Annotated in this window: 52 protein-coding genes, 2 tRNA genes and 1 other RNA gene (1 of these 55 running past the window's edge); 29 read left to right on the top strand and 26 right to left on the bottom strand. The window is 64.1% G+C overall.

The features are described from left to right. The 10 genes from nusA to rlmE all read right to left on the bottom strand — a co-directional run. On the bottom strand, nt 1-61 hold the start of the coding sequence (nusA, locus tag CGS25_RS11185) for a transcription termination factor NusA (protein ID WP_101675504.1). It extends 1,445 nt beyond the left edge of the window; only the first 61 of its 1,506 coding nucleotides appear in the window; it begins with the start codon at nt 59-61; its stop codon lies beyond the left edge, outside the window. 35 nt (nt 62-96) lie between these two features. Beyond that, nucleotides 97-552 (bottom strand): ribosome maturation factor RimP, encoded by a 456-nt coding sequence (gene rimP, locus CGS25_RS11180; protein WP_089033275.1) that lies wholly within the window; start codon nt 550-552, stop codon nt 97-99. 224 nt (nt 553-776) lie between these two features. Then, a tRNA-Met gene (locus tag CGS25_RS11175) sits at nt 777-853 on the bottom strand. Between the two features lie 167 nt (nt 854-1,020). Continuing rightward, nucleotides 1,021-1,107 (bottom strand) — tRNA-Leu (locus tag CGS25_RS11170). A 9-nt stretch (nt 1,108-1,116) separates the two neighbouring features. Continuing rightward, entirely contained in the window at nt 1,117-1,581 is a 465-nt protein-coding gene (secG, locus tag CGS25_RS11165; RefSeq protein WP_089033276.1) for a preprotein translocase subunit SecG, read from the bottom strand. A gap of 8 nt (nt 1,582-1,589) precedes the next feature. Then, nucleotides 1,590-2,336 (bottom strand): triose-phosphate isomerase, encoded by a 747-nt coding sequence (gene tpiA, locus CGS25_RS11160; RefSeq protein WP_101675503.1) that lies wholly within the window; start codon nt 2,334-2,336, stop codon nt 1,590-1,592. Nucleotides 2,337-2,386: 50 nt separating this feature from the next. After that, the gene (gene glmM, locus CGS25_RS11155; RefSeq protein WP_089033278.1) at nt 2,387-3,721 is read right to left on the bottom strand and encodes a phosphoglucosamine mutase; all 1,335 of its coding nucleotides are present in this window, start codon (nt 3,719-3,721) and stop codon (nt 2,387-2,389) included. Next, a complete protein-coding gene (gene folP / locus CGS25_RS11150; protein ID WP_101675502.1) occupies nt 3,711-4,517 on the bottom strand; it encodes a dihydropteroate synthase in 807 nt (268 codons plus the stop codon). Before folP ends, glmM begins: the two co-directional genes overlap by 11 nt. 56 nt (nt 4,518-4,573) lie before the next feature. Then, complete coding sequence (gene ftsH, locus CGS25_RS11145) at nt 4,574-6,505, bottom strand: ATP-dependent zinc metalloprotease FtsH (protein WP_101675501.1); 1,932 nt, start codon at nt 6,503-6,505, stop codon at nt 4,574-4,576. 121 nt (nt 6,506-6,626) lie between these two features. Further along, nucleotides 6,627-7,244 carry a 23S rRNA (uridine(2552)-2'-O)-methyltransferase RlmE gene (gene rlmE / locus CGS25_RS11140; RefSeq protein WP_101675500.1) on the bottom strand — a complete coding sequence of 206 codons (618 nt, stop codon included), beginning with the start codon at nt 7,242-7,244 and terminating at the stop codon, nt 6,627-6,629. Nucleotides 7,245-7,334: 90 nt separating this feature from the next. Between rlmE and CGS25_RS11135 the strand changes: the two genes are divergently transcribed. Beyond that, complete coding sequence (locus CGS25_RS11135; RefSeq protein WP_089033282.1) at nt 7,335-7,646, top strand: YhbY family RNA-binding protein; 312 nt, start codon at nt 7,335-7,337, stop codon at nt 7,644-7,646. A gap of 144 nt (nt 7,647-7,790) precedes the next feature. Here the strand turns inward: CGS25_RS11135 and greA are convergent, their stop codons facing one another. The 8 genes from greA to hrcA form a co-directional block, all read right to left on the bottom strand. Continuing rightward, the gene (greA, locus tag CGS25_RS11130; RefSeq protein ID WP_101675499.1) at nt 7,791-8,267 is read right to left on the bottom strand and encodes a transcription elongation factor GreA; all 477 of its coding nucleotides are present in this window, start codon (nt 8,265-8,267) and stop codon (nt 7,791-7,793) included. 66 nt (nt 8,268-8,333) lie between these two features. Next, entirely contained in the window at nt 8,334-11,552 is a 3,219-nt protein-coding gene (gene carB, locus CGS25_RS11125) for a carbamoyl-phosphate synthase large subunit (RefSeq protein ID WP_101675498.1), read from the bottom strand. A gap of 164 nt (nt 11,553-11,716) precedes the next feature. Next, on the bottom strand, nt 11,717-12,853 hold the full coding sequence (carA, locus tag CGS25_RS11120) for a glutamine-hydrolyzing carbamoyl-phosphate synthase small subunit (RefSeq protein ID WP_089033285.1): 1,137 nt from the start codon (nt 12,851-12,853) through the stop codon (nt 11,717-11,719). A 310-nt stretch (nt 12,854-13,163) separates the two neighbouring features. After that, nucleotides 13,164-13,991 carry a 4-hydroxy-tetrahydrodipicolinate reductase gene (dapB, locus tag CGS25_RS11115; RefSeq protein ID WP_101675497.1) on the bottom strand — a complete coding sequence of 276 codons (828 nt, stop codon included), beginning with the start codon at nt 13,989-13,991 and terminating at the stop codon, nt 13,164-13,166. A 61-nt stretch (nt 13,992-14,052) separates the two neighbouring features. Further along, entirely contained in the window at nt 14,053-15,186 is a 1,134-nt protein-coding gene (dnaJ, locus tag CGS25_RS11110) for a molecular chaperone DnaJ (RefSeq protein ID WP_101675496.1), read from the bottom strand. 169 nt (nt 15,187-15,355) lie between these two features. Then, nucleotides 15,356-17,284, bottom strand: coding sequence for a molecular chaperone DnaK (dnaK, locus tag CGS25_RS11105; RefSeq protein ID WP_101675495.1), 1,929 nt, complete (start codon nt 17,282-17,284; stop codon nt 15,356-15,358). 129 nt (nt 17,285-17,413) lie between these two features. Beyond that, nucleotides 17,414-18,025: a nucleotide exchange factor GrpE gene (gene grpE, locus CGS25_RS11100; RefSeq protein WP_101675494.1), complete on the bottom strand. Its 612-nt coding sequence runs from the start codon at nt 18,023-18,025 to the stop codon at nt 17,414-17,416. Between the two features lie 223 nt (nt 18,026-18,248). Continuing rightward, nucleotides 18,249-19,298, bottom strand: coding sequence for a heat-inducible transcriptional repressor HrcA (gene hrcA, locus CGS25_RS11095; RefSeq protein ID WP_089033290.1), 1,050 nt, complete (start codon nt 19,296-19,298; stop codon nt 18,249-18,251). Nucleotides 19,299-19,506: 208 nt separating this feature from the next. Between hrcA and recN the strand changes: the two genes are divergently transcribed. Further along, the gene (gene recN / locus CGS25_RS11090) at nt 19,507-21,186 is read left to right on the top strand and encodes a DNA repair protein RecN (protein WP_089033291.1); all 1,680 of its coding nucleotides are present in this window, start codon (nt 19,507-19,509) and stop codon (nt 21,184-21,186) included. A gap of 74 nt (nt 21,187-21,260) precedes the next feature. Here recN and fur read toward each other — a convergent pair whose 3' ends face one another. Further along, nucleotides 21,261-21,668, bottom strand: a complete 408-nt coding sequence (gene fur / locus CGS25_RS11085) for a ferric iron uptake transcriptional regulator (protein ID WP_089033292.1) — start codon at nt 21,666-21,668, stop codon at nt 21,261-21,263. Nucleotides 21,669-21,775: 107 nt separating this feature from the next. Between fur and CGS25_RS11080 the strand changes: the two genes are divergently transcribed. Beyond that, a complete protein-coding gene (locus CGS25_RS11080) occupies nt 21,776-22,183 on the top strand; it encodes an outer membrane protein assembly factor BamE (protein WP_089033293.1) in 408 nt (135 codons plus the stop codon). A gap of 18 nt (nt 22,184-22,201) precedes the next feature. Here the strand turns inward: CGS25_RS11080 and CGS25_RS11075 are convergent, their stop codons facing one another. After that, complete coding sequence (locus CGS25_RS11075; RefSeq protein ID WP_101675493.1) at nt 22,202-22,510, bottom strand: RnfH family protein; 309 nt, start codon at nt 22,508-22,510, stop codon at nt 22,202-22,204. A 7-nt stretch (nt 22,511-22,517) separates the two neighbouring features. Further along, nucleotides 22,518-23,915: a sodium-dependent transporter gene (locus CGS25_RS11070; RefSeq protein ID WP_101675492.1), complete on the bottom strand. Its 1,398-nt coding sequence runs from the start codon at nt 23,913-23,915 to the stop codon at nt 22,518-22,520. Nucleotides 23,916-24,055: 140 nt separating this feature from the next. On the opposite strand from CGS25_RS11070, the gene smpB reads away from it, so the two are divergent. Next, nucleotides 24,056-24,532: an SsrA-binding protein SmpB gene (gene smpB, locus CGS25_RS11065; protein ID WP_089033296.1), complete on the top strand. Its 477-nt coding sequence runs from the start codon at nt 24,056-24,058 to the stop codon at nt 24,530-24,532. 24 nt (nt 24,533-24,556) lie between these two features. Here smpB and CGS25_RS11060 read toward each other — a convergent pair whose 3' ends face one another. Beyond that, the gene (locus tag CGS25_RS11060; RefSeq protein ID WP_089033297.1) at nt 24,557-24,847 is read right to left on the bottom strand and encodes a hypothetical protein; all 291 of its coding nucleotides are present in this window, start codon (nt 24,845-24,847) and stop codon (nt 24,557-24,559) included. Nucleotides 24,848-25,160: 313 nt separating this feature from the next. Here CGS25_RS11060 and ssrA point away from each other — a divergent pair. The 21 genes from ssrA (at nt 25,161) to CGS25_RS10950 (ending at nt 49,285) form a co-directional block, all read left to right on the top strand. Continuing rightward, nucleotides 25,161-25,516, top strand: a transfer-messenger RNA (tmRNA) gene (ssrA, locus tag CGS25_RS11055). Between the two features lie 660 nt (nt 25,517-26,176). Then, nucleotides 26,177-27,199 carry an ABC transporter substrate-binding protein gene (locus tag CGS25_RS11050; RefSeq protein WP_101675491.1) on the top strand — a complete coding sequence of 341 codons (1,023 nt, stop codon included), beginning with the start codon at nt 26,177-26,179 and terminating at the stop codon, nt 27,197-27,199. Continuing rightward, nucleotides 27,196-28,011 (top strand): ABC transporter permease, encoded by an 816-nt coding sequence (locus CGS25_RS11045; RefSeq protein ID WP_101675490.1) that lies wholly within the window; start codon nt 27,196-27,198, stop codon nt 28,009-28,011. Before CGS25_RS11050 ends, CGS25_RS11045 begins: the two co-directional genes overlap by 4 nt. 191 nt (nt 28,012-28,202) lie before the next feature. Continuing rightward, nucleotides 28,203-28,958: an ABC transporter ATP-binding protein gene (locus tag CGS25_RS11040; RefSeq protein WP_089033300.1), complete on the top strand. Its 756-nt coding sequence runs from the start codon at nt 28,203-28,205 to the stop codon at nt 28,956-28,958. Nucleotides 28,959-29,310: 352 nt separating this feature from the next. After that, nucleotides 29,311-29,739 (top strand): NADH-quinone oxidoreductase subunit A, encoded by a 429-nt coding sequence (locus CGS25_RS11035; RefSeq protein WP_089033301.1) that lies wholly within the window; start codon nt 29,311-29,313, stop codon nt 29,737-29,739. 9 nt (nt 29,740-29,748) lie between these two features. Further along, nucleotides 29,749-30,438, top strand: a complete 690-nt coding sequence (locus CGS25_RS11030; RefSeq protein ID WP_089033302.1) for a NuoB/complex I 20 kDa subunit family protein — start codon at nt 29,749-29,751, stop codon at nt 30,436-30,438. Between the two features lie 120 nt (nt 30,439-30,558). Then, nucleotides 30,559-32,340 (top strand): NADH-quinone oxidoreductase subunit C/D, encoded by a 1,782-nt coding sequence (gene nuoC / locus CGS25_RS11025; protein ID WP_089033303.1) that lies wholly within the window; start codon nt 30,559-30,561, stop codon nt 32,338-32,340. A 14-nt stretch (nt 32,341-32,354) separates the two neighbouring features. Further along, the gene (gene nuoE, locus CGS25_RS11020) at nt 32,355-32,855 is read left to right on the top strand and encodes an NADH-quinone oxidoreductase subunit NuoE (RefSeq protein WP_101675489.1); all 501 of its coding nucleotides are present in this window, start codon (nt 32,355-32,357) and stop codon (nt 32,853-32,855) included. Next, nucleotides 32,852-34,204 (top strand): NADH-quinone oxidoreductase subunit NuoF, encoded by a 1,353-nt coding sequence (gene nuoF, locus CGS25_RS11015; protein WP_101675488.1) that lies wholly within the window; start codon nt 32,852-32,854, stop codon nt 34,202-34,204. The genes nuoE and nuoF overlap by 4 nt, the downstream gene beginning before the upstream one ends. 70 nt (nt 34,205-34,274) lie before the next feature. Further along, on the top strand, nt 34,275-36,995 hold the full coding sequence (gene nuoG / locus CGS25_RS11010) for an NADH-quinone oxidoreductase subunit NuoG (RefSeq protein WP_089033306.1): 2,721 nt from the start codon (nt 34,275-34,277) through the stop codon (nt 36,993-36,995). After that, entirely contained in the window at nt 36,992-37,996 is a 1,005-nt protein-coding gene (nuoH, locus tag CGS25_RS11005) for an NADH-quinone oxidoreductase subunit NuoH (RefSeq protein ID WP_089033307.1), read from the top strand. The genes nuoG and nuoH overlap by 4 nt, the downstream gene beginning before the upstream one ends. 10 nt (nt 37,997-38,006) lie before the next feature. Continuing rightward, complete coding sequence (nuoI, locus tag CGS25_RS11000) at nt 38,007-38,555, top strand: NADH-quinone oxidoreductase subunit NuoI (protein ID WP_089033308.1); 549 nt, start codon at nt 38,007-38,009, stop codon at nt 38,553-38,555. A gap of 34 nt (nt 38,556-38,589) precedes the next feature. Continuing rightward, complete coding sequence (nuoJ, locus tag CGS25_RS10995) at nt 38,590-39,087, top strand: NADH-quinone oxidoreductase subunit J (protein ID WP_089033309.1); 498 nt, start codon at nt 38,590-38,592, stop codon at nt 39,085-39,087. A gap of 4 nt (nt 39,088-39,091) precedes the next feature. Beyond that, nucleotides 39,092-39,394 carry an NADH-quinone oxidoreductase subunit NuoK gene (gene nuoK / locus CGS25_RS10990; protein WP_089033310.1) on the top strand — a complete coding sequence of 101 codons (303 nt, stop codon included), beginning with the start codon at nt 39,092-39,094 and terminating at the stop codon, nt 39,392-39,394. After that, the gene (gene nuoL / locus CGS25_RS10985; RefSeq protein WP_101675487.1) at nt 39,391-41,241 is read left to right on the top strand and encodes an NADH-quinone oxidoreductase subunit L; all 1,851 of its coding nucleotides are present in this window, start codon (nt 39,391-39,393) and stop codon (nt 41,239-41,241) included. Before nuoK ends, nuoL begins: the two co-directional genes overlap by 4 nt. 31 nt (nt 41,242-41,272) lie before the next feature. Then, nucleotides 41,273-42,808, top strand: a complete 1,536-nt coding sequence (nuoM, locus tag CGS25_RS10980; RefSeq protein WP_101675486.1) for an NADH-quinone oxidoreductase subunit M — start codon at nt 41,273-41,275, stop codon at nt 42,806-42,808. Nucleotides 42,809-42,814: 6 nt separating this feature from the next. Continuing rightward, the gene (gene nuoN, locus CGS25_RS10975; protein WP_101675485.1) at nt 42,815-44,269 is read left to right on the top strand and encodes an NADH-quinone oxidoreductase subunit NuoN; all 1,455 of its coding nucleotides are present in this window, start codon (nt 42,815-42,817) and stop codon (nt 44,267-44,269) included. Nucleotides 44,270-44,616: 347 nt separating this feature from the next. Beyond that, nucleotides 44,617-46,317 carry a SulP family inorganic anion transporter gene (locus CGS25_RS10965; protein WP_089033314.1) on the top strand — a complete coding sequence of 567 codons (1,701 nt, stop codon included), beginning with the start codon at nt 44,617-44,619 and terminating at the stop codon, nt 46,315-46,317. Between the two features lie 79 nt (nt 46,318-46,396). Then, nucleotides 46,397-47,077 carry a monofunctional biosynthetic peptidoglycan transglycosylase gene (gene mtgA / locus CGS25_RS10960; protein WP_089033315.1) on the top strand — a complete coding sequence of 227 codons (681 nt, stop codon included), beginning with the start codon at nt 46,397-46,399 and terminating at the stop codon, nt 47,075-47,077. A 45-nt stretch (nt 47,078-47,122) separates the two neighbouring features. After that, complete coding sequence (locus tag CGS25_RS10955) at nt 47,123-48,490, top strand: META domain-containing protein (protein ID WP_101675484.1); 1,368 nt, start codon at nt 47,123-47,125, stop codon at nt 48,488-48,490. A gap of 84 nt (nt 48,491-48,574) precedes the next feature. After that, nucleotides 48,575-49,285 (top strand): type 1 glutamine amidotransferase, encoded by a 711-nt coding sequence (locus tag CGS25_RS10950; RefSeq protein ID WP_089033317.1) that lies wholly within the window; start codon nt 48,575-48,577, stop codon nt 49,283-49,285. 349 nt (nt 49,286-49,634) lie between these two features. On the opposite strand, the gene CGS25_RS10945 is transcribed toward CGS25_RS10950, so the two are convergent. Beyond that, nucleotides 49,635-51,311, bottom strand: a complete 1,677-nt coding sequence (locus tag CGS25_RS10945; RefSeq protein ID WP_101675483.1) for a 2-isopropylmalate synthase — start codon at nt 51,309-51,311, stop codon at nt 49,635-49,637. A gap of 278 nt (nt 51,312-51,589) precedes the next feature. Between CGS25_RS10945 and CGS25_RS10940 the strand changes: the two genes are divergently transcribed. Beyond that, the gene (locus CGS25_RS10940) at nt 51,590-52,081 is read left to right on the top strand and encodes an Lrp/AsnC family transcriptional regulator (protein ID WP_101675482.1); all 492 of its coding nucleotides are present in this window, start codon (nt 51,590-51,592) and stop codon (nt 52,079-52,081) included. Nucleotides 52,082-52,362: 281 nt separating this feature from the next. On the opposite strand, the gene CGS25_RS10935 is transcribed toward CGS25_RS10940, so the two are convergent. Next, complete coding sequence (locus tag CGS25_RS10935) at nt 52,363-53,007, bottom strand: porin family protein (RefSeq protein ID WP_101675481.1); 645 nt, start codon at nt 53,005-53,007, stop codon at nt 52,363-52,365. 120 nt (nt 53,008-53,127) lie between these two features. Here CGS25_RS10935 and CGS25_RS10930 point away from each other — a divergent pair, with 120 nt between their 5' ends. The 3 genes from CGS25_RS10930 (at nt 53,128) to CGS25_RS10920 (ending at nt 55,509) form a co-directional block, all read left to right on the top strand. After that, a complete protein-coding gene (locus CGS25_RS10930) occupies nt 53,128-53,598 on the top strand; it encodes a flavodoxin family protein (protein WP_101675480.1) in 471 nt (156 codons plus the stop codon). Between the two features lie 120 nt (nt 53,599-53,718). Then, nucleotides 53,719-54,810: an AI-2E family transporter gene (locus CGS25_RS10925; protein ID WP_089033322.1), complete on the top strand. Its 1,092-nt coding sequence runs from the start codon at nt 53,719-53,721 to the stop codon at nt 54,808-54,810. Nucleotides 54,811-54,888: 78 nt separating this feature from the next. Beyond that, nucleotides 54,889-55,509, top strand: coding sequence for a YbhB/YbcL family Raf kinase inhibitor-like protein (locus CGS25_RS10920; RefSeq protein WP_101675479.1), 621 nt, complete (start codon nt 54,889-54,891; stop codon nt 55,507-55,509). Nucleotides 55,510-55,654: 145 nt separating this feature from the next. Here CGS25_RS10920 and bioD read toward each other — a convergent pair whose 3' ends face one another. Both bioD and CGS25_RS10910 read right to left on the bottom strand, forming a co-directional pair. Next, the gene (gene bioD, locus CGS25_RS10915; protein ID WP_101675478.1) at nt 55,655-56,302 is read right to left on the bottom strand and encodes a dethiobiotin synthase; all 648 of its coding nucleotides are present in this window, start codon (nt 56,300-56,302) and stop codon (nt 55,655-55,657) included. Between the two features lie 145 nt (nt 56,303-56,447). Next, nucleotides 56,448-57,041, bottom strand: a 594-nt coding sequence (locus CGS25_RS10910; protein WP_101675477.1) for a methyltransferase domain-containing protein, incomplete at its 5' end; no start/stop codon positions are given.

Raw genomic sequence — 57,041 nt, 5'->3', positions numbered from 1 at the left:
CGCGGCTGACGCCTTTTTCGTTGGAAACAGTTTCCGCTACCAGCAGGATCTCTTTGTTCATGGCCAGGCCTTTACAAAGGTATGTTCAGGTCACGCTCAATCGAAGCGCGGCTCCAGACGAGCACGGTCCACCTGACTGTAAGGAACACGCAGGGTGTCACCATTGAGCATCAACACCAGCGTATCGCCGTCGACGCCCACCAGGGTGGCCGTCAGTTTACGCTTGCCCGCCACCGGGGCCAGCAGCTTTAGGTGCACATCATCGCCCAGATAGAGCTGAAACTGGGCTAATTCAAACAGCGGACGATCCATGCCGGGGGAAGACACTTCCAGGTTGTACTCGCCTGGGATCGGATCTTCCACGTCCAGCACACCGCTGACTTCGTGACTGACGCGGATGCAATCATCCACGTTGATGCCGTCTTCATGGTCGATAAACAGACGCAATACCGCACCGCGCCCCTGGAGGTACTGTACGCCCCAAAGGGTAAAACCCAGGTCTTCGACCACTGGAGCCAGCAGCTCCTTGAGTTGATCCGTGCGTTTCGACATTGAGTCCCTTTTCGAGCCTTTGCTTCGGGGCCGCTGCTTCAAAAGCCGTTGCCCCGGGAGCCACCGCTCCGGCATCACAAACAAAAAATGGGCTTAGGACCTATTGTCAATCATCCGACAACAGACCCGATGCCCATTCCCACTTCCAACCCCGGTTGTGAATAGCAAAAAGCCCCTGCTAGAGGGGCTTTTCACGGCACAGAACCGGGACCGGTTCTGACAAGTGGTAGCGGGGGCAGGATTTGAACCTACGACCTTCGGGTTATGAGCCCGACGAGCTACCAGACTGCTCCACCCCGCACTTGAAATCGAGCGCAAATACTAGTTATTTGCGCGGGCCCTGTCAATCGAATCTGCGAAAAAGTCTCTATTTTTCGCGATCTTAACGGCCGTCGTAAAACCCGTTACATCTCGCTTGATATTAGGGCGAAAACCTGAGTCTTCAACCCCGCCATCAACGTCAAAAATTGGTGCCGAAGGCCGGACTTGAACCGGCACGACCGTAAGGTCACTACCCCCTCAAGATAGCGTGTCTACCAATTTCACCACTTCGGCAAAAACACCTTAATTCTGAGCCGGTTGAGACGGTGCCTCATCCGGGGCCGGGGATTCTAACCCAGCCGACGGCACATCGGAAGTGCCGTTTTCGGAAGATTGCACCGACGGCACATCACCGCCGCCACTCGCGGCCGGTACGTCGCTCTGAACACCTTCGGACGCGTCGTTCTGATCCAGAGACGGCACATCCTGATCGTCGATGCTTTCTTCGAACGCCGGCAAAATACCGCCACCGCCAGCCTCGTTGCGGGCCATCCAGGCCAGCCCCAGACTGGTCACAAAAAAGACCGCCGCCAGCACCGCCGTGGAGCGGGTCAGGAAGTTGGCGTTACCGGCACTGCCAAACACCGTCTGCGAACCGCCACTGCCAAAGGAGGCACCGGCGTCGGCGCCTTTACCGTGCTGAACCAGAACCAGACCAATCAGGCCCAGCGCCGCGAGCACGTGCACCACATGAAGCACAATATCCATAAGCTAATTCAACCTGCCGCCCGACAAATGGCGATAAATTCGTCCGCCTTCAGTGACGCCCCGCCGATCAACCCTCCGTCGATATCCGGCTGGGCAAACAGAGGGGCGGCATTATCCGCCTTTACGCTGCCGCCGTAAAGAAGGCGCATTTTCGCCGCCACTTCCGGGGCACTTTTCGCCAGGGTTCCGCGCAGCAGGGCATGCACCGCCTGAGCCTCTTCGGGGCTGGCGGTCAAGCCGGTGCCAATCGCCCAGACCGGCTCGTAGGCCAGCACCGCGTTCTCGAACGCGCCGGCACCCGCCGCCTCGACCACGGTCATCATCTGTTGCACCACCACCTGCTCGGTGTCTCCCGCTTCGCGCTGACGCAGGGTTTCACCCACGCACAGAATCGGCACCAGCCCCGCCTCGCGGGCGCGCAGAAACTTGCTCGCCACCAGATCATCGCTTTCGCCGTAGTACTCGCGGCGCTCGGAATGCCCGACGATGACGTAACGGCAGCCCAGATCAGCCAGCATTTCAGCGGAGACCTCACCGGTGAAAGCGCCATCCTGGTGGTCGCACACATCCTGCGCACCCAGCCCCACGCCGGCGGGCAGGGCATCGCCCAGCGCCACCAGATACGGATACGGCGGGCATAACGCCACTTCCACGTTTTCCGACAGGGAGCCGGTCAGCGCGGCGGCGATCTCGCCGGCCAGGCCGCGCCGACCATTCATCTTCCAGTTGCCCGCCACCAGCGGTGTTCTTGTCATTGCATCCCCCTCCAGGGCGTCACGGGATCTTCGCGGCCCGGCGCCGGCACTCAGGCAATCGCCGTCTGCACGGCGTCGGCGAGACGCTGGCATAACCGCTCAACCTGATCGGCATCGCGCCCTTCCACCATGACCCGCACCAGCGGCTCAGTGCCGGACGGCCGCAACAGCACGCGCCCATTACTGCCCAGTTCCTGTTCCACTTCGTGCAACACCGCCGTCATCGCGGTGTCGTCCATGAACCCGTCGCGGTTCGCGCCGCGCACGTTAATCAGACTTTGAGGCATCAATGGCGCCGCGGCGGCCGCCTCACGCAAAGTGACGCCCTGCTCGCACAGCGCCGCCAGCACCTGCAGAGCGGCCACCGTGCCGTCACCGGTGGAGGTGCGATCCAGACACACCAGATGGCCGGAGGATTCGCCGCCCAGCAGCCAGTTGTGCTCTTCAAGCTGCTCCATCACGTAGCGATCGCCGACCTTGGCGCGCACGAACGAAATACCCAGGTCGTGCAGCGCCAGCTCCAGGCCCAGATTGGACATCAGCGTTCCCACCACGCCGCCCTTGAGCGCGCCGCGACCGTGACGCTGCCGGGCAATGATGTACAGCAACTGGTCGCCATCCACGACCCGCCCCTGGTCATCCACCATGATCAACCGGTCGGCGTCGCCGTCCAGGGCCACGCCCAGGTCCGCGCCTTCGTCCACCACGCGCTGGCACAGGGCGTCGGGGTGGGTGGAGCCGCATTCACGGTTGATATTGAACCCGTCGGGCCGATTGCCGATGGCCACCACCGTGGCACCGAGCTCTTCGAACACATCAGGGGTGATGTGGTAAGCCGCGCCATTGGCGGTGTCGACGACGATTTTCAGACCCTTCAGGCTCAGGCCCGGCGCCGTGCTTTTGCAGAACTCAATATAGCGGCCGCGGGCGTCGTCGATGCGGCGCACCTTGCCCAGCTTGTCGGTGGCGACCACGGCGATCGGCTCGTCCAGCATGCGCTCGATCTCTTCCTCGATCTGCTCGTTGAGCTTACGGCCGTCGCCGCCGAAAAACTTGATGCCGTTGTCGGTGTAGGGATTGTGCGACGCGGAGATCACGATGCCGGCCTGGGCGTGCAGCGTGCGCGTCAAATAAGCGATCGCCGGGGTGGGCATCGGCCCGAGCAGGCGCACGTCCACGCCGGCGGAGGAGATGCCCGCTTCCAGGGCCGATTCGAACATATAGCCGGAGATGCGGGTGTCCTTGCCGATCAGGATTTTGCTGCCGCCACGAGCGGCGAGCACGCGCCCGGCGGCCCAGCCCAGTTTGAGCACGAAATCCGGCGTGATCGGGGGTTCCCCCACGGTGCCACGGATACCATCCGTTCCAAAATATTTACGACTCATCCATTGTCTCCCGAGGACCGCTTTCACTCAGAACAGCCCGCGCGAAGCGCACGCTGTCCACGGTTTCTTTCACATCATGGGCCCGCACAATCAACGCGCCCCGCTCCACGCACATCACCGCCGCCGCCAGCGAAGCGGGCAGGCGCTCCCGCACCGGTCGGTTCAGCACCTTACCGAACAGAGACTTCCGCGACAGGCCCACCAACACCGGCAATTCGAGCGCGCTGAGCCGTTCAAGTTCAGCCAGCAAACGCAAATTATGCGTGACCGTCTTTGCAAAACCAAAGCCCGGATCCAGCAACAGGCGCTCGCGGCCAATGCCGGCGGCACGGCAGGCCTGGATACGCGCCTCAAGGAAGGTGATCACCTCACCGGTGACATCGTCATAATGGGGGTTGTTCTGCATGTCGCCCGGCTCACCGAGCATGTGCATCAAACAGACCGGCAGGCCGCTGTCAGCGGCCGCCCGCAGAGCACCGGGGCGGCGCAGGGAGCGCACATCATTGATCAGGCCGGCGCCGGCGCCGGCCACTTCGCGGATGACCTCGGGGGTGCTGGTGTCCACCGAAACCACGGCGCCCAGATCCCGGGCCAGGGCCTCGACCACCGGCACCACCCGGTCCAGTTCCTGTTGCACGGACACTGGTGCCGCGCCCGGCCGGGTGGACTCACCGCCCACATCAATGATCGCCGCGCCCTCTTCGAGCATGCGTTCGCCGTGGCGCAAAGCATCGCTCAGGGAGGCATGGCGACCGCCGTCGGAAAAGGAATCCGGGGTGACATTCAGGATGCCCATAACAAGGGGCGCGGACAAATCCAATGTCCGCGCCCCACAGGTAAGCCGTGTGATCATCAGTGCGTGTTCGCGGGCCCACCGATGGCGTCGTCGCCGGGCTTGGCGTCGCCGGAAGCACCGGCGTCATCGCCGGCTTTCACGCCACTGCTGCTGCCCGGGCCCTGGTCGCGCCAGTCTTTCGGCGGACGCGGCTTCTGGCCGGACATAATGTCGTTGATCTGCTCGGCGTCGATGGTTTCATACTGCATCAGCGCCTCGGCCATCATGTCCAGCTTGTCGCGGTTCTCTTCCAGGAGCTCCTTGGCGCGGCCGTAGCAGCTGTCGATGATGGCGCGCACTTCCCGGTCGATCTCCTCGGAGGTCTGCTCGGAAACATGCTTACGCTGTGACATCTGCTTGCCCAGGAACACCTCGCCCTCGTCTTCCTCGTAAGCCAGCGGCCCCATCTTCTCGCTCAGGCCCCACTTGGTGACCATGGCGCGGGCCATCTTGGTGGCGCGCTCGATGTCGTTGGAGGCACCGGTGGTGACGCCATCAAAGCCCAACGTCATTTCCTCGGCGATGCGGCCACCGAACAGGGAACAGATCGAGGATTCCAAAGCCCGCTTGGACACCGAGTACTTGTCTTCCTCGGGCAGATACATGGTCACGCCGAGGGCGCGCCCACGGGGAATAATGCTGACCTTGTAGACCGGGTCGTGGTCGGGCACCAGGCGGCCGACAATGGCATGGCCGGATTCGTGGTAGGCGGTGTTGAGCTTCTCTTTCTCGCTCATCACCATGGAACGCCGCTCGGCGCCCATCATGATCTTGTCCTTGGCTTTCTCGAAGTCTTCCATGGACACCACGCGCTTATTGGCGCGGGCCGCGAACAACGCCGCCTCGTTCACCAGATTGGCGAGATCGGCACCGGAAAAACCAGGGGTACCACGGGCGATCACCGCCGGCTCCACGTCTTCGGACACCGGCACGGCGCGCATGTGCACTTTGAGCACCTGCTCACGGCCACGGATATCGGGCAGCGGCACCGTCACCTGACGGTCGAAACGGCCCGGCCGCAACAGCGCCGGATCGAGCACGTCCGGGCGGTTGGTGGCGGCGATCACGATGATCCCTTCATTGCCGTCAAAGCCGTCCATTTCCACCAGCAACTGGTTAAGGGTCTGTTCACGCTCGTCATGCCCGCCCCCCAGACCAGCGCCACGGCTGCGGCCAACGGCGTCGATTTCGTCGATAAAGATAATGCACGGCGCGTGCTTCTTGGCCTGATCAAACATGTCACGGACCCGCGACGCGCCCACGCCCACGAACATCTCGACGAAATCCGAACCGGAAATGCTGAAGAACGGCACCTTGGCCTCGCCGGCGATCGCCTTGGCGAGCAGGGTTTTACCAGTACCCGGCGAACCCACCATCAGCACGCCGCGGGGAATGCGGCCACCCAGGCGCTGGAATTTCGCCGGGTCGCGCAGAAACTCGACCAGTTCCTGAACCTCTTCCTTGGCCTCTTCCACCCCGGCCACATCGGCGAAGGTGGTCTTGATCTGATCCTCACCCATCAGGCGGGCCTTGGACTTGCCGAACGTCATCGGCCCGCCGCCGCCCTTACCGCCACCCTGCATCTGGCGCATGAAGAAGATAAAGATCGCCAGGATCAGCAGAATCGGCAACACCGAGAGGAACAGCTGCGTCAGGAACCCCTGCCGCTCCGGCTCCTTGCCGGTGACCTGCACCTTATTCTGGATCAGCGTGGGAATCAGGTTGGTGTCCAGCGCCGGCGGCTTGACCGTTTCAAAACGGGTGCCGTCCTTCATCTCGCCGGCAATGCGTGAATCGCCGATGGTCACCTGATCCACCTTGCCCGATTCCACGCTGCTGATGAACGAGGAGTAATTCAGCATTTGCTGAGTGGGCTGCGGGTTAATGCTGGAGGCAACTACATAAAGTACCCCGGCAATCACCAGCCACAGCACGATATTCTTGGTCATGTCGTTCAAGGGAGACCTCGACTTCTTGGGCTTTAGGGCCTGTTAACAATCCTTTGGCAGGCACCGGCCTGGCAAAGGATTGTCAGCGGGCTGACACGCATCGTATGGAACAAACTTTACACTACTTCAGGCCCACCCCCAATTGATACACCTCGGAGGAGCGCGGCCGACTGGCCGCTGGCTTGCGGCTGACCACTCGCACAAACCGGCTCTGCAGCTCACGCCGGTACTGATCGAACCCTTCGCCTTGGAACACTTTCACCAGAAAGCGTCCGTCAGGGCTGAGAACCTTGACCGCCATATCCAGCGCCAGTTCAGCCAGATACATGGCGCGGGGCAGATCAACGGCCCGGTTCCCACTCATATTGGGGGCCATGTCGGACATTACAAGGTCCACCGGACGCCCGCCCAGCGATGCGATGATCCGCTCATAGACCGCCTCCTCGCGAAAGTCGCCTTCGATAAAGGTGACATCCGGCAGGGCATCCATGGCGAGAATATCACTGGCCACCACCGTGCCCCGTGAACCGACCAGCTTTGCCGCCACCTGGGTCCAGCCGCCCGGCGCGGCGCCCAGATCCAGCACCGTCATGCCCGGGCGGAACAGCTTGTCCTTGTCGTTGATCTCGATCAGTTTGAAGCTGGCCCGCGAGCGATAGCCCTCGGCCTGGGCGCGGGTCACCCATTGGTCGTCGAAGTGCTCGCGCAGCCAGCGCTGGCTGCTCTTGGATCGGGCCATAATGAATCCGCCTGCGCTTGGTTGAAGCATCGGATGATTGCGGGAGGCACGCCAGGTTCCTAGAATGGCCTCCCTTTTACGGAGAACAGCATGTCACTGAGTCAACAGGACAAAAAACGCTTTCGCCAGATCGGCCACCACCTCAAAGCAGTGCTGATCTCCGGTGACAAAGGCCTCACCGAGAACTTTCTGGAAGAGCTGGACCGGCGCCTGGAAGACCATGAGCTGATCAAGGTGAAGGTCAACGCCCCCACCCGTGACCAGCGCGCCGAGTTCGTCGAGGCCCTGTGCCAGTCATCCGGCGCCGAGCTGGTGCAGCGCATCGGCAACATCGCCCTGCTCTACCGCGCCGCCGCCAAACCGGACCCGAAGCTGTCCAACGTGCTGCGCGCCAACGGGTAATGTCGGACGTCGGACGTCGGACGTCGGACGCTAAACCCGAAACCGGAAAGCTCCAAGTGTTTACTGCGACGGTCGGGAAATACTCACCGGTCGCAGAACCCGGGTTAAAGCGTCAGACGTCCGACATCAGACGTCCGACCCATCTCACAAATGCTCGACCTTATCGATCTCGTACTCTTTAGTGCCGCTGGGCGTATCGATTTGCACCGTATCGCCCTCTTCCCGGCCGATCAGGCCGCGGGCGATGGGTGAATTGACGCTGAGCTTACCCTTTTTGATGTCGGCTTCGTCGTCACCGACAATCTGGTAGACCCGCTCTTCGTCGGTGTCCACGTCGATAATGGTGACGGTGACACCGAAAATCACCTTGCCAGTGCGGGCAATCTGGGTGATATCGATAATCTGGGCGTTGGACAGCTTGCCCTCGATGTCGTTGATGCGCCCTTCACAGAAACCCTGCTGTTCGCGGGCGGCGTGGTATTCGGCGTTCTCTTTGAGATCGCCGTGCTCGCGGGCCTCGGCGATCGCCGCGGTGATGCGTGGGCGATCCACCTTTTTCAGCTGTTCCAGCTCCTGGCGCAAGGCTTCCGCCCCGGCGGACGTCATGGGAACACGTTGCATATCGCTAACCTCTTGAATCCTTCATGGGTCATTCCCGGGGCACCCCCCCGGGCGCCCCTGAAACGGTTAGTGCATTTCGGCGTGCAGATCCTGCACGCGGCGAACCTGCGGCTCACCCTTGATCGCCATCGCCTGGCATACCGCCTGCGCGGCCGTGATGGTGGTGGTGTAGAACACCTTGTGCTGCAACGCGGAGCGACGAATAGCAAAAGAGTCGCGGATCGCCTGCTTGCCCTCGGTGGTGTTGATGATCAGTTTGATGCCGTCGTTCTTGATCATATCCACGATGTGCGGCCGGCCTTCAAGCACCTTGTTCACCGGCTTCACCGCCAGCCCCGCCGTGGTCAGCACCTTGCTGGTGCCACGCGTGGCGATCAGGTCGAAGCCCAGCTCAATCAGGGAGCGGGCGACGTCCACGGCCGCGTCTTTGTCCGCGTCGCGTACCGAGATAAAGGCGGTGCCGCCCTGGGGCAGCCGCTCGCCGGCGCCCAGCGATGCCTTGCCGAACGCCTCCGCGAAGGTCTCGCCAATGCCCATCACCTCACCGGTGGATTTCATTTCCGGGCCGAGGATCGGGTCCACTTTCGGGAACTTGGCGAACGGGAACACCGCTTCCTTTACGAAGAAATGGCGCGGCGTGATCTCGGTGGTGAAATCCTGCGCCTTGAGCGAGGTGCCGGCCATGCAGCGCGCCGCCACCTTGGCCAGCGACACACCGATGCATTTGGACACATACGGCACGGTCCGGGAAGCGCGTGGGTTCACTTCCAGCACGTACACCTCATCCCCTTTGACGGCGAACTGCACGTTCATCAGACCGATCACGCCGAGTTCCAGTGCCATCGCCGCGGATTGCTCGCGCATCACATCCTGCACCGACGCCGCCAAAGAATAGGGCGGCAACGAGCAGGCGGAATCACCGGAGTGCACGCCGGCCTGTTCAATGTGCTGCATGATGCCGCCAATGACCACATCGGTGCCGTCGCAAATGGCGTCCACGTCCACTTCGATGGCGTCGTCCAGGAAGCGATCCAGCAGCACCGGCGAGTCATTGGACACGCTCACCGCGTTGTTCATGTAACTGCGCAGCTCCGCCTCGTTGTAGACGATCTCCATGGCCCGGCCACCGAGCACATAGGACGGCCGCACCACCAGCGGGTAACCGATTTCCTCGGCCAGACGGATGCCGTCTTCCATGGAGCGGGCGGTGCGGTTGGGCGGCTGCTTGAGGCCGAGCTTGTTGACCATGTGCTGGAAACGTTCGCGGTCTTCGGCTTCGTCGATGGCGTCCGGGCTGGTGCCGATGATCGGCACGCCGGCAGCTTGCAGATCGCGGGCCAGTTTCAGCGGGGTCTGCCCGCCGTACTGCACGATCACGCCTTTGGGCTTTTCCTTGTCGACGATGGCGAGCACGTCTTCCAGGGTAATCGGCTCGAAGTAGAGCCGGTCGGAGGTGTCGTAGTCGGTGGAGACCGTCTCCGGGTTGCAGTTGACCATGATGGTTTCATAGCCGTCGTCTTTCATGGCGAAGGCGGCATGCACACAGCAATAGTCGAACTCGATGCCCTGACCGATGCGGTTGGGGCCACCACCGATCACCATGATCTTGTCACGGTCCGAGGGCTGCGCTTCGCATTCCTCGTCGTAGGTGGAGTACATGTAGGCGGTGCTGGAGGCGAACTCGGCGGCGCAGGTATCGACCCGCTTGAACACCGGCTGCACACCCAGCTCATGGCGCTTGCCGCGCACATCGGCTTCCTGCACACCCAGTAATTGGGCCAGGCGCGCGTCCGAGAAGCCCTTGCGCTTGAGGCGATACAGGGGCTCGGCGTCCAGCGCCGAAAAGGTGCCAGCGGCCAGCCTTTGCTCATCGGCGATCAGATCAGCGATCTGCACCAAGAACCAGGGGTCGACGCGGGTCAGCTGGAACACCTCGTCCACACTCAGGCCGCTGCGGAACGCGTCGCCGATCACCCACACCCGCTCCGGGCCCGGCGTGGCAAGCTGCTGGGCGATCACTTCGGCGGCGTCCGGGGCATTCAAGTCCACCCTCGGATCGAACCCCACCGAATCCACCTCCAGGCCGCGCAGCGCTTTGTGCAGGGATTCCTGGAAGTTGCGGCCAATCGCCATGACCTCACCGACGGATTTCATCTGCGTGGTCAGCACCGGGTCAGCGGCGGCGAATTTTTCAAAGTTGAAGCGAGGGATCTTGGTCACGACATAGTCGATGGACGGCTCGAACGAAGCCGGCGTGGCGCCGCCGGTGATGTCGTTCTGCAGCTCGTCGAGGGTGTAGCCCACCGCCAGCTTGGCGGCCACCTTGGCGATCGGGAAGCCGGTGGCCTTGGAGGCCAGCGCCGAGGAGCGCGACACCCGCGGGTTCATCTCGATCACCACCATGCGGCCGGTGTCCGGGCACATGCCAAACTGCACGTTGGAGCCACCGGTTTCCACGCCGATCTCGCGCAGCACCGCCAACGAGGCGTCGCGCATGATCTGATATTCTTTGTCGGTGAGCGTCTGCGCCGGCGCCACGGTGATCGAATCACCCGTGTGCACGCCCATCGGGTCGAAGTTCTCGATGGTGCACACGATGATGCAGTTGTCGTTCCGGTCGCGGACCACTTCCATCTCGTATTCTTTCCAGCCCAGCAGCGACTCGTCGATCAGCAGCTCATGGGTGGGCGACAGCTCGAAACCGCGGGTACAGATTTCCTCGAACTCTTCCTTGTTGTAGGCCACGCCGCCGCCGGAGCCGCCCATCGTGAAAGACGGGCGGATAATCGTCGGGAAGCCCATCTCGGCCTGAATTTCCCAGGCTTCTTCCATGGTGCGCCCAACCCGCGCGCGCGGACATTGCAAGCCGATGGCCTTCATCGCCTTGTCGAAACGGTCGCGGTTCTCGGCTTTGTCGATGGTGTCGGCGTTGGCGCCGATCATCTCCACGCCGAACTTCTCCAGCACGCCATGGCGCTCCAGATCCAGCGCGCAGTTCAGCGCGGTCTGCCCGCCCATGGTCGGCAGCAGCGCATCCGGCTGCTCTTTCTCGATGATCTTCGCCACCGTTTCCCAGGTGATCGGCTCGATGTAGGTGGCATCGGCCATCGCCGGGTCGGTCATGATGGTGGCCGGATTGGAGTTGACCAGGATCACCCGGAAGCCTTCCTCGCGCAGCGCTTTGCACGCCTGAGCCCCGGAGTAATCGAACTCGCAGGCCTGCCCGATCACGATCGGACCGGCGCCGATGATGAGGATGCTTTTGATGTCCGTCCTTTTAGGCATGTCTTATTAACCGTCCAGATTCGAGCATTTTGCTTGGGGTCTGACGTCAGAAGTCGGACGTCGGACGCTTTTCGGCGGCGGAGCCGCCTCTGTGTTTCTGTGTCGACGTCCGACGTGCGACGTCCGACCCTCCGAAGCCGTCGCGGGCCACGGTCGTTCCGGAATCAACCGGCGCTCCCGTGCGCCTCCATCAGCTCAATAAAGTGATCGAACAGCGGCGCGCAGTCGTGCGGGCCGGGGCTCGCTTCCGGGTGCCCCTGGAAGCTGAATGCCGGCGTGTCGATACGGTGGATACCCTGCAAGGTGCCATCAAACAGCGACACATGGGTGGCTTTCAGATTGTCCGGCAGGCTGCTTTCATCCACCGCGAAACCATGGTTCTGGCTGGTGATCATCACCGTGCCATCTTGCAGGTTCTTGACCGGATGGTTGGCGCCGTGGTGGCCGAGATTCATCTTCAGGGTACGCGCGCCACTGGCCAGCGCCAGCAGCTGGTGCCCCAGGCAAATCCCGAACACCGGCAAGCCGGTGGCGACCACCTCGCGAATTGCCTCGATGGCGTAGTCGCAGGGCTCCGGATCACCGGGGCCGTTGGCCAGAAAGACGCCGTTCGGGTTCATCGCCAGCACCTCGGCGGCGGGCGTCTGCGCCGGCACCACCGTCAGCCGGCAACCGCGATCGGCGAGCATGCGCAGAATATTGCGTTTGCAGCCGTAGTCGTAGGCAACCACGTGGAAGCGGCCGTCATCGCGGCTGGCGTGACCTTCACCGTGCACCCAGGAGCCCTCGCCCCACTGATAGGGCTCGGTGACGCTGACCTCCTTGGCCAGGTCCATGCCCTTGAGGCCAGGGAAGGCGCGCGCCGCGTCCAGAGCACGCTGCTCATCGATGGCGTCGCCGGCCAGGATGCAGCCGTTCTGAGCACCTTTGTCGCGCAGAATCCGGGTCAGCCGGCGGGTATCGATGTCGGCGATGGCAACAATGCCACGGGCTTTCAGGTAATCCGGCAGCGACTCCTCGGAGCGCCAGTTGCTCACCGTCAGGGTGAGATCACGGATCACCAGGCCGGCGGCCCAGACCCGGTCGGACTCTTCGTCTTCCCGGTTGACCCCGGTATTGCCGATGTGCGGATAGGTCAGGGTCACGATCTGTTTGGCATAGGACGGATCGGTGAGGATTTCCTGATAACCGGTCATGGCGGTGTTGAACACCACTTCGCCCACGGTTTCACCCGTGGCGCCAATGGCGACACCCCGGAACAGACTGCCGTCTTCCAGAGCAAGAATGGCGGGTACCGTCAACGCAACCTCCTGGCGGATTGGGACTCTGGGCGCCCCCGTTCATTGCCCGCGCCCGCGCGCCGCGGCGCCCTGATGCGGGCCGGCCTGAGAAGCACGGGCCGCAAGCAATGAACAGTGATGCCCTTATGGGAGATCGGTGGCGGGGGGCGCTGCGTTCGCAAAAAAGCGAGATGGATTGCTCCACCTCGCTTTTTTAGAGAATTCTTCACTCGGCCACCCGCACGCCCATCTTGGGCTGCGCGCATTTTATGCCTTTCGCGCGGCGCTGTCACCCAAGGAGCGGCGGAAAGCGGCAATCCGTGCCCGCTTCCTAGCCGCGGCCCCAGCCGGCGCTGCCGCCGGCCAGGCCGAGCACATCCTGCATATCGAACAAGCCGCGCTCGTGACCGCCCAGCCACACCGCCGCGCGTACCGCGCCACGGGCGAAGGACATGCGGCTGGAGGCCTTGTGGGTAATCTCCACCCGCTCGCCTTCGGCGGCGAACAGCACGGTGTGTTCACCGACGATATCACCAGCGCGAATGGTCTCGAAGCCAATGGTGGCGCGCTCGCGCTCGCCGGTGCGGCCCTCGCGACCATACACCGCGCACTCTTTGAGATCACGCCCCAGGGTTTGAGCCACCACCTCGCCCATGCGCAGGGCGGTGCCGGAGGGCGCATCGATCTTGTGCCGGTGATGCGCTTCGATCACCTCAATGTCGACGTCGTCGCCGAGCACCGCGGCGGCGGTCTCCAGCAACTTGAAGCAAAGATTCACGCCAATCGAATAATTCGGCGCGAAACAGATCGCCACCTGCTCACTGGCCGCGCGCAACGTGGCCAGTTGCTGGTCGTTGAGCCCGGTGGTACCGATCACCAGACGGCTGCCGGCGGCCCGGCACACCTCGATATGGCGGGCGGTGGCCTCGGGCACGGTGAAGTCGATGAACACATCGGCGTCACCGGCCAGCGCGGCCAACTCATCGCCGATGGTCACGCCCAGCCGGCCCTGGCCCACCAGTTCACCGGCGTCGGCGCCGATCAGGCTGGAGCCGGGCACGTCCACGGCCACCGCCAATTCGGTGTCCGGATTGGCCAGCACCGCTTCGATCAGCGTCCGCCCCATGCGCCCGGCGGCGCCGATAATGCCTACTTTCATTCCATCCGCCCGTTCAGAACCTTGACCAAAGACAGCCGTGAAAATAACACAGCGGCGACGCTCAGCGCCCCTCGAAAAAGCGCTTCACACCCTCGAACCAATTGGTGCGGCGCGGGTTGTGGCGCTCGCCCCCCTTATCCAGCGAAGCCTGGAAGCCACGCAGCAGCTCCCGCTGCTCACTGGACAGATTGACCGGCGTTTCCAGCACCACCTTGCACAGCAAATCGCCCGGCGGGCCGCCACGCACCGGCACCACGCCCTTGCCGCGCAGCCGGAACAGCTTGCCGGTCTGGGTTTCCGGGGGCACTTTCAGCTTCACTTGCCCCTCAAGAGTGGGCACCTCCACCTCGCCACCCAGGGCCGCGTCGACAAAGCTCAACGGCACCTCGCAGTGCAGGTTCTCGCCGTCGCGCTGGAAGATGTCGTGCTCACGCACCGCCACCTGCACGTAGAGATCACCGGCCGGCGCACCGTGCACGCCGGCCTCGCCCTTGCCGGCCAGACGAATGCGATCACCGGTATCGACACCGGGCGGAATTTTCACCGACAACGTCTTGGTGCTCTGCACCCGGCCCTGGCCGGCGCAATGGCCGCAGGGGTTCTCGATGATCTTGCCCTCGCTGCGGCAGGTCGGGCAGGCCTGCTGCACGGTGAAGAAGCCCTGCTGCATACGCACCTGCCCCATGCCTTTACAGGTTGGGCAGGTCACCGGCCGCTCACCGGGCTGGGCGCCGGAGCCCTCGCACACGTCGCACGGGTCCCAGCTGGGCACGCGGATTTTTTCCTCGCAGCCGCGCACCGCCTGTTCCAGGGTCAGCTCAAGCGTGTAACGCAGGTCGGCACCGCGTGCCGGGCCACGACGGCCGCCGCCACCGCCGCCGAAGATGTCGCCAAAAATATCGCCGAAGATGTCGCCGAAGCCGCCGCCACCAAAGCCACCCGCACCGCCGCCACCGAAACCGCCCTGCCCGTTGACGCCGGCATGGCCGAACTGGTCGTAGGCGGCCCGCTTCTGCTCGTCGGCCAGCACTTCATAGGCCTCCTTGGCCTCCTTGAACTTGGCCACCGCCTCCTGGTCATCCGGATTGCGGTCCGGATGGTACTTCATCGCCAGGCGGCGATAGGCCTTTTTCAAGTCCTGCGGGCCGGCATCCTTAGCCACCCCCAGCACTTCGTAATAATCGCGTTTGGACATAGACATTCAACTTGCCGTGAAGCAGAAACGCCGGCGTTTTCCGCCGGCGATATAAATATGCTCTGACGCCTGACGCCTGACGCCTGACGCCTGACGCCTGACGCCTGACGCTCAGTATCGGGTCTCGTCTTTCGGCGTCCAGCGTCGAGCGTCCGGCGTCAGGCCTTTATCACTTCTTCTTATCGTCGTCGACTTCCTCGAACTCGGCGTCGACCACGTCGTCACCGGCGTTTTGTTGCTGGCCGGCATCGGTGGCGCTGTTGTCGCCCTGGGCCTGTTGCGCTTCGGCGTACATTTTCTGTGCCAGAGCGCCGGAGGCGTCGGTGAGCGCCTTGGTTTTCGCTTCGATCTCGTCTTTATCGTTGCTCTTGAGCACCGCTTCCAGATCGGTAATCGCCGTGTTGATCGTCTCGCGCTCCTCGTCGGTGGCCTTGTCGCCGGCCTCCTCCAGGGTCTTGCGGGTGGCGTGGATCAGGTGATCCGCCTGGTTGCGGGTCTGCACCAGCTCTTCGAACTTCTTGTCCTCGTCGGCGTGGGCCTCGGCATCCTTGACCATCTGATCCACTTCGTCGTCGGACAACCCGGAGGACGCCTTGATCTGGATGGTCTGTTCCTTGCCGGTGGCTTTGTCCTTGGCGCCCACGTGCAGAATGCCGTTGGCGTCGATGTCGAAGGTCACCTCGATCTGCGGCACGCCGCGCGGCGCCGGCGGAATGTCTTCCAGGTTGAACTGGCCCAGCGACTTGTTCTGCGCCGCTTGCTTGCGCTCACCCTGGAGCACGTGCACGGTCACCGCGGTCTGGTTGTCATCGGCGGTGGAGAACACCTGCGACGCGTTGGTCGGGATGGTGGTGTTCTTCTCGATCAGCGGCGTCATCACGCCACCCATGGTCTCAATGCCCAGGGTCAGCGGGGTCACGTCCAGCAGCAGCACGTCCTTGACGTCACCGCTGAGCACCGCGCCTTGAATCGCGGCACCGATGGCCACGGCTTCGTCCGGGTTGACGTCCTTGCGCGCTTCCTTGCCGAAGAATTCCGCGACCTTCTTCTGCACCATCGGCATGCGGGTCTGACCGCCCACCAGAATCACATCGGTGATGTCGGAGGTTTTCACGCCAGCATCGCTGATCGCGGTTTTGCACGGCTCCAGGGAGCGGCTCACCAGTTGCTCGACCAGCGATTCCAGCTTGGCCCGGGTGACTTTCACCACCAAGTGCTTCGGGCCGGTCTGATCGGCGGTGATGTACGGCAGATTCACCTCGGTGTGCTCGGCGGAGGACAGCTCGATCTTGGCCTTTTCGGCGGCTTCCTTGAGGCGCTGCATGGCCAGGGCGTCGCCACCCAGGTCGATGCCGGAGTCCTTTTTGAACTGGTCGGCCAGGAAATTGATGATCGCCAGGTCGAAGTCCTCACCACCCAGGAAGGTGTCGCCGTTGGTGGCCAGCACCTCGAACTGATGCTCGCCGTCCACTTCGGCGATTTCGATGATGGAGATATCGAAGGTACCACCACCCAGATCGTAGACCGCGATGGTGCGGTCGCCGCCCTTCTTGTCCAGACCATAGGCCAGGGCCGCGGCGGTGGGCTCATTGATAATGCGCTTGACCTCGAGGCCGGCGATGCGGCCGGCGTCCTTGGTGGCCTGGCGCTGGGAATCGTTGAAGTAGGCCGGCACGGTAATGACCGCCTCGGTGACCGTTTCACCCAGGTAGTCTTCCGCGGTCTTCTTCATTTTCTTGAGCACCTGCGCGGAAATCTGCGGCGGCGCTTGTTTCTCGCCCTTCACTTCCACCCAGGCGTCACCGTTGTCGGCCTTGGCGATCTTGTAGGGCACCATCTTGATGTCCTTCTGGACCACCTCGTCATCGAAACGACGACCGATCAGACGCTTCACCGCGTACAGGGTGTTGGTCGGGTTGGTCACCGCCTGACGCTTGGCCGCCTGACCGACCAGGATCTCGTTGTCCTCGGTATAGGCAATAATGGAGGGCGTGGTGCGAGCCCCTTCCGCGTTCTCGATGACCTTGGTTTTGTCCCCTTCCATCACAGCCACGCAGCTGTTGGTGGTACCCAGGTCGATGCCAATGATCTTACCCATAATGTCCTTTTCTCCTTCACACGATCCGGAACCCAAAGGCGATCCGGACAGCTGAACCTAATTGACTTGCAGGCTATATGGCGGCGCGGCGTTGCTTTTCAAGAGAATCCGGCAAGCCGCTGACGTCCATCAGCCCGGCGCTTTACTGACCACCACGCGCGCCGGACGAATCAACCGTCCGTTGAGCTGATAGCCCTTCTCGAGCACCTCGATCACCGTATTGGGCTCGGCGTCCGGCGCCGGCACCATGGTCATGGCCTCATGGTGCTCGGGGTTGAACGGCTGGCCCTGGGGATCGATCTGCTCAAGGTTGTACCGGTTGAACACATCCAGCAGGACCTTGAGAGTCAGTTCCAGACCCTCGCGGGCAGGCGCCAGCGCCTGGTTGTCCGGATCAAGGGTGGAAAGCCCACGCTCCAGGCTGTCCGCCACGGTGAGCAGGTCACCGGCGAACTTCTCGAGAGCGAACTTTCTGGCGCCGTCCACGTCGCGCTCGGCGCGGCGGCGCACGTTCTGGATCTCGGCCTGGGCACGGATGTCCGCTTCGGACAGTGCTTTTTCCAACGCCGCCAGGCGCTGGTGGGCGTCCACCAGTTGCGACTCCAGATCGACCGCGCCGGGCGACCCGCCCTCCGCGTTCCGAGCCTCGTCCTCACGGGCCGGTTCGTTGATGGGCGCGCCGTTCTCGGCCTGCCCGGCGGCCTCTTGTTGGGGCTGCTGCTGTTTTTCCTGTTCGCTCATATCCACTCCACGAATCCCGAATGTTGGGAAAGCGGGCAAAGATATGGGAACACCCGGGCGGGATTCAAGGGCAGGGACAGGTAGTTGACAGTGGATAGTGGACAGTTGACAGCGAAAACCATGCGTAACGGCAATGTCGTTGCAAAATAGCGAAGCATCCCATGCTCTCTGCAACGGTGTTTTGAACTTAGCTATCAACCGTCAACTATCAACTGTCAACTGCTTATAGTTGTGTCAGCGCCGCGGAGAGGATGCGGGCGGTGATGTCCACGGTGGGGATCACTTTCTCGTAATCCATGCGCGTGGGGCCGACCACCGCCAGCACCCCCACTGGCCCATTGCCCATCTTGTAAGGGGCGGACACCAGCGAATAATCCTCGAACGGCTGATAGCCGGACTCGCGGCCGATAAAGATCTGCACCCCTTCGGCTTTTATACTGCGCTCCAGCAGATGCAGGATGTCGCGCTTGCGATTGAAGGCCGCGAACAGATCTCGCAGCTGATCGATGTTGTCGGCCTGGGCGCCCTCCAACAGGTTGGACTCGCCGGACACCACGTAATCGGAGTCCTGGACCTCCTGACGCAACGCCTTGCCGGCGATGTCCAGGGTGGTCTGCATCAGCACGTCCATCTGCGCGCGATCCGCGTCCATGGTGCTCAGCAGCCCCTCGCAGATACGGTCCAGATCGCAGCCGGCGTAGGTATGGTTGATGTAATTGGCGGCCTGGCGCAGCTCGCTCTGGTCGTACTCGCGGCTGGTGTGGATGATCCGGTTTTGCACCTCGGAGCGGTTGACCACCAGCACCACCAGCACCCGCTGGCCGGACAACGGCAGAAACTCCACTTGCCTCAGGGTCGCCACTTCGCGGCGCGGCACCGCCACCAGGCCAGCCATGCGGGTCAGTTCGGCGAGGGTGCGCGAGGCCTGGGAAACCAGCTCCTGGGGCGATTGCTCCGGAGCCAGCAACAGGCGCAACTGGTCACGCAGGCGGGCGTTGTCGGGCCGCTCCATGGTGCTGGACGCAAGCAGGGTGTCCACATAGAGGCGATAGCCCAGTTCGGTGGGCACGCGTCCCGCCGAGGTGTGTGGGCTGGTCAGCAGCCCCATCTCCTCCAGCTCCGCCATGATATTGCGGATCGTCGCCGGGCTGACGCTCAGGCCGCTGCCTGTCGCCAGCGTCTTGGAGCCGACCGGCTGGCCAAAGCGGATATGCCGCTCCACCAGCGCCATCAGCAACCGTTGCTTTCGTTCGTTGATTTCCAGCTTCGCCATGCGCTCGCCACCTGTCAGACGTTCCGAGTATACAAGGGAAGCGGTCACTTTCCTCAACCCGCCCGCGCGCCAGCCCGGCGCGGGGGCTTACTTTGCTCCGCCGATTAGCCTAACATCGGCGAATACTGACCAAACGGACAGCTTTCCAGCCCAGGCCCGGCCGGGCCCGAACACCAACCGACCGCAGGCACGAACCGACGAGGTACCCATGCTGACCCATTTAAGCGTTCGCCACTTCGCCACCGTGGACCAGCTTGAACTGGAGCCGGAAAACGGCCTGACCGTGATCAGCGGCGAAACCGGGGCCGGCAAGTCGGTGCTGATCGACGCCCTCTCGCTGACCCTGGGCGAGCGCGCCGACAGTGCAGTGGTGCGCCCTGGCTGCGAGCGCGCCGAGGTGCTCGCCACCTTTCACCTGCAGGACAATCCGGCCGCCCGCGCCTGGCTCACCGAGCGCGAATTGGACAACGGCGATGAATGCCTGCTGCGCCGCACCGTGCGCGCCGATGGCCGCTCCCGCGCCTACGTCAACGGTACGCCCACCCCGCTGACCGATGTGCGCGCGCTGGGCGAGCAGCTGATCAGTGTCCACAGCCAGCACGAACATCAGGCCCTGCTGCGCAAGGAAACCCACCGCGCCCTGCTCGACAACGTCGCCGAAGCGGGCCCTCTGAGCCTCGCCGTGGCCACGCTCTGGCGCGACTGGCAGGCCGCCCGCCGCGCCCATGACCAGGCCCTGGCCGACGCCCGCGAGCAAAATGAGCGTCAGGAATTGCTGCGCTTCCAACTGGAGGAACTCGACGCCCTGGCCCTGGCGGAGGGCGAGCTGGCGGAATTGGAGCAGGAGCAACAACGCCTGGGCAACGCCGAAGCCCTGATCCGCCTGTGTCAGCAGTCGGTGAGCGCGCTCTACGACGGCGAAGAAAACACCTGCAACGACCAGCTTGGCCAGGTCAGCCACTGGCTGGACGAAGCGCGCGCCAGTGACGAGGGCCTGGCGGAGGCGTTCGAAACCGTGGAATCCGCGCGCCTGCAGGTGGAAGCCGCCGCCGAAGCGCTGCGCCATTATCTGGAGCGGCTGGACCTGGACCCGGAGCGCCTCAATCAGGTCGAGGAACGCCTCAGCCAGGCCTACAGCCTGGCGCGCAAACACCGGCTGCGCCCGGAAGAGCTGGTCGAACACCACCGCAAGCTGGCCAGCGAAGCCGACACCCTGGAGCATTTTGACGAACATCTGGAGGCGCTGGCCAGCGCCGAGGCGCAGGCCAAAAACACCTACATGGAAAGCGCCCGCGAGCTCAGCCGCCAGCGCCGGGAAGCGGCCACCGGGCTCAACCAACAAGTGCAAAAGCAGCTCAAGGCACTGGGCATGAAGGCGGCCCGCCTGGAAACGGTGCTCAGTGAAACAAAACCCGGCGCCGACGGCCTGGAAGAGGTGGAATTTCAATTCACCGCCAACCCCGGGCAACCGCTGCGGCCGCTGGCCAAGGTCGCCTCCGGTGGCGAGCTGTCCCGGGTCAGCCTGGCGATTCAGGTGATCTGCGCCCGCAATCTGACGGTGCCCAGCCTGGTGTTCGACGAAGTGGATGTGGGGGTCGGCGGTGGCGTTGCCGAAATCGTCGGCCGGCTGCTGCGCGAATTGGGCGGCCATGCCCAGGTGCTGTGCATCACCCACCAGCCACAGGTGGCCGCCCAGGGGCATCAACACTGGCAGGTGCACAAAATTCAAGGCAAAAGCACCACCCACACGCGCATCCACACCCTGGAACCGGCCGCCCGGATCGAGGAAGTGGCGCGCATGTTGGGGGGCGTCGAGATCACCGAGTCCACCCGTGCCCATGCCAGCGAAATGCTCGACAAGGGGCAAAAGACGGCGCGCAGGGCCTGACGCAAGAACAACGGTGAACAGGGCGGGCTGAGGGCCGTCCGAGCAGGCGGACGGCGCCGGGCTGGCGGGGCGGTCTACTTTTTCTGTTTGGGCTTCACATAGAGCACCAGGGAATGATCGACGATGTCGAAACCGTGTTTCTCGGCGATCATCTGCTGGCGCTTCTCGATTTCCGCATCCATGAACTCCACCACTTCCCCGGTCTCCAGGCACACCATATGATCGTGGTGTTCCTCATCGGCCAGTTCGAACACCGCCGAACCGCCCTCGAAGTTGTGCCGCAGCACGATGCCGGCCTGCTCGAACTGGGTCAGAACCCGGTAAACGGTAGCCAGACCCACGTCTTCACCGGCGTCCATCAGCGCCTTATAAATGTCCTCGGCGCTCAGATGCCGGTCTTTGGACGACTCCAGCTGCTGCAGGATTTTCACCCGCGGCAGGGTCACTTTCAGCCCCGCCTTTCTCAAATCCTGATTATCCACTGTGTTCGCTCCGTATGCCGCCGAAAGGAAATGCCCGCCGCCGGGAACCTTGTTCCCGGTGGTCAAGTCTGTATTATCGCCCGGACATTATGCCAAGTCGAAAAACCATGCCAAGGATTCTAGTCTTCTTCGTACTTTCCACCGCCCTGCTGAGCGGCTGCAGCTCCCTGCGCTTCCCGGGGGTGTACCGTATCGACATCCCCCAGGGCAACATGGTAACCCAGGACATGCTGGCTGACCTCAAACCCGGCATGACCCCGGACCAGGTCCGCTACGTGCTCGGCCCGGCCACCCTGACCGACCCGTTCACGCCGAACACCTGGTATTACCTGCTGAACTATCAGCCCGGCAACGGCGACGTGGTGGAACAGCAGATCGTGGTCTATTTCGAGAACGGCCAGTTCACCCGCTACGAAGGCGAGGCCCTTAAGGATTTGCGCCAGCGTACCTCCGCCCGCCGCGACCGCGAGCTGGAGCGCAAGGCCGAAGACCGCAAGGAAAACCCGCTGCTGTAAGCCACGACGGCGGCGGTTTCAGGCGTCGCCGGTGGTCGGCGCTCGCCGGGCGCGGGCGCGGCGAGCGGCTTTCGGGTCCACCTCAAGGGGCCGATAAATTTCCACCCGCTCACCGTCGCGCAACACCCGCGTCGCCGGCTCGGGCTCCAGCTTGCCAAACACTCCCATCGGCGCCGACGCCAGGTCCAACCCCTCGAACACGGTATCCAGAGCGGACAACCGGGCCGCCTCCACCATCGTGGTGCCCGGCGGCACCCGCAAGGCGACCAGACGTTGCCGATCAGGCAGCGCGTACACCACTTCCACGCCGATCAACGCCTCATCCATGACCGCCTCAGTCCAGAGCGCCGGTCAAAAAGCCAATCAGGATCGCCAATACCCCGAGCGGCGCGACAATTCGCACCATCGCTCGCCACACCATGTAGAGCACGAAGCTCTTCATACCCAACTCTTTGCGCACCTGGGTTTCCTTCATGATCCAGCCCGCGAAGATGGCAATCAGCAACCCACCCAGTGGCAGCATGATGCTGGTGGAGAGAAGCTCGATGTTGTCGAAGAAGCTGCCACCCAGGAAGGTGTAGTCTTTCCACACATTGAACGACAGCACCGAGCCGACGCCGAGCAGCCAGGCGGCCAGCCCCACCAGCAGCGAGGCCAGCCAGCGCCGCATACCCCGCTCCACCAGCCAGGCCACCATCGGCTCACCCAGGGAAATCGATGAGGTCCAGGCGGCGCACACCACCAACACGAAAAACAGGGTGCCGAACAACAGACCACCGGGCATCTGACCGAACGCCAGCGGCAGGGTCACGAACATCATGCCCGGCCCCTGAGCCGGCTCCAGCCCGCCGGTGAACAACAGCGGGAAAATCGCCAGCCCCGCCCCCAATGCCACCAGCGTATCCAGCGCGGCAATGATCACCACCGAAGACACAATCGACACCGACCGGGTCTGCCCGCTCTTCTTATCGCGTAACTCCCGAGGCATGTAGGCGCCGTACGCCATGATCGCGCCCATGCCCAGGCTCAAGGTGAAAAAGGCCTGGCCCAGCGCATCCAGCACCGCCTGGCCGGACAATTTGGAGAAATCGAACGCGAACAGGAAATCGACACCCTGGGCAAACCCGGAGGTGGTGGCCGCGTAACCAATCAACACGATCAGCAGCACGAACAACAGGGGCATCAATATCTCGACGGCGCGCTCCAGGCCTTTTTTCACGCCCATCGCCACCACCCCCATGGTCAGCACCATGAACAGCGTGTGCATCCCCAGCATCAACCAGGGGTTGGCCTGCATGGCCTGGTAATGGGCCTGGGAATCCGCCGCGCTGATGCCCTGGAACACCCCTTGCAGCGCTTCCCAGGCGTAATACAGCGCCCAACTCGCCACCGTGGAGTAGAAAGAGAGAATCAGGAAACCGGACAACGCGCCAAGATAACCGATCACCGCCCAGCGGCGCGTCACCTTGTTGTCCGTGGCCAGCTTTTTCATCGAGTGAATCGGGCTCAGGCCACCACGCCGGCCGAGCATCACCTCCGCGATCATAATGGGCACGCCCATCACCGCGATGCACGCCAGGTACAGCAGCACGAACGCGCCGCCGCCGTACTCCCCGGTGATATAGGGAAACCGCCAGATATTGCCCAGCCCCACGGCGGAGCCGGTGGCGGCCAGAATAAACACCCAACGGCTGGCCCACATGCCGTGGGCCGGCTTGTCCTGTTTTTGCATCCGTCGCTTACCCCTCGATGAAGTGCGGCCATTGTCTTGGTTTTGCCCGGGTCGCTCAAGGGAGCCGGCAAAGCGCCGCCGTCATCGCTGCGCTCACGGCCCTCGCCAGAACCCCGGCCACTCTCTATAATCGCCGCCCCATGGGCAAATCAAAAAAGCACAAGTCGTCACCGAACGCCATCGCGCTCAACCGCAAGGCGAAGTTCGACTATCATCTGGAAGAGTTTTTCGAGGCCGGTCTGGCGCTGGAAGGCTGGGAAGTGAAATCCCTGCGCGCCGGCAAAGCCAACCTGTCCGAAGCCTACGTGCTGCTGCGCGATGGCGAGGCGTTTCTGTTTGGCGCCCGCTTCGAGCCTCTGCCCACCGCCAGCACCCACATCAACCCCGACCCGATACGCAGCCGCAAGCTGTTGCTGCACCGCAAGGAGCTGGGGAGAATTTTTGGCGGCGTTCAGAAAGAGGGCTTTACCTGCGTGCCAGTGAACCTGCACTGGCACCATGGGCGGGCCAAACTGGACATCGCCCTGGCCAAGGGCAAGCAGAAATTCGACAAACGCGCCACCGAACGGGAACGCGACTGGAGCCGCCAGAAGCAACGCATTCTGCGGCGGGGTTAACCCGCCGCTGCGCCGCCAGGGGCGCTACAGCGCCTTGCCGGTACGCCGGCGTGGCGCGGCAAGCCGCTTCACCCCATCGCGCAGGCGCCAATAGACCTGCAACCAGGCACGCAATACCGCCGGCAGGAAATACACCGCGAACAACACCACCGCGATCCGGCTCTCGCCACTGGCGGTGGCCACCACGGCGATGCCTGCCGCGTACAACGCCACCGCCAGCACCAACTGCAAGCTGTACGACAGTAGCGGACGCGCCGTGACCGGCGCCAGGGTCTTCTCGGTAACCGCTTTAGCTGACCGAAAGATCGTCTTCATTTCCTTGCTCCTCAATGAATGACAACGCTTTGATCAACGGCCTCTTTATCAGTCTCATTGGGGGGCTCGCTGTAAAGTCATCGTGTGATCCATGGGCCCGCCACCCACCCCCCGGCTTGTGGCCGCGGGAGGCCGCGCCACCCAGCCGCACCCCGTGCGACACACCGATGATGCGCCCCTGCGATGACAATCCCATGTCTTTGAGTCCGATTGTCGGACAATAACTGTAAAGCCCTGTAAACCCCCTTATTTTCAACACACTATTGTCTTCGACTTCCCCGTCCCCATCTTCTACAATGATCGATCACCAACAGGGGGCGACATGGATTCGACGCCGGTATTGAACTCTGTGGTGCATGCCGAGTAGGTCACAGTGCTCGTAACCACCTTGTGGCACACTAAAGTAATCGCAAACGACGATACTTACGCACTAGCAGCTTAAACCCTGCTTATCGCCAATCGACCCAGCCTGTGGGGAAGAGCGGCGAGCATCGCTACACAGGATCGCAGCAACGTCCGTCCCGGATCGCGCTGTTAAAACCTTAGGGACTCGGTGACTGCGCCCTGTCGGTCGGGCCGCAGCCACTTAAATCAATAGACATGACTAAGCATGTAGATCCATAGATGGATTGCTGGCGGACGCGGGTTCGATCCCCGCCGCCTCCACCAGACACAAAAAAAGGCTGGCCCCACGGGGCCGGCTTTTTTTGTGTCTGGTGGAGGCGGCGGGTTGAGGAGCCAAGTCCCGGGTTCGACCAGGAGCGGGCCGTACCGGCCAGCGACGCAGGACGTTATCGCAACGCGATGACGGTCCCGACCAAAGGGAGGGATGGGGAATCGTTAAAGCGATTCCCCACCTCCCCGCCGCCGCCCACAAAGAGCCCTGACCGAAGGTCAGGAGGCCCTATAAAAGTCAGCACAACGAATCGGCTTTTTGTGGTTCATCGCGGATTGACGAAAAAGTGTGCTGATTTATCAGGCTCCCTGGGCGGTGGCGGTGCTCTGAGGGTGAATCGAGGACAAAGCGGGCAATCGGGTCGGGCTCGACCAGAATTCGGCGGTACCGGCCAACCCCTGCGAACGGATTACCCGACCGACGGCTGCGCTGCTACAATCCTCCGCCGACCTCAAGACACAAACCGTTCAACGGCAGCCCTTGCATACCCAAAGAACCAATCCGTCTTTGTGCGCCGGCGCGACACCGCTATAGTCGACCACCGCCGCTCGAGGCGACACGCCCGGGTCGCCACCGAACCAACGGTGCGGCACCCGTCGGTGCGGCACCCGTCGGTGCGGCACCCGATAAAGCCGACAGAAGAGAGAGCGCCCATGTTCGCAGCGTCCCGCCGCCGGATTCGCCTGGTTCTGATTCTGATGCTCCTGCCGCTGACCTTCACGGCCCGCGCCGACGACATCACCCTGCGCGTCGGTTACATCCCAATCATGCCGATGGCGCAGTTGTTCGTGATGGACGGCGCCGGCTGGACCGACGATGCCGGCCTCAATCTCAAACTCACCCGGTTTTCTTCCGGCCCGGCCATGGTTCAGGCGCTGGCTTCCGGCACCCTGGACGTGGCCTACATCGGCATCGGCCCGGCCATGGTGTCCAAGGCCAAGGGCGTGCCGATCAAGGTCGTGGCCGCCAACGTCTACAACCAGATGGCGGTGATCGCCCGTGGCGACTTCGCCAAGGCCTGGCAAGCCGAGCCCGGCGCCAATGCAGTCAAGGCATTCGAGAAAGCACAGCAGCGCAAACTGAAGATCGCCACTCTGCCGAAGGGCTCGGTGCCGGACACCGTTTTGCATTACTGGGTTGAAAAACAGCTGGGCCTGAAACCGGATCAGGTGGAGATCATTGGCATGGGCGCCACGGCGGTCCAACAGGCGCTGCTGGCCGGCTCCGTGGACGCCGCCTCGATCATGGAACCGGTCCTCACCGTGGCCGGCGAGCGCCTGCCCGACGCCAAGGTCATCGCCCGTGGCGATGACATGATGCCCCAGCATCCCGGCGCCGTGGTCGCGGTAACCGAACAGGCCCTCGACGCGCACCCGCAAGAAATCCGCAAGCTGGTGGCGCTGCACGCCAGGGCCACCGACCTGCTCAACAACCACCCCGAGCAGGCAGCGCCTTATCTGGCCGACTTCATCGGCAAGGGCCTGCTGCCCGAGGCTCTGCTGCAACGCGCCTTACAGGCCGAACAAGGCCACTTCGTCGCCGCTCCCCGACAGCTGCTCGAGGGCACCAAACGCCTTAACGAGTACCAGCAAGCGATTGGCGTTGGCCGCGGTGAGCTGGACGTGGACGCCCTGTTCGATGACGACTTTTACAATAAGGCCACCGCCAAACAATGAAATCGCCGGTTCGCCTGCTCAGCGCCTTGCTGGGCCTTGTCGCCCTGGGCGTGATCTGGGAAGGCTTGTCGCGCAGCGGGGTGATGTCGCCGATGGTGATCCCGCCCCTGAGCGCGGTGCCCGAGGCGTTTTTGCGTGAGTGGCAGTCCGGTATCTGGCTGGACAAGGTGCTTGCCAGCCTTCGCCATTACCTGATCGGCCTGCTGATCGGCTCGGTGCTGGGCGTGCTGGCCGGCATCGTGGTGGCCAGCATGCCGCGCGTGGAAGCGGCGCAGGCCGGTCTGGTGCGCGTGCTGCGACCGATTCCGCCACTGGCCTGGATTCCGTTCGCGATCATCTGGTTTGGCGTCACCGAAACCGCCGCCACCTTCATCATCGCCATTGGCATCTTCTGGATTAATTACTACACCTCCCTGGGCGCGGTGCAGTCCGTCGACAAGGGCCTGCTGGAACTGGCCGACGCCTTTGGCCACACCGGCACCACCCGGCAGATGTTCAAGGTGTCGCTGCCAGCCGCCTCGCCGGGCATTCTCGGCGGCCTGCGCGCCGGCATCGGCCAGGGCTGGATGACCGTGGTGGCCGCCGAACTGTTCGGCATTCCCGGCATCGGCCAGCGCATGATGGACGCCTCCGGCCTGCTCGCCACCGATGTGGTGGTGGTCTACATGCTGACCATCTCCGCGCTTTACGCCCTGACCGACACCCTGTTCGTGCTGGTCCGCAACCGGATATTAGGGCCTGTTCACACTAATTTTGATGGCCGCGTTGCTGCCCCAAAGCGGGCCAGGCAAGGCGCGAGGAGAGAGGTTTAGTATGCTAAATGACCGACGAGCAACACCGCCTGGCCCGCTTTGGGGCGCAACCCGAAGGGCCGGGGCCGTTTGCGCGCAATCCCGCGTTGCAGTTCGCTTGTGTGGCGGCCCACACCGCGCTCACCGCGCCTTGGTTTGCGCGAAACCGGCCTCCGGCGCGACCATCAAAATGAGTGTGAACAGGCCCTAGTATGGCAAACATCGTAGAGGCCCGTGATCTGGCGCTGGGCTACTGGCGCGACAAGGAACCGGTGGCGGTGCTCTCGGGCCTGGATCTGTACATCAAGCGTGGCGAATTCCTGACCCTGGTGGGCCCTTCCGGCGTCGGCAAGTCCACCCTGCTGCGCGCCATCATCGGCCTGAGCCGGCCGCTCTCCGGCACGCTGGACGTCAACGCTCACCCAAACCCCGGCGGCCGCCCCAGCGCCCTGGTGTTTCAGGACCCGCGCCTGATGCCCTGGCGGCGGGTGCTCGGCAATGTGCTGTTCGGCCTGGAAGCGTTGGACCTCAGCCGCACGGAACGTGTGCGGCGCGCCCGCGAGGCGCTGGCGAAAGTGGGGCTCGCGGACTATGAAAAACGCTTCCCCATGCAGCTCTCCGGCGGCCAGCGCCAACGTGTTGGCCTGGCCCGGGCGCTGGCGGTGCAACCGGATCTGCTGCTGATGGACGAACCGTTCGGCGCGCTCGACGCCATCACCCGGGAAAATCTGCAAGACCAACTGCTGGATCTGTGGCGCAACAGCGGCATCACGGTGATCTTCGTTACCCATGACATCGAGGAAGCGGTGTACCTTTCCGACCGCGTCATGCTGCTCTCCGGCACGCCGGCGGCGGCCACCTCCGAGCACCGCATTGATCTGCCACGCCCACGCCGGCGGGACGAAGACACCATGACCTACATCGGCGAGATCAAACAAAGCCTGGCCGACGCCTTCCAAGGAGCCTGACGGGCCTGCCGGCCCCCTGGCGGCGGCCACGGTGGCGAGCAATGTCCGCTGCGCCGCCGGGCAACACGCACCGCCCGCCAACGCAGCGCTCAGCCGGTGTTTACCCGCGCCGCCGTCGCTTCCGGCCAGCGCGTGGCGAAAAACACCCGGTATACGCGCTGAACCGCACCAATGAGTCGCGAACGCCCTTCTTCAGAGCAACTGAATACGGCATTCGTGTTTACCTTACTAATAGTAAGGGTGTAGACTTTGCGCCGTTCTTTCCCCGGCTTTATCGCCGTTTCGGGAAGCGCCCTGTAGCTCACCGCGCGTCATTCCAGATGGCGCCCGCCAATCAGGGGATGCCTGCTATATGTCTGACGTTACCGCTGCACTTACGCACCAATTGGCGCATCACTGGGCCGTGGCCGTTTTCATGTTCGGCGTGGTCGCCATGTGCGCCTTTATGCTGGGCGTGGCCAGCCTGCTTGGCGGCCGGGCGTCCGGTCGCAGCAAAAACGCCCCGTTCGAATCCGGCGTGGTGCCCACCGGCGATGCCCATCTGCGTTTTTCCGCGAAATTCTATCTGGTCGCCATGTTGTTCGTGATCTTCGACGTGGAGGCGCTGTACCTGTTTGCCTGGGCCGTCTCGGTTCGCGAAAGCGGCTGGGCGGGCTTTATCGAAGCAACCATCTTTATCTCGATTCTGCTGGCGGGTCTGTTCTACCTGTGGCGCGTGGGAGCCCTGGAATGGGCCCCCAAGGCGCGCCAGAGCCGGCAGCGGGCAACGCCCAAACAGTGAGGTCTGGTGATGCAATATAAACTCACCCGGGTCAATCCTGACCGGGCCAATCCAGATGCGGACAACGAGCGGTATCCCATCGGCGAACGGCAGACCGTGCCCGACCCCATGGAAGAGCAGGTTCACCGCAGCATTTATATGGGCAAGCTGGAAGAGGTGCTGCACTCGGCGGTGAACTGGGGCCGCAAGAACTCCCTGTGGCCTTACAACTTCGGCCTTTCCTGTTGCTACGTGGAAATGACCACCGCCTTCACCGCCCCCCACGACATCGCCCGCTTCGGCGCTGAAGTGATCCGCGCCTCCCCCCGCCAGGCGGATTTCATGGTCATCGCCGGCACCTGCTTTATCAAAATGGCGCCGGTGATCCAGCGCCTCTATGAACAGATGCTGGAGCCCAAGTGGGTGATCTCGATGGGCTCGTGCGCCAACTCCGGCGGCATGTACGACATCTACTCCGTGGTGCAGGGCGTCGACAAATTCCTGCCGGTGGACGTCTATGTGCCGGGCTGCCCGCCGCGCCCGGAAGCCTTTTTGCAAGGGCTGCAGTTGCTGCAGGACTCGATCGGCAAAGAGCGCCGCCCGCTCTCCTGGGTGGTCGGCGACCAGGGCGTATACCGCCCCGAGATGCCTTCGCAAAAGGAGCTGCGTCGCGAGGAGCGCATTCAGGTCACCAACCTGCGCAGCCCCGACGAACTCTGAACACGGGCCGCGAGGCGGCCGGAAGACACGTCATCACGACGGGCCTTCACTACCCTGCCAAGGGACCGGGCGAGTGCCGTGCACGCACCACCGGTAACCGTTTTTGGGACATGATCTGACATGAGCGCAAACAGTGCGACCGCGGTGCCACCCTACACAGAGAACGACCCTCAGGTGGTTCAGGAGCTGACCGAACGCTTCGGCGAACACGCCTTCACCCGGCAAGCCACGCGCACCGGCATGCCGGTATTGTGGGTGGGGCGTGACCGGTTGATCGAGGTGCTGCGCGCGCTGCGCGATCTGCCCCGTCCTTACGTGATGCTGTATGACCTGCACGCCATGGACGAACGCCTGCGCACCCACCGCGACGGCCTGCCAGCGGCGGACTACACCGTGTTCTACCACCTGCTGTCGATCGAGCGGAACAGCGACGTGATGATCAAGGTGGCGCTCAACGAAGCGGATCTCAACCTGCCCACCGCCACCGGCATCTGGCCCAACGCCAATTGGTACGAGCGCGAAGTGTGGGACCTGTACGGGATTACCTTCACCGGCCACCCGCACCTGACCCGCATGCTGATGCCGTCCACCTGGGAAGGCCACCCGCTGCGCAAGGACTACCACGCTCGCGCCACCGAGTTCGACCCGTTCAGCCTGACCGCCGCCAAACAGGACCTGGAGCAGGAGGCGCTGCGTTTCAAACCCGAAGACTGGGGCATGAAGCGCCAGGGCAAGAACGAGGACTACATGTTCCTCAACCTGGGCCCCAACCACCCCTCCGCCCACGGTGCGTTCCGGATCATCCTGCAGCTTGACGGCGAAGAGATCGTCGATTGCGTGCCGGAGATCGGCTATCACCACCGTGGCGCGGAAAAAATGGCCGAGCGCCAGTCCTGGCACAGCTACATTCCCTATACCGACCGCATTGATTACCTGGGCGGGGTGATGAACAACCTGCCCTATGTGCTCTCGGTGGAAAAACTGGCCGGCATCACGGTGCCCGAGCGCGTCGAAGTGATCCGCGTGATGCTGGCGGAATTCTTCCGCATCACCAGCCATTTGTTGTTCCTGGGCACCTACATCCAGGACGTCGGCGCGATGACCCCGGTGTTCTTCACCTTCACCGACCGCCAGCGCGCCTACGACGTGATCGAAGGCATCACCGGTTTTCGCCTTCACCCGGCCTGGTTCCGCATCGGCGGCGTCGCCCACGATCTGCCGCGCGGCTGGGAGAAGCCGGTGCGCGACTTCATCAAGTGGCTGCCCAAGCGCCTCAACGAGTACCAGAAGGCGGCCATGGACAACAGCATTCTGCGCGGCCGCACCGTCGGGGTGTCCAAGTACACCACCGCCGAGGCACTGGAATGGGGAGTGACCGGCGCCGGCCTGCGCGCCACCGGACTCGACTTCGACCTGCGCAAGACGCGGCCCTACTCCGGCTACCAGAATTTCGATTTCGAGATTCCGTTGGCCGCCAACGGCGACGCCTATGACCGCTGCATCGTGCGCATCGAAGAGATGCGCCAGAGCCTGCGCATCATCGAACAATGCCTGAACAACATGCCCGAAGGCGCCTATAAGGCCGATCACCCGCTCACCACGCCGCCGCCCAAGGACCGCACCCTGCAGCACATCGAGACGTTGATTACCCACTTTTTGCAGGTCTCCTGGGGCCCGGTGATGCCGGCCAACGAGTCGTTTCAGATGATCGAAGCCACCAAGGGCATCAACAGTTATTACCTGACCAGCGACGGCAGCACGATGAGTTACCGCACCCGGATTCGCACCCCGAGCTTCGCGCATCTGCAGCAGATTCCAGCGGTGATTCGCGGCTCCATGGTGCCGGATCTGATCGCCTATCTGGGCAGTATCGATTTCGTGATGGCCGATGTGGATCGGTGAGGGAGACTGTCGAAATGAGCAATAACGCCCTGATCATGACGGACCGCTTCGAGCTGAGCGGCGCCCTGCGCGCGGCCATTGAAGAAGAGATGCACCACTACGAAGATCCACGCTCGGCGTCCATCGAAGCGCTCAAGATGGTGCAGAAGGAACACGGCTGGGTGCCCGACGGCGCCATCTACGCGGTGGCCGGGGTGCTCGGCATTCCCGCCAGCGACGTGGAAGGCGTGGCCACCTTCTACAGCCAGATTTTCCGCCAGCCGGTGGGCCGCCACATTATCCTGGTGTGCGATTCGATGACCTGCTTTATCGGCGGCCATGAATCGCTGATCGACCGCCTCGGCGAGCACCTGGGCATCGGCATCGGCCAGACCACCAGCGACGACCGCTTCACGCTGCTGCCGGTGTGCTGCCTGGGCAACTGCGACAAGGCCCCGGCGGTGATGATCGATGACGACACTTTCAGCAGCGTGACGCCGGATTCGCTGCTGCAACTGCTGGAGCAATACCCATGAGCCTGACCTCTCTCGGCCCGATCAACAGCAGCGCTCGCAGCGAGGAACAGCACCCCCTGACCTGGCGTTTGCGTGAAGATGGCGCGCCGGTGTGGCTGGATGAGTACCGCGCCAAAAACGGCTACCAGGCCGCCGAAACCGCGCTCAAACAGGCCCCCGACGATCTCGTCAACCAGGTCAAGGAAGCCGGCCTCAAGGGCCGTGGCGGCGCCGGTTTCCCCACCGGCGTGAAATGGAGCCTGATGCCCAAGGACGAATCCTTGGACATCCGCTACCTGCTCTGCAACGCCGATGAAATGGAACCCAACACCTGGAAGGACCGCCTGCTGATGGAGCAGCTCCCCCATCTTCTGGTGGAAGGCATGCTGATCAGCGCCCGCGCCCTGAAAGCCTACCGCGGTTACATCTTCCTGCGCGGCGAATACGTGGACGCGGCCCGCCATCTCAACCGCGCCATCGTGGAAGCCCGGGAAGCCGGCCTGCTGGGCAAGAACATTCTCGGCAGCGGCTTTGATTTCGAGCTGATCGTGCACACCGGCGCCGGCCGCTACATCTGCGGCGAGGAAACCGCGCTGATCAGCTCACTGGAAGGCCGCCGCGCCAACCCGCGCTCCAAGCCGCCGTTCCCCGCCGCCGTGGGCGTGTGGGGCAAGCCGACCTGCGTCAACAACGTGGAAACCCTGTGCAACGTGCCGTCGATCATTGGCAACGGCATTCCCTGGTACCAGGGGCTGGCCCGCGAAGGCAGCGAAGACCACGGCACCAAACTGATGGGCTTTTCCGGCAAGGTCAAAAACCCCGGCGTCTGGGAATTGCCCCTGGGCATCCCGGCCCGCGAGCTGTTCGAAGACTACGCCGGCGGCATGCGCGACGGCTACACCCTGAAAGCCTGGCAACCCGGCGGCGCCGGCACCGGCTTTCTGTTGCCCGAGCACCTCGACGCGCAGATGTTTTCCGGTGGCATTGGCAAGGTCGGCACGCGCATGGGCACCGGCCTGGCCCTGGCCGTGGACGACTCGGTGAGCATGGTGTCGCTGCTGCGCAACATGGAAGAGTTTTTCTCGAGGGAGTCCTGCGGCTGGTGCACGCCCTGCCGTGATGGCCTGCCGTGGTCGGTGAAGATTTTGCGCGCCCTGGAACGCGGCGAAGGCAACCCCGGCGACATCGAGACCTTGCTGCAACTGGTGAGCGGCCTGGGCCCGGGCAAAACGTTCTGCGCCCACGCCCCCGGCGCGGTGGAGCCGCTCGGCAGTGCGATCAAATATTTCCGCGACGAGTTCGAAGCAGGCGTGAGCAAGGAAAGCGGCACCGAAGACGTCGCAACACTGCAAATGGATATCGGCGCGTAATCAATGGCCGCCGCCGCGGGCGGCGGGTGGTATAGCAGCCAGACCCGCGTGAAGGGTGAGAATCTGTTCTATGGCAACTATTCATGTAGACGGTAAACAGTACGAAGTGGACGGCGCCGACAACCTGTTGCACGCCTGTCTCTCGCTGGGTCTGGATATTCCGTATTTCTGCTGGCACCCGGCGCTGGGCAGCGTCGGCGCCTGCCGCCAGTGCGCGGTCAAACAGTTCAGCGACAAGGACGACACCCGCGGCCGGCTGGTGATGTCCTGCATGACCCCCTCCACCGACGATTCCTGGATCTCCATCGAGGACGAAGAAGCCAAGGCGTTCCGCGCCGGCGTGGTGGAGTGGCTGATGACCAACCACCCCCACGATTGCCCGGTGTGCGAAGAAGGCGGCCATTGCCACCTGCAGGACATGACGGTGATGACCGGCCACAACCAGCGCCGCTACCGCTTCAACAAGCGCACCCACCAGAACCAGGAACTGGGCCCCTTCGTTGCCCACGAGATGAACCGCTGCATCGCCTGTTATCGCTGCGTGCGCTTTTACAAGGACTACGCCGGCGGCACCGACCTGGGTGTCTACGGCGCCCACGACAACGTCTATTTTGGCCGCGTCGAGGACGGCACGCTGGAGAGCGAGTTCGCCGGCAACCTCACCGAGGTCTGCCCCACCGGCGTGTTCACCGACAAAACCCATTCCGAGCGCTATACCCGCAAATGGGACATGCAGTTCTCCTCCAGCGTCTGCCACGGCTGCGCCGCCGGCTGCAACATCAGCCCCGGCGAGCGCTACGGCGAAATCCGCCGCATCGAGAACCGCTTCAACGGTGACGTGAACCACCACTTCCTGTGCGACCGGGGCCGCTTCGGCTATGGCTACGTCAACCGCGAAGACCGCCCGCGCCGGCCGCTGCTCGGCAACGGCGACGCCCTCACCCTGGAGCACGCCCTGGAGCACGCCGCCGGCCTGCTCAACGGCAAACGCCTGCTCGGCATCGGCTCCGAGCGCGCCAGCCTGGAAAGCAATTTCGCCCTGCGCGAGCTGGTCGGCGCCGCCAACTTCCATTGGGGCAGCGCCGCCGCGCCGCTGAGCTGTTTGCGGCTGGCCCTCAAACTGCTGCGCGAAAGTCCGCTGCCGGTGCCCAGCCTGCGCGAAGTGGAAAAACACGACGCCGTGCTGGTGTTGGGCGAAGACGTCACCCAGACCTCCGCGCGGCTGGCCCTGGCGCTGCGTCAGACCGCCTATGGCCGGGCCACCGAAATCGCCGCCTCGATGAAAATCCAGGATTGGAACGCCTCGGCGGTGCAAAACGTGGCCCAGCACGCCCGCCACCCGGTGTTCATCGCCAGCGTCGCCGCCACCCGCCTGGACGACATCGCCAAAGAGACCCACCACGCCGGCCCCGACGATCTGGCCCGGCTTGGCTTCGCGGTGGCCCACGCCATCGATGCCAGCGCCCCGGCGGTCACCGGCCTGGATGCGGACAGCGCCGCATTGGCACAGCGCATCGCCGAGGACCTGCTCGCTGCCAAACGGCCGCTGATCGTGGCCGGCACCTCGCTGGTCAGCGAAGCGCTGCTGCACGCCGCCGGCAACATCGCCCGCGCCCTGCATGCGCGCACCGGCCACGGCTCGCTGACCCTGATCGCGCCGCACGCCAACAGCCTCGGTCTGGCTCTGCTCACCGACAACGCCGGTTTCGACGACAGCCTGGACGCTGCCCTTGAGCGCGCCGCCGGCGGCGACATCGACGCCCTGGTGGTGCTGGAAAATGACCCCTTCCGCCAGGCCGACGCCGGCCGCCTCGACGCGGCGCTGAACGCGGTGGAAAACCTGCTGGTAGTGGACCATCAAACCACCGCCATCGCCAAACGCGCCGATCTGCTGCTGCCGGCGGCCAGCTTCGCCGAAGGCGACGGCACCCTGGTCAGCCAGGAAGGCCGCGCGCAACGCTTTTTCCAGGTCTATGACCCGGAATACTACGACCCCTCGATCATCGTCCGCGAAAGCTGGCGCTGGCTGCACGCGCTGCACACCCGTCTGCAAGATCGCCCGGTGGACTGGACCCAGCTTGATCACGTCACCGCCGCCTGCGCCGCCGCGCACCCGTCGCTGGCGGGCATCGTCGACGCCGCGCCCAGCGCCTCCTACCGCATCAAGGGCATGCAGATGGCCCGTGAGCCGCACCGCTACAGCGGCCGCACCGCCATGCGCGCCAACCTGAGCGTGCACGAACCGCGCGCCCCGCAAGACACCGACAGCCCGCTGGCGTTTTCCATGGAAGGCTATTCCGGCAGTCAGGAGCCGCGCCGGGTGGTGCCGTTCGCCTGGTCCCCGGGCTGGAACTCGCCGCAGGCCTGGAACAAATTCCAAGACGAAGTCGGCGGCCACCTGCGCGACGGCGACCCGGGCGTGCGCCTGCTGGACAACGGCAGCGGCGAGCTGGCCTGGTTCAGCCAGATTCCCGCCGCCCGCGACGCCGATGAGCTGCAGGCCGTGCCCCTGTATCACCTGTTCGGCAGCGAGGAAAACAGCGCCCTCGCCGAGCCGATTCAGCAGCGCATGCCCGAGCCTTACGTGGCGCTGAACGGCCGCGACGCTGCCCGTCTGGGCGTGCGGGCCGGCGAGCCGGTCAATCTGCGATGGGGCGAAGCCACCCTGGCGTTGCCGGTGACAATCGACGACAGCCTGGCCGCCGGCCTGGCCGGCATCCCGGTGGGCCTGCCCGGCCTGCCGGCGCTGGTCAGCGGCGTGGCGCTGAGCATCGCGGAGGTGCGGGCATGAGCTGGCTGACCCCCGAGGTGATCGACATCCTGTTCGCCGTGTTCCAGGCGGTGGTGATCCTGCTGGTGGCGGTGATCGCCGGCGCTTTGCTGAGCTTCGTGGAACGCCGCGTGCTGGCGCTGTGGCAGGACCGCTACGGCCCCAACCGGGTGGGCCCGTTCGGTTCCCTGCAGATCGCCGCCGACATGATCAAGATGTTCTTCAAGGAAGACTGGATTCCGCCGTTCGCCGACAAAAAGATCTTCACCCTGGCGCCGGCGGTGGCGATGGGCACCGTGCTGGCCTCGTTCATGGTGATCCCGGTGACCGACACCTGGGGCGTGGCGGACATGAACATCGGCATTTTGTTCTTCTTCGCGATGGCCGGGCTGACCGTCTACGCGGTGTTGTTCGCCGGCTGGGCCAGCAACAACAAATACTCGTTGCTCGGCGGCCTGCGCGCCTCCGCGCAGACCATTTCCTACGAAGTGTTCATGGGGCTGGCGCTGATGGGGCTGGTGGCCCAGGCGGGGTCGTTCAATCTGCGCGACATCGTCGAGTATCAGGCCCAGAACCTGTGGTTCATCATTCCCCAGTTCTTCGGCTTCTGTACCTTCTTTATCGCTGGCGTGGCGGTCACCCACCGCCACCCGTTCGACCAGCCGGAAGCGGAACAGGAACTGGCCGACGGCTACCACGTGGAATACTCCGGCATGAAATGGGGCATGTTCTTCGTCGGCGAGTACATCGGCATCGTGCTGATTTCCTCACTGCTGGTGACCCTGTTCTTCGGCGGTTGGCATGGCCCGTTCGATCTGCTGCCGCAGATTCCGTTTATCTGGTTCGCCCTGAAAACCGGCTTCTTCATCATGATCTTCATCCTGCTGCGCGCCGCCATTCCCCGGCCCCGCTACGATCAGGTGATGTCATTCAGCTGGAAATTCTGTTTGCCCCTGACACTGCTTAACCTACTGGTCACCGGCGCGCTGGTGTTGCTCAACACACCGGCCGCGGTGAACTGAAGGAGAAACCATGATCAAGTACGTTTTCGGCGTCGTGCAGGGCACCTACACCCAGCTTCGCAGCCTGGTAATGGTGTTCTCCCACGCCTTCCACAAGCGCGACACTCTGCAGTACCCGGAGCAGCCGGTGCCGCTGTCGCCCCGTTACCGGGGTCGCATCGTGCTGACCCGCGACCCGGACGGCGACGAGCGCTGCGTGGCCTGTAACCTGTGCGCGGTGGCCTGCCCGGTGGGCTGCATCGCCCTGCAGAAAGCGGAGCGCGAGGATGGCCGCTGGTACCCGGAATTCTTCCGCATTAACTTTTCGCGCTGCATTTTCTGCGGCCTGTGCGAAGAAGCGTGCCCGACCACCGCGATCCAGCTCACCCCGGATTTCGAGATGGGCGAGTACAACCGCCAGGAGCTGGTCTACGAAAAAGAGGACCTGCTGATCAGCGGCCCCGGCAAGTACCCGGATTACAATTTCTACCGGGTCGCCGGCATGGCCATTGAAGACAAGCCCAAGGGCGCGGCGCACAACGAAGCCCAGCCGGTGGACGTGAAGACACTGCTGCCGTAGCGGCCCGCGGGCCGGTCAACTCTGAGGAGAGAGCGTGGAGTTCGCATTTTATTTCTCAGCGGGCATCGCCGTGGCGGCGACCCTGCGGGTCATCACCCACACCCATCCGGTGCACGCGCTGCTTTATCTGGTGGTGTCGCTGATGGCGATCGCGATGTGCTTCTTCAGCCTCGGCGCGCCGTTCGCCGGCGCCCTGGAAATCATCGTCTACGCCGGCGCCATCATGGTGCTGTTCGTATTCGTGGTGATGATGCTCAACCTGGGGCGTGCCACCGCCGAACAGGAACGCCGCTGGCTGACACCGCGTGCCTGGCTGGGCCCCTCGGTGCTGGCCGCGCTGCTGCTGGTGGAGCTGCTTGGCATTCTTTTCCATCAGCCGGGCGGCGCCATGATCAAAGGCACCCTGGTGGACCCAAAAGAGGTCGGCGTAACGCTGTTCGGCCCCTACCTTCTCGCCGTGGAACTGGCTTCCATGCTGCTGCTGGCGGCGCTGGTCGCCGCCTGGCATCTGGGCCGGCAGGACAAGGAGTAAAGGCATGATTCCTCTTGAACACGGGTTGGCCCTGGCGGCGGTGCTGTTCACCCTGGGCCTGACCGGCCTGATGATCCGGCGCAACATATTATTCATGTTGATGAGTCTCGAAATCATGATGAACGCCGCGGCGCTGGCCTTCGTGGTCGCCGGCAGCCGCTGGGTGGAGGCCGACGGCCAGGTGATGTTCATTCTGATCATCACCCTGGCGGCGGCGGAAGCGGCCATTGGCCTGGCGATCCTGTTGCAGTTGCATCGCCGCTTCAACACCCTCGACGTGGACGCAGCCAGCGAGATGCACGGATGAACCTATTGCCCCTGGTGATTATTCTGCCCCTGGCCGGCTTCCTGTTGCTGGCGTTCTCCCGGGGCCGCTGGAGCGAACGCACCGCCACCCTGATCGGAGTGGGCAGCGTCGGCCTGGCGGCGCTGCTCAGCGCCGTCGCCGGCTGGCAGTTTCTGAACACGGTGCCCAGCGGCGGCGCCTACACGGTGACGCTGTGGCAGTGGCTGGTGGTCGGTGATTTCGCGCCCACTTTCACCCTGCATCTGGACGGCCTGTCGCTGACCATGATCGGCGTGGTCACCGGAGTCGGCTTCCTGATCCACCTGTTCGCCTCCTGGTACATGCGCGGCGAGGAGGGCTTTTCCCGCTTCTTCGCCTACACCAACCTGTTTATCGCCGCCATGCTGTGCCTGGTGCTGGGCGACAATCTGTTGTTCCTGTACCTGGGCTGGGAAGGCGTCGGCCTGTGCAGCTATCTGCTGATCGGCTTTTACTACACCGACCCAAAAAACGGCGCCGCCGCCCTCAAGGCGTTCATCGTCACCCGCGTCGGCGACGTGTTCCTGGCCATCGGCCTGTTCATTCTGTTCATGCAGTTGGGCACCCTGAACATTCAGGAACTGTTGACGCTGGCGCCACAGAAATTCGCCGCCGGCGACTTCTGGATCGAGCTGGCCACCCTGATGCTGCTCGGCGGCGCGGTGGGCAAGTCCGCGCAATTGCCGTTGCAGACCTGGCTGGCGGACGCCATGGCCGGCCCGACGCCGGTGTCCGCGCTGATCCACGCCGCCACCATGGTCACCGCCGGCGTCTATCTGATCGCCCGCACCCACGGCCTGTTCGAGCTGGCCCCGGACACCCTCGCCCTGGTCGGCGTGGTCGGCGCCGCCACCCTGGTGCTGGCCGGCTTCGCCGCCCTGGTGCAGACCGACATCAAACGCGTGCTGGCTTACTCCACCATGAGCCAGATCGGCTACATGTTCCTGGCCCTGGGCGTGTCCGCCTGGGACGCGGCGATCTTCCACCTGATGACCCATGCCTTCTTCAAGGCGCTGCTGTTCCTGGCCTCCGGTTCGGTGATCGTGGCCTGCCACCACGAACAGAACATGTTCCGCATGGGCGGGTTGTGGAAGAAGCTGCCGCTCACCTACGTGGCGTTTCTGGTCGGCGGCGCGGCGCTGGCGGCCCTGCCCCTGGTCACCGCCGGCTTCTATTCCAAGGACGAGATCCTCTGGGAAGCGTTCGCCAGCGGCCACACCGGCCTGCTGTACGCCGGCCTGGCCGGCGCCTTCCTGACCTCGCTGTACACCTTCCGGCTGATCATGCTGGTGTTCCACGGCAAGGCCAACAGCGACGCGCACGCCGGCCAGGGCCTGAGCCACAATCTGCCGTTGGCGATGCTGATCGTGCTGTCCACCTTCGTGGGTGCCCTGATCACCCCGCCGCTGGCCGGGGTGCTGCCGGAAAGCGTTGGCCATGGCGGCGGCGCCGGCCAGCATCAGTTGGAAATCCTTTCCGTGGCGATCGCCCTCACCGGCGTGGTGCTGGCGCTGCTGCTGTACGCCGGCGAGCGCACCCTGGTCACGCGCATCGCCAACAGCGCCCCCGGGCGTTTTCTCGGCCGCTGGTGGTACGCCGCCTGGGGCTTCGACTGGCTCTACGATCACCTGTTCGTGCGGCCGTACCTGTGGCTTGCCGCGCTGCTGCGCCGCGACCCGCTGGATCGCACCCTGAACCTGATACCCCGTGCCGCGCGCGGCGGGCATGAACTGCTAAGCCGGTCGCAAACCGGTCAGGTGCGCTGGTACGCACTGATAATGGCCGCCGGCGCGCTGCTGCTGGTGGGCGCGGTTTGGCTGGCGCTCTGATGCCGCTTTTTCTGAAAGGACCTGGACACCGATGATTCTGCCCTGGCTGATACTGATCCCGTTTATCGCCGGTCTGCTGTGCTGGCAGGCGGAGCGCTTCAGCACCGCCCTGCCACGCTGGATCGCCCTGTGGAGCATGGCGCTGGTGCTGGCGCTGAGCGTTTGGTTGTGGGTCACCGGCGACGCCTCCCTGGCGCCCGCGCCGGGCGCCGAGCCCGCCTGGCTGGCGCAGTTCCGCCTGCCCTGGATCGACCGCCTGGGCATCAGCCTGCATCTGGCGGTGGACGGCCTGTCGGTGCTGATGCTCTCGCTCACCGGCCTGCTCGGCCTGTTCTCGGTGCTCTGCTCCTGGAAGGAAATTCAGCACCGGGTGGGCTTTTTCCACCTCAACCTACTGTGGGTGATCGGCGGCGTGATCGGCGTGTTCCTGGCGCTCGACCTGTTCCTGTTCTTTTTCTTCTGGGAAATGATGCTGGTGCCGATGTTTTTCCTGATCGCGCTGTGGGGCCACAGCGGCACCGACGGCAAGACCCGCATCAACGCCGCCATCAAATTCTTCATCTTCACCCAGGCCAGCGGCCTGATCATGCTGGTGGCGATCCTCGGCCTGGTGTTCGTGCACTACAACACCACCGGCAATCTCAGCTTCGACTACGCCACCCTGCTCACCACCGAACTGACGCCCACCACCGAAATGCTGCTGATGCTGGGCTTCTTCGTCGCCTTCGCGGTGAAATTCCCGGTGGTGCCGCTGCACTCCTGGCTGCCCGACGCCCACGCCCAGGCGCCCACCGCCGGCTCCGTGGATCTGGCCGGCATTCTGCTCAAGACGGCCGCCTACGGCATCATGCGTTTTGCCCTGCCGATGTTCCCCAACGCCTCGGCGGAGTTCGCGCCGATCGCCATGACCCTGGGCCTGGTGGGCATCATTTACGGCGCCGTGCTGTCGTTCGCGCAGACCGACATCAAACGGCTGGTGGCTTACTCCAGCGTTTCGCACATGGGCTTTGTCCTGATCGCGCTGTACACCGGCACCCAGCTCGCCCTGCAGGGGGCGGTAGTGCAAATGATCGCGCACGGTCTGTCGGCGGCGGCGTTGTTCATTCTCTGCGGGCAACTCTATGAACGCCTGCACACCCGCGACATGCGAGAGATGGGCGGCCTGTGGGGAAAAATGCGCTACCTGCCCGCACTCAGTCTGTTCTTCGCGGTGGCGTCACTGGGCATGCCCGGCACCGGCAACTTTGTCGGTGAGTTCCTGATTCTGCTCGGCACCTTCGCGGTGCAGCCCTGGGTCGCGGTGATCGCCACCACCGGTCTGGTGCTCGGCTCGGTGTACTCGCTGGTCATGATCCAGCGCGCCTACTTCGGCGCCCCACGGGACGCCAACGCCACCACCCTGCGCGGCATGAACGCCCGCGAGCTGGGCATGATGCTGTGCCTGGCGGTGCTGGTGCTGCTGCTCGGGTTCTACCCGCAGCCGGTGCTGGACGCCTCGGCGGCCAGCATGAGCGGCGTTCAGCAATGGCTCGGCCACGCCTTTTCACAACTCGCTTCAGCCAGGTAGTCGCGCATGAATCTGACGCTCCAACACGGTATTGCCCTGCTGCCCCTTCTGGTGACCTCCGCCACCGCGGTGGCGGTGATGCTGGGCATCGCCTGGCGGCGCAGCCACGCGCAGACGTTCATTCTCAGCGTGGTGGGCCTGAACCTGGCGCTGGTCTCGGTGCTTGTCACGCTCCACGTGACACCCCTGGAAGTGACACCGTTACTGCGCGTGGACCACTTCGCCGGCTTTTTCATGGCGCTGGTGCTGATCGCCAGCCTGGCCTGCGCCACCCTCGCCCACGCCTACCTGGAGGGCAAGGACGACAGCGGTTACCCCGGCAACCGGGAAGAGTTCTACCTGCTGCTGTTGCTCGCCACCGCCGGTGGCCTGGTGCTGGCCTGCGCGCAGAACCTGGCGGCCCTGTTCATCGGCCTGGAGCTGTTGTCGGTGCCGTTGTACGGCATGATCGGCTACGCCTTCTTCAGCCGTCATTCCCTGGAAGCCAGCTTCAAATATCTGGTGCTCTCCGCCGCCGGCTCCTCGTTCATTCTGTTCGGCATGGCGCTGTGGTACAGCGAAGTGGGCTCGCTGTCGTTCGCCGCCCTCGCCGACGGCGCGCTGGCCGGCCCGCTGTCCCAGGCCGGTCTGGCGATGATGCTGGTGGGCTTCGGCTTCAAACTCTCGGTGGTGCCGTTTCACCTGTGGACGCCGGACGTCTACGAGGGCGCCCCGGTACCAGCGGCGGCGCTGCTGGCCAGCGCCAGCAAGGTGGCGATCTTCTCGGTACTGCTGCGATTGTTCCAAAGCGTGCCGGTCACCGACACCGACTGGCTGCACGGCCTGATCATGGTGCTCGGCATCGCCTCGATGCTGGCCGGTAACCTGCTCGCCCTGATGCAAAGCAACCTCAAGCGCCTGCTCGGCTATTCCTCGGTGGCCCACTTCGGCTATCTGCTGATGGTGCTGGCCGGCAACGGCGGCGGCGAAACCGAGGCGGCGGCGGTGTATCTGGCCACCTACATGCTCACCACCCTGGGTGCGTTTGGCGTCATCACGCTGATGTCCAGCCCTTACAAAGACCGTGATTGCGACGCGCTGTACGAATACCGGGGCCTGTTCTGGCGCCGGCCGTACCTGACCGCGGTGCTCACCGTGATGATGCTCTCGCTGGCCGGCATTCCGCTCACCGCCGGTTTTATCGGCAAGTTCTATCTGATCGCCGTGGGCGTGGATTCACACCTGTGGTGGATGCTCGGCGCGCTGATCATCGGCAGCGCCATCGGCCTGTTCTACTACCTGCGGGTGATGGTGATCCTGTATCTGGTGGAACCCACCCTGCGCCGCCGCGAACCGCCGCTCAACTGGGGCCAACAGGCCGGCGGCATCATGCTGCTGCTGATCGCCTTCCTGACCGTGGCGCTGGGCATTTACCCGCAACCGCTGCTGCTGCTCGCCCAGGCGGCCGGACTCGGCGGTTGAGGGGATGTCTGGCGTCGGACGTCTGGCGTCGGACGTCGGACGCTAGACGCCTGACGCCTGACGCCGGACGCCGGACGCCGGACGCCGGACGCCAAGTCAAAACCCCGTACTGCATCCTTTGCAGGTTTTCAGAACCGTGTTTGCAAACCTGCATGCCCGTCGGACCACGCCGGTGTAGCGTCCGGCGTCCGGCGTCCGGCGTCCGGCGTCTAGCGTCCCACGTCAAACAACAGCGGTTATTTTGAGCCGTTCCTCTCCACAGCGCGACAATAATGCCATATCATTAACACTTTAAGTTATAACGGCGTCCGGGCTCTCTCGCCGCGGGTCGCTCTGCTGGAGTTTCGATGAAAGCCTGGACCCGCCTGCTGCCGTTTTTGCGTTGGCCCCGCCCCACCGCACGCAGCTTGCGCAGCGACGCCTTCGCCGGCCTGACCGTGGGCCTGGTGCTGGTGCCCCAGGCGATCGCTTACGCCACCCTGGCCGGCATGCCGCCGGTGACCGGCCTCTACGCCGCTCTGATCCCCAGTATCGTCGGTATTCTGTGGGGCTCGTCGCCGTTGCTGGCGGTGGGGCCCGTGGCGCTGACCAGCCTGCTCACCTTCGCCGCCCTGCAACCGCTGGCGGAGCCCGGCAGCCCCCATTGGGTGATGCTGGCGATCTGGCTGTCGCTGTACGCCGGTCTGATCCAGTTTCTGCTCGGCGCCTTGCGCTTGGGGGAAATCGCCAATTTTGTCTCCAACGCGGTGATCACCGGCTTTATCAACGCCGCCGCGCTGATCATTCTTCTGTCCCAGTTACCGGCCCTGCTAGGGCTGCCCTCGGGCAGCGCCATGCTCGAGTGGCAGGGGTTGCTGGCGCATCTGCGTGAACCGGACCCGGCCTGGCTGTGGACGCTGATGTTCGGGCTCGGCTCGATGCTGCTGTTGCTGATCCAGAAGCGCTTGGCGCCGCGCCTGCCCGGGGTGCTGATCGTGTGTATCGCGGCCACCGTGGTGAGCGCGCTGATCGGCTTCGAATCCATGGGCGGCGGCGTGGTGGGCGCCATTCCCGCCGGCTTGCCGTCGCTGGCCTGGCCGCCATCCCTGGATCTGGAGACCCACCGCTCGCTGTTGACGGCGGCGGTGATCATCGCGCTGATCAGCTTCACCGAGGCAATGTCCAGCGCCCGCACGATCCCGGCGCCGGATGGCCGCCTGTGGAATCAGAACCAGGAGCTGATCGGCCAGGGCCTGGCCAAGGTGGCCAGCGGCCTGAGCGGCGCCTTTCCCGTCAGTGGCTCGTTCTCGCGCACCGCCCTGAATCTGTACGTGGGCGCCACCAGCGGCTGGTCGGCCCTGTTCGCCGGCCTGTGCACACTGATCTGCCTGCTGTTTTTCACCGACAGCCTGCACCACCTGCCCAAGGCGGTGCTCGCCGCCATCATCGTGGTGCCGGTGTTCGGCCTGATCAGGCCCCGTGCTTTCGTGCGCCTGGGCCGCGCCTCCCTGGACGACGGCGTGGTGGCGGTGGCCACCTTCGTCGCCACCCTGATCTCGGTGCCTTACCTGCACTGGGGCGTGCTCACCGGTTTCCTGTTGGCGATCCTGCTGTTCCTGTATCGGCGCGCCCACCCGCGCCTGATCGAGCTCGGTTTGCACTCCGCCGGCACCCTGCGAGACCGCGCCCTGCATGGCGTGCCGCCGATCGCCCCGGGGGTGCTGGCGTTGCGCATGGACGCCTCACTCACCTACATCACCGCGCCCCTGATGGACCGTTTTATCCGTGAACGGCTGGACCAGGAACCCGGGCTCACCGTGGTGCTGGTGTGCATGTCGGCGGTCAACGCGGTGGACGGCACCGGCACCGAAATGCTCGCCGACCTGCAAACCGCTTTGCATCGCCGCGGCGTTCGCCTGGCCCTCTCCGGGGCCAAGAAGCAGGTGCTCGACGTGCTGCATCGCACTGGCCTTGCGCAACAGATTGGCCACGACAATCTGTTCGTCAATAACCGCGATGCCATCAAGGCGCTGCGGCGTTCGGCGCCGGAGTCTTCGCCGCAATCGTGACCCTTTGCCACCACGGGACCTGACAACGGCGTGGCTTTTCGCCAAGATAAACGCCTCGCCGAGCAGGATGCACGAGTCTATGAAGCGTTTGTTTTTGTCCCTGGTGGGTCTGGTGCTGCTGGTCGCCGTGGGCTCCCAGCTCTGGTATCTGGTCCAGGTCGTTCAGTTGCGCGATCACAACCCGCAAGACACCGCCTTTATGGAGCGCGCCCGCCAGCATGGGCCGGTTCAGTATCAATGGCGCGACTACGAGCAGATCGCCAACGACCTCAAACGCGCGGTATTGATCTCCGAGGACGCCCACTTCGTGGAGCACATGGGCTTTGACTGGCGCGGCATTCGCCACGCCATTGAACGCAACGAAGAGGCCGGCCGGCCGGTGGCGGGCGGTTCGACCATCACCCAGCAACTGGCCAAGAATCTGTTTCTCAACAGCGACCGCAGCTATGTGCGCAAGGCCCAGGAGGCGGTGATCGCCGCCATGCTTGAACTGACGCTGTCGAAACGGCGCATTCTCGAGCTGTATCTGAACACCGCCCAATGGGGCAACCGGGTATTCGGCGCGGAAGCCGCCGCGCGCCATTACTTCGGCACCAACGCCGGCGGGCTCAGCGGCACCCAGGCGGCACAACTGGCGGTGATGTTGCCGCGCCCCAGCTATTACGATCTTCGCGGCACCACCGACTATGTGCAGCAACGTACCCAGTGGATCGAGAAACAGCTCTCCCTGGTGGCGATTCCCCCCAATGGGAACCGATAAGCGCCGCCGCACTCTGACGAAGATCAGTTTTTGGAGAACCCATCTATGAAATCCCTTTGGCTCGCCCTGCCCCTGGCGCTGTTTCTCGGCGCCTGTGATGACGCCGACCAAAGCGGCCAGGCCCACCCCGACCAGCAGGCCGAGGCACTCCAGAAGCAGGAACCGGTACCTCAGCAGGCTCAGCGAAGTGGCTTGCAGGGTATCTGGCAACCCGTCGATACCGCCACCGGGCTGGACGCCTTGATTCTGGAACAGGACGGCCACTTTTACGTGATTGGCGATCAGCGCCACCGGGGTGTCAACTGGGAGGCTCCGAACGACACGAAACTCACTCTGCACTATCTTGGTGGCGAACAAACCGAAACCCTCACCGACGACCAGCTTAGCGCCGGTGTGGACGGCGATACCCTCAACCTGGAGGGCGAGAGCCCATTCGCCGGCGCCTATCGCCGCGACAACAGCGGCATTGGCTCGCTGCAAGGCACCGTGGTGCTGCCCGCCGATGTCGGCGTACCCGACAACGCGGTGCTGGCGCTGACCCTCCAGGACGTGTCCCAACAGCAGACCACCGCCGAGGTGGTCGCTCAGCGGCTCACCCGGCTGCGGCTGGAGGGGCTGCGCATGCCCTTTCAATTGTACTTCAATGAAGCCGCGATCCAGGCCGGGCACCAGTACACGGTCAGCGCCCGGGTGATCGCCGACGGCGCCGTGCACTTCACCACCACCACCGCCCAGCCGGTGCTCGATGACGCGCATCAGGCCGTGACCCTGGCCCTTCAACCGGCCACCCGCGCCGGCAACAGCTATCTGGGCCGCTTCGTTTACCAGCCGGACAACGCCACTTTTACCACCTGCGGCGGCGACCAACGGTTCAAGGTGGCCGGCCCGCGCACCGGCGATATGCAAAAGGCCTATCTCGACGCCCGTCAAGAGCCGCTGGCGCCGGTGGTCATGCAAGTCACCGGCGAAATCGAAAAGCGCGATGGCGCGCAATCGGGCACCACCGAAGCCACCCTGGTGGTGCAAAGCTTCCGAGTCAGCAATCAGCGCGTGGACTGCGACGAGCCCACCGCCAGCCTGACCAATACATATTGGAAACTGATGCACCTGGATGACCAGCCGGTGCCCGCGCCGCAACACGGCGAGAGCGAGCCGCACCTGATTCTCGGCGACAAGGACGTCAAGGGCAGCACCGGCTGCAACCGTCTCAGTGGCGAATACCAGCGCGACGGCGATCGCCTCGCGCTGGATAAGCTGGCCAGCACCCGGCGCGCCTGCGTGGGGCCCAACGTGGCCGAGGAATTTGTGGACAGCCTCAACAAAACCGATCACTTTAATCTGCAAGGCCAGCGCCTGAGTCTGTACGATGGCGATGATCATCTGCTCGCCGTGTTTCAGGCCCAGTACTTATAAGCAGTACTTGTAACCGGTAACTGTCATCCGGCGAACAGCATTGGTACCGGCACCTTGCACGCACCCACCACGGCGGACGCGGCCATGCGCATCCATTACCTGACCCATGTTCCCTTCGAAAAGCTCGGCACCATGGAGCCCTGGCTGCGCCAGCGCGGCCACGCCATCGGCGCCACCCGCCTTTACCACGGCGAACCGTTGCCGGACCCGGACCAACTGGACGCGCTGATCGTGATGGGCGGGCCAATGAGCGCCGACGACGAAGGCCGCTACCCGTGGATGGCCGAAGAAAAACGCCTGATCGAGCGCTGCATCGGCGCCGACAAGAAAGTGCTCGGTGTGTGCCTGGGCGCGCAACTGATCGCCCGGGTGCTCGGCGCCCGCGTGCGCCGCAACCCGGAACCGGAAATCGGCTGGTTTCCGGTGCAATCCACCGAAGCCGGCCGTGACACCGCCCTGGGCGCGCTGTTCAACAACCCGGCGCCGGTGTTGCACTGGCACGGCGACACCTTCGCCATTCCCGATGGCGCCCGCCACCTGGCGCGCAGCTGGGGCTGTGAGAATCAGGCGTTTTTGTATGGCGAGCAGGTGCTCGGCCTGCAATTCCACCTGGAGCTTACCGCCGACAACGTGCGCGCCCTGTGCCAGGAATGCGCGGGCGAGCTGAAACCCGGCCCCTGGATGCAAACCGAAAACGAAATGCTCGCCGACCCCACCCTGTTCGCCGCCAGCCAGCGGCGCATGGGCGAAGTCCTGGAAACGTTTCTGGAAGGCGCGCAAATAACCCGGGATTGATTGGCGGCCGGGGGAACAGGCCGGCGCCCAACCGTAGGAACGGCCGGGCAGGCGTCGAAAGCTGAATCACCCCTTCTCCCCAACCCCTCTCCCGCGAGGGGAGAGGGGCTAAGCGTATGCGCGGAAGAGCTGCAAAGGCGCGTGCTGGAGGGTCCCCTCTCCCCTTGCGGGAGAGGGACAGGGAGAGGGACAGGGAGAGGGGCGGTCTTTCGGCACCACGGCGCGGGCACGGCCCTGCAGCACACCGAGGCCTTCGCCGCGCTGTATCCTGATTCCTGTATCGGATTTTTCAAAAGAAAAAACCCCCGGTTTCCCGGGGGCTTCTCAACGGCCTTTTCAATCCACCGCGTTACGCGCTCTGGCGCTTTTCCTCGGCGGCGGCGACCCGGCCGGCGGCGCACAGGATCGCCTGCAGGGCTGCTGCGGTGGTATCGGCGGCCAGCGCCACGGCGCTTTGCACCTGCTCACCCACCTGCACCCGCACACAGGCCATGGCGTTGGCTTCGGTGTTGTCCCCCAGGGAGGATTCGTCGAAGCATTCCACCCGCAGCTGCCAGCCATGGCGACGGTTGAGCGCGTCCACCAGGGCGCCCATGGCGCCTTCACCACGGCCGGAGAGCACGCTGGCCGGGTTGTTCGCGTCGCCGATGCTGATCTGCGCTTGCACGCCCTCGTCGCTGCGGTGCAGGTCGTAGGAGCGCAGCGTCCAGCCATCGGGCACGTTCAGGTAGTCCTCGTTGAAGCGGCGGTGAATGCGTTCGCCATCGATCTCGCCGCCGTCCTCTTCGGCATCCTTCTGCACCACCCCGGCCAGCTCCTGTTGCAGCCAGCGCGGCAGGCTGATGTCGAAGTCCCGCTCCAGCACGTGCGCCACGCCGCCCTTGCCGGACTGGGAGTTAATGCGCACCACTTCCTCATAGCGCCGCCCCAGATCGTGAGGGTCGATGGGCAAATAGGCCACCCGCCAGACATCGCCGGGCTGGTAACGGGCCAGGCATTTGCGGATCGCGTCCTGATGGCTGCCGGAGAACGCCGTGAACACCAGATCGCCCGCGTACGGATGGCGCGGATGGGTCTGGATGTCGGTAATGTCTTCCACCACCTCGACGATCTCTTTCATGCGCGAGAAATCGATTCGCGGATCGATGCCCTGGGCGTACAGATTCATGCCGCAGGTGACCAGATCCATGTTGCCGGTGCGCTCGCCGTTGCCCAACAGCGTGCCCTCGACCCGGTCGGCGCCGGCCATCTGCGCCAGCTCCGCCGCCGCCACGCCGCAGCCACGGTCGTCGTGGGTGTGCACGCTGATCAGCACGTGCTCGCGGTGCTGGATGTTTTCGTGCACCAGCTCCACCTGGTCGGCGAACACATTGGGGGTGCTCACTTCCACGGTGGCCGGCAGGTTGATGATCACCCGCTGACCCTGATCCGGCCGCCACACCTGGTTGACCGCGTCGATCACCTCAATGGCGTATTCGGTCTCGGTGGCGCTGAAGGTCTCCGGCGAATACTCGAAGCTCCAGCGCGTCTCCGGCTGCCGGGCGGCACAGTCGCGCACCCAGGTGGCCGCCTGCACGGCAATCGCCTTGCAACCTTCGCGGTCGACGTTGAACACCTGCTCGCGGAAGATCGGCGAGGTGGCGTTGTAAATGTGCACGATCGCGTTCTTGGCGCCCTTGACCGCCTCGAAGGTGCGCTCGATCAGCTCCTGCCGGGACTGGCTGAGCACCTGGATGTGCACATCGTCGGGCACCATGTCCTGTTCGATCAGCATGCGGCAGAAATCGAAATCGATCTGGCTGGCGGAGGGAAAACCGACTTCGATTTCCTTGAAGCCAAGCTCCACCAGCAATGTGAAAAAGCGGGCTTTCTGGGCCACCGACATGGGCTTGATCAACGCCTGGTTGCCGTCGCGCAGGTCCACCGCGGCCCATAGCGGCGCCTTCTCGATACGCTGGTTCGGCCAGCTGCGGTTGGGCTTGTCGATGGTGGCAATGGGCGCGTACTTACGATGATCGAAACTCATGGGTGACTCCTTGGAGTGAGATAATGACCGCGTCCGGTCCGGGATCGCCGGCACCGTGCCCGGGAGGTTGCCCCGGCGTGCGGAAGATGTCGTCTCCGACCCGGCTTCCTCCGGGTAGGACGGAGGCCGGGTCGGCTGTGGTCCGGCTTGTGGCCTTCCCCTCAGCGACAGAAACAGTGTACGGCAAAGGCCCGGCAATGTGATTGCTTATTTGCGTGCATTTCCACCTTTCACGCAATAATATTCCACGAATAAAATATGAAAAGGGATTTTGTTGCATGACCAAGAAAAAGATCGCGACTCTCGACCGCACCGACCTGAAAATCCTGCAGGCCCTGCAGGACGACGGCGGACTCACCAATCAGCAACTCGCCGAGCGCATCGGCCTGTCGCCGTCGCCCTGTTCCCGGCGAGTGCAAAAGCTCGAGAGCGCGGGGGTGATCGTGCGCCGCGAAACGGTGCTCGACCCGCGCGCGCTGGGGCTGGATCTCACCGCCATGATCCAGATCAGCATGGACCGCCACACCCCGGAACGCTTCGCCAACTTCGAGGCCACCGTGAAGCAGTACCCGGAGGTGCAGCAGTGTTATCTGGTCACCGGCCAGGAAGCGGACTACCTGCTCAAGGTGGTGGTGCCCGACATCGATCACTACCAGCAGTTTCTGCTCAACAAGATCACCCGCATCGAGGGCGTCAGCGGCGTTCAATCGAGCTTTATCATGCGCCGGGTGATCGACACCACCGCTTTGCCGTTGGATTATGTGGAGTAACGCCGGACGCCAGACGCCAGACGCTTAACCCTGGCTCCGAAAGGCTCGGAGTGTTTTCTGCGAGGCTTGGCGCAACACACACGGAAAGCCCCACCGGGTTAGCATCCAACGGCTGCCGCGCTTTCGCCGGTTGCGAAAAGACAATCCCCCTATGCGCAGCCGCAATGTTTTCAGCAGCGGGGTTTGATCTTAGCGTCCGGCGTCCGGCGTCCAGCGTCCGGCGTCCAGCGTCCGGCCGAGGCCGCCCTGGACGGGGCCCCTCATCCGGACTGGAAAGCGGTTCAGGCACCGCCCACCGGAAAACGGTACTGAAGGCCACCCCCGTAGACATCGATGTCGGTGTCCTCCACTTCGTAGCGGGTCACGCCGGCGCGGAACCTGAGGTTGTCCCAGCCAAACAGCAGGCCCACCCCGTAGAACGGATCGGTACCGTCGTCATCGTCGCTGGCGAGCGTCGCGCCATCGATCCTGACCCGGGTATCACTGCTCCAGCGAAACAGGCCACCCCGGGCGAACAGGGTCACTTGCCGATAGCTCGGCGAGAGCAGGTTGATCCCCAATGTCATGCCGTCCACGCCGATTTCCCCTTTCGCGGACACACCGGTTCCCGCCGCCTGGTACGTAACCGAGGCTTCGCCGAGATCCAGGTAGCCGACATCCAGGGCGATGTTGGGGTGCGGCTGTATACCCACCAGAAATGCCAGGGCGACGTCTTTATCGTCCACCGACGGAGTGAACACATAGGTGTTGCCACCCGAATCGGTGGCCTGGAACGCCCCGAAGTCGGAGCGCGAGAAGTTGGCATCGGAGCGCCCCAGATCGGCGGCCACGTAGGCGCTGGTCTGGAACCACGACGATGCGGATGCGGAAGTGAATGTGGAAAGTGCGATCGCGGCACACGCCGCCCCCATGAAAAAGCGCTGCATAGCTGGCTCCTTGCCATTCGTTATTTTTTTACCCCAGCCCTTTTTATGTGAGACCGGTCACAAAGGCAAGCGCGCTGGCAACCGGGTGCCGCTGGCGCGGCGATCCCTTACACTGCCTGCATGACCGATTCAAAACACCTGCTGATCGTCGCCCATGCCCCCTCGCCGAACACCCGCCGCCTGGCCGAGGCCGCCCTGGAAGGGGCCCGTCATCCGGACATCGAGGACGTGCGGGCGATCTGGAAAGCGCCCCTGGAGGCCGGCCCGGACGATGTCATGGCCTGCGACGGCATCGTGCTCGGCACCACCGAGAACCTGGGCTACATGAGCGGCGCGCTGAAGGATTTCTTTGATCGCACCTACTACGCCGTGCTGGAACACAAACAGGGCCTGCCCTGCGCGCTCTACGTGCGCGCCGGCCATGACGGCACCGGCACGCGCCGGGCGGTGGAGTCGATCATCACCGGCCTGCGCTGGAATTGGGCGCAACCGCCGCTGATCTGCCGGGGCGAATGGCAAGAGGCGTTCGTCGGTCAGGTCGGCGAGCTGGGGCTGTATCTGGCCGCCGGTCTGGACAACGGCGTTCTGTAGAGCAAGCGCGACAAAATATTTCCCTGCTGCTTGCTTCACGGGCGGCCGTGATATGGTTGATAAACCACTCACCGCCCGGGCGGCGGCGCCCCTTTACCGCTTGGCAGCACTGGGCCTTCAATGACCCCGATTCTCCCCGACAACATCGTTGCGCGCTGGCTGCTGGTGCTTTTGCTGGTGGTCGCCGCCTACTTCTTTCGCGGCTTTCTGATTCCAATTCTGGCCGCGCTGATCATCGGCTTTTCAAGCTGGCCGCTATACCAGCGCCTGCACGCCCGCTGCGGCGGCCGTGATCTGCTCAGTGCCAGCCTGGCGATCATCGTGATCGTGCTGGGGTTGGTGATTCCCATCGCCATGGCGTTGACGTTCGCGGTGCAGGAACTACGCCAGTGGACCCACTGGCTGCTGGTGGCCAATCAGCAGGGCGCGCCGGTGCCGGCCTGGATCGCCGATCTGCCCGGCGCCGGCGAATGGCTGGCGCAACTATGGCAGGACAATCTCGCCGAACCCCATGCCATCGGCGAGGTGATCCGCCTGGTCAGCGGTGAGCAGATCGGCAACCTCTATCGCTGGGCGCTGACGCTCAGCGGCGGCGCGCTCAATCTTCTGCTGGGCCTGCTGTTCATGTTGATCACGCTGTTTTTCATCTACAAGGACGGCCGCCGCCTGGCGCGGCAACTCGATGTGATCGGCGAGCGCGTGCTGCCCTCGCGCTGGCACCGCTTCTCACGGGTGGTGCCGGCCACGGTCAGCTCCACGGTGCTGGGCATGGGCCTGATCGCACTCGGCGAAGGGGTGGTGCTGGGCATCGCCTATTGGATCGCCGGCGTGCCCTCGCACGTGATTCTCGGTGTGCTCACCGGCTTTATGGCGCTGATTCCCGGCGGCGCGCCGCTGGCCTTCAGCCTGGTCTCGCTGTACCTGTTCGGCACCGGCGAAACCGGCGCCGCCATCGGCCTGTTCGTGTGGGGCACGGTGGAGCTGTTCATCGTCGACAAGACCCTGCGCCCGCGCCTGGTGGGCGGGCCGATCCGGTTGCCGTTCCTGCCCACCTTTTTCGGCCTGGTGGGCGGCGCCAAGACCATGGGCCTGGTCGGCCTGTTTATCGGCCCGGTGCTGATGGCGCTGCTGGTGGCGATCTGGCGTGAGTGGGTGTACGGCATCCAGCAACAGAAAGCGGTGCCACCGCCTTCACGCACGCCAGACGCTTGAAAAACACGCCCGCGGCACCCACTGCACCAGGTACATCGCGAAAAGATCGACCTCGTTTTTATTGCTCAGGAGACAATCATGCGCGTTACCGTTGAAGGCATTTCCGAAGGCCAGCCGATCCCCGCCCCGTTCGCGTTCGCGATTCCCGACCCGGACCAGCATTTCCGGTTCAGCGACAACCGCAACCCAAAAGTCAGCTGGGACGACGTGCCCGATGGCACCCGCGGCTTTGCCGTTCTGGTGGTCGACCCGGACGTGCCCTCCGACCCCACCAACGTCAACCAGGAAGGCAAGACCGTGCCCAAGGACCTGAAACGGGTGGACTTCTACCACTGGGTGCTGGTGGACATCGCCGCCGACGTGCGTGACATCGACGAAGGCGAGGACGCCGACGGCGTGGTCACCGGCGGCAAGGACCCCGGCCCCACCGACAAAGGCGTGCGCGGCATCAACGGCTACACCGACTTCTTCGCCGGCGACGACACCCTGAAAGGCGTGTACGGTGGTTACGACGGCCCCGCGCCGCCGTGGAACGACGAACGCCTGCACCACTACACCTTCACCGTGTACGCCCTGGACGTGCCCAGCCTCAACCTGCAAGGCAATTTCACCGGCGCCGACGCCCTGAAAGCCATGGACGGCCACATCCTCGACCAGGCCAGCGTCACCGGGACGTATACGTTGAATCCGAATATTTGAATGCCAGAAATAAAGCCGCATCACCGGCGCTGGCCGGCTTCGTAGAAGCGAGTTGAAAGTTGAAGGTTAAAAGTTGAAGCGGGCCCATACTACGAAGCCGCCCTTTTAACTTTTAACTTTCAACTACGTGCTCTGCGCTGACGTGTCACACCACCGTAAACGCACCCGGCAAATGTTGCCGCAGGGTGAGCAGATTTTCCTCGCGCACGTCCATGGCGCCGAAGCAGTTGGCGACGGTGCCGGTGTAGCGCAGGCCATCGGCTTGGATCGCGTCGGCGGTGAGCAGGGCGTGGTTGATGCAGCCGAGTTTCATGCCGACCACCTGGATCACCGGCAGCGCCAGTTCTTTGGCCAGACCGGACAGCATCTCCCGATCATTGAGTGGCACCCGCCAGCCGCCGGCGCCTTCCACCAGCACCAGATCCGCCGGGTGGCTATTGAGCGCGCCGCGCACATAGCCCGCCAGTTGTGACAGGGTAATACGCCGGTCTTCCTGCGCGGCGGCGATGTGCGGCGCGATGGCCGCCTTCAGCGCCACCGGGTTGACCACCTCGTAGGGCAGCGTCACCGACGACGACGCCATCAGATTCACCGCATCCTCATTGCGCAATCCCTCGGCCGTCGCCTCACACCCCGCCGCCACCGGCTTCAACCCGTAACACTTCAACCCCGCCTCCCGCGCCCGCTCCAACAACCGACAACTGACCCAGGTCTTGCCCACCTCGGTGTCGGTGCCGGTGATGAAGAAGACGCCGCGCAGGACGGGCAGGGGTGGGGGCGTGGTTTGTGGCATTGGGGGTCCTCGGTTAGGGGTTATACGCCGGACGCCGGACGCCGGACGCTTAACCCATAGTCTGAAAGCGTTGGTGTGTTTTCTGCGTTTCAGTCAACACTCCACACCGCGCCGGGTTTTAGCGTCCGGCGTCCGGCGTCCGGCGTCAAGCGCCCTTCTCCGCTCGCACGAACAACACCCGCCACGTCAACGGCAACCCCGCCGGTTGGCGACGCTGCTCATAGGCGTGCGCCATGGCGCGCCAGGCGGTTTTGCCGGTCAGGCCGGCGGCGGCGCCTTGCACGTGATCAACGCCGGTGGCTTTGAAGGCACGCACCAGGGTTTTCACGTCCGGGTAGTGTTCGGTGAAACTCAGGCATTGCCATTGGCTGGGCATCAGGCCGGCGTCCGCCAGCGCGGCGCGCCAGTGTTGTTCCGTTGGCAGCCGGTTAACGTGGGCGCGGCCGTCCGCCGCCGCCCAGCTTTCGGTCAGTTCGTGCAGCGAGCCGGCCAGCGGTACCGCCAGCATCAGGTGGCCGCCGGGCACCAGCACGCGCGCCACTTCCGCCATCACCGTGCGCGGCCGGCACCATTGCAAGGCGAAGCTGGAGAACACCAGCGCGCGGCTGGCGCCGGCCAGGGGCAGGCGTTCCGCGTCGGCGCACAGCGGTTGAAAGCGCGCGCCGGTGCGGCCGCGCGCGCGCGCCTCGCTGAGCATCGCCGGCGACAGGTCCAGCGCCAGCCAATGGCTGCGCGGCCA

This window comes from Alloalcanivorax mobilis, from assembly GCF_002864685.1.
In the GTDB taxonomy this organism is placed as follows: domain Bacteria; phylum Pseudomonadota; class Gammaproteobacteria; order Pseudomonadales; family Alcanivoracaceae; genus Alloalcanivorax; species Alloalcanivorax mobilis.
The sequence above is the reverse complement of the archived record's forward strand: the minus strand, read 5'-3'. Positions and strand labels throughout refer to the sequence as shown.

Excerpts from the sequence above, each read along its gene's own strand:
- CGS25_RS11080 (WP_089033293.1), top strand. The coding sequence starts at position 21,776 with ATGCCAAGGATTCTAGTCTTCTTCGTACTTTCCACCGCCCTGCTGAGC.
- CGS25_RS11135 (WP_089033282.1), top strand. The coding sequence starts at position 7,335 with ATGTCACTGAGTCAACAGGACAAAAAACGCTTTCGCCAGATCGGCCAC.
- CGS25_RS11075 (WP_101675493.1), bottom strand. The coding sequence starts at position 22,510 with ATGGATGAGGCGTTGATCGGCGTGGAAGTGGTGTACGCGCTGCCTGAT.
- CGS25_RS11050 (WP_101675491.1), top strand. The coding sequence starts at position 26,177 with ATGTTCGCAGCGTCCCGCCGCCGGATTCGCCTGGTTCTGATTCTGATG.
- CGS25_RS11030 (WP_089033302.1), top strand. The coding sequence starts at position 29,749 with ATGCAATATAAACTCACCCGGGTCAATCCTGACCGGGCCAATCCAGAT.
- nuoE (WP_101675489.1), top strand. The coding sequence starts at position 32,355 with ATGAGCAATAACGCCCTGATCATGACGGACCGCTTCGAGCTGAGCGGC.
- CGS25_RS11035 (WP_089033301.1), top strand. The coding sequence starts at position 29,311 with ATGTCTGACGTTACCGCTGCACTTACGCACCAATTGGCGCATCACTGG.
- CGS25_RS10950 (WP_089033317.1), top strand. The coding sequence starts at position 48,575 with ATGCGCATCCATTACCTGACCCATGTTCCCTTCGAAAAGCTCGGCACC.
- mtgA (WP_089033315.1), top strand. The coding sequence starts at position 46,397 with ATGAAGCGTTTGTTTTTGTCCCTGGTGGGTCTGGTGCTGCTGGTCGCC.
- nuoF (WP_101675488.1), top strand. The coding sequence starts at position 32,852 with ATGAGCCTGACCTCTCTCGGCCCGATCAACAGCAGCGCTCGCAGCGAG.
- nuoM (WP_101675486.1), top strand. The coding sequence starts at position 41,273 with ATGATTCTGCCCTGGCTGATACTGATCCCGTTTATCGCCGGTCTGCTG.
- rlmE (WP_101675500.1), bottom strand. The coding sequence starts at position 7,244 with ATGGCCCGATCCAAGAGCAGCCAGCGCTGGCTGCGCGAGCACTTCGAC.
- CGS25_RS10945 (WP_101675483.1), bottom strand. The coding sequence starts at position 51,311 with ATGAGTTTCGATCATCGTAAGTACGCGCCCATTGCCACCATCGACAAG.
- hrcA (WP_089033290.1), bottom strand. The coding sequence starts at position 19,298 with ATGGCGAAGCTGGAAATCAACGAACGAAAGCAACGGTTGCTGATGGCG.
- CGS25_RS10955 (WP_101675484.1), top strand. The coding sequence starts at position 47,123 with ATGAAATCCCTTTGGCTCGCCCTGCCCCTGGCGCTGTTTCTCGGCGCC.
- folP (WP_101675502.1), bottom strand. The coding sequence starts at position 4,517 with ATGGGCATCCTGAATGTCACCCCGGATTCCTTTTCCGACGGCGGTCGC.
- dnaK (WP_101675495.1), bottom strand. The coding sequence starts at position 17,284 with ATGGGTAAGATCATTGGCATCGACCTGGGTACCACCAACAGCTGCGTG.
- CGS25_RS10930 (WP_101675480.1), top strand. The coding sequence starts at position 53,128 with ATGACCGATTCAAAACACCTGCTGATCGTCGCCCATGCCCCCTCGCCG.
- smpB (WP_089033296.1), top strand. The coding sequence starts at position 24,056 with ATGGGCAAATCAAAAAAGCACAAGTCGTCACCGAACGCCATCGCGCTC.
- greA (WP_101675499.1), bottom strand. The coding sequence starts at position 8,267 with ATGCAACGTGTTCCCATGACGTCCGCCGGGGCGGAAGCCTTGCGCCAG.
- nuoH (WP_089033307.1), top strand. The coding sequence starts at position 36,992 with ATGAGCTGGCTGACCCCCGAGGTGATCGACATCCTGTTCGCCGTGTTC.
- recN (WP_089033291.1), top strand. The coding sequence starts at position 19,507 with ATGCTGACCCATTTAAGCGTTCGCCACTTCGCCACCGTGGACCAGCTT.
- CGS25_RS11070 (WP_101675492.1), bottom strand. The coding sequence starts at position 23,915 with ATGCAAAAACAGGACAAGCCGGCCCACGGCATGTGGGCCAGCCGTTGG.
- CGS25_RS10925 (WP_089033322.1), top strand. The coding sequence starts at position 53,719 with ATGACCCCGATTCTCCCCGACAACATCGTTGCGCGCTGGCTGCTGGTG.
- nuoC (WP_089033303.1), top strand. The coding sequence starts at position 30,559 with ATGAGCGCAAACAGTGCGACCGCGGTGCCACCCTACACAGAGAACGAC.
- CGS25_RS11045 (WP_101675490.1), top strand. The coding sequence starts at position 27,196 with ATGAAATCGCCGGTTCGCCTGCTCAGCGCCTTGCTGGGCCTTGTCGCC.
- nuoL (WP_101675487.1), top strand. The coding sequence starts at position 39,391 with ATGAACCTATTGCCCCTGGTGATTATTCTGCCCCTGGCCGGCTTCCTG.
- CGS25_RS11060 (WP_089033297.1), bottom strand. The coding sequence starts at position 24,847 with ATGAAGACGATCTTTCGGTCAGCTAAAGCGGTTACCGAGAAGACCCTG.
- bioD (WP_101675478.1), bottom strand. The coding sequence starts at position 56,302 with ATGCCACAAACCACGCCCCCACCCCTGCCCGTCCTGCGCGGCGTCTTC.
- CGS25_RS10920 (WP_101675479.1), top strand. The coding sequence starts at position 54,889 with ATGCGCGTTACCGTTGAAGGCATTTCCGAAGGCCAGCCGATCCCCGCC.
- grpE (WP_101675494.1), bottom strand. The coding sequence starts at position 18,025 with ATGAGCGAACAGGAAAAACAGCAGCAGCCCCAACAAGAGGCCGCCGGG.
- nuoI (WP_089033308.1), top strand. The coding sequence starts at position 38,007 with ATGATCAAGTACGTTTTCGGCGTCGTGCAGGGCACCTACACCCAGCTT.
- ftsH (WP_101675501.1), bottom strand. The coding sequence starts at position 6,505 with ATGACCAAGAATATCGTGCTGTGGCTGGTGATTGCCGGGGTACTTTAT.
- dapB (WP_101675497.1), bottom strand. The coding sequence starts at position 13,991 with ATGAAAGTAGGCATTATCGGCGCCGCCGGGCGCATGGGGCGGACGCTG.
- CGS25_RS10965 (WP_089033314.1), top strand. The coding sequence starts at position 44,617 with ATGAAAGCCTGGACCCGCCTGCTGCCGTTTTTGCGTTGGCCCCGCCCC.
- tpiA (WP_101675503.1), bottom strand. The coding sequence starts at position 2,336 with ATGACAAGAACACCGCTGGTGGCGGGCAACTGGAAGATGAATGGTCGG.
- CGS25_RS10940 (WP_101675482.1), top strand. The coding sequence starts at position 51,590 with ATGACCAAGAAAAAGATCGCGACTCTCGACCGCACCGACCTGAAAATC.
- CGS25_RS10935 (WP_101675481.1), bottom strand. The coding sequence starts at position 53,007 with ATGCAGCGCTTTTTCATGGGGGCGGCGTGTGCCGCGATCGCACTTTCC.
- carB (WP_101675498.1), bottom strand. The coding sequence starts at position 11,552 with ATGCCTAAAAGGACGGACATCAAAAGCATCCTCATCATCGGCGCCGGT.
- secG (WP_089033276.1), bottom strand. The coding sequence starts at position 1,581 with ATGGATATTGTGCTTCATGTGGTGCACGTGCTCGCGGCGCTGGGCCTG.
- glmM (WP_089033278.1), bottom strand. The coding sequence starts at position 3,721 with ATGAGTCGTAAATATTTTGGAACGGATGGTATCCGTGGCACCGTGGGG.
- dnaJ (WP_101675496.1), bottom strand. The coding sequence starts at position 15,186 with ATGTCCAAACGCGATTATTACGAAGTGCTGGGGGTGGCTAAGGATGCC.
- CGS25_RS11040 (WP_089033300.1), top strand. The coding sequence starts at position 28,203 with ATGGCAAACATCGTAGAGGCCCGTGATCTGGCGCTGGGCTACTGGCGC.
- nuoG (WP_089033306.1), top strand. The coding sequence starts at position 34,275 with ATGGCAACTATTCATGTAGACGGTAAACAGTACGAAGTGGACGGCGCC.
- rimP (WP_089033275.1), bottom strand. The coding sequence starts at position 552 with ATGTCGAAACGCACGGATCAACTCAAGGAGCTGCTGGCTCCAGTGGTC.
- nuoK (WP_089033310.1), top strand. The coding sequence starts at position 39,092 with ATGATTCCTCTTGAACACGGGTTGGCCCTGGCGGCGGTGCTGTTCACC.
- nuoN (WP_101675485.1), top strand. The coding sequence starts at position 42,815 with ATGAATCTGACGCTCCAACACGGTATTGCCCTGCTGCCCCTTCTGGTG.